A 55,848-nucleotide genomic window follows, 5' to 3' on the forward strand; every position below is an offset into this window, starting at 1 on the left:
AAACTTTCACTTAGTGTCCGGTCGACTAAAGCCGCCCAAATGTGTGCGGGCTTATAGATTTTGAACACCTCTACACGCATCGGCTCCACTGCCCCCTCTTGGTGGGCTTCATGAGCTGAGCGATGGATAAAGTCGTCGAGCAGCCACTTGCGCGATGCAACCGGATACACGGCACCACTTTTTAAAAAGGCACCTGGTGCGACCCCGAAATGTTTCTTAAAAGCGCGTGTAAAGGCCTCTTGCGAGTCGTATCCAAGGGCGACGGCGGTTTCTAAAATCGTCTTTTGGCCACTGCCGAGCCAAACCAGTCCTTTTGCCATACGCCTTAGGCGAAGATAAGCCATTACAGACATTCCCGTATAGGTTGAAAAGCGCCTGTACAATGTGGACAGCGGCAACCCACTGGCTTTGGCCACTTGTTCTGCTGTTACAGCGTCAAACAAATGCGCTTCTATGTAGTCGATGGCGGTTTGAATAGGTTTTAATTCGTTCATTTTAATACCTCCTAATTTCAGTATATACAATGACGTGACGTTGGTTTTGATCAAACTTCTCATTTAAATAATTTTTAGGAGCCTGTAGATACGTTGTTTTACAGAAGCGGGCAACGGCATCGCCAAGGCTTCTGTCAGCAGCTCTCGACGGCGTACGCCGTTTTTCTTAAAGTGGTTTTCTAATCCAGCGACTTTTTCATGGCGTCCCGGAATGAGTTGGTACAGGACATACCAGTCTTCCAGTGGGGTCAGCGGACAACTGACGCCGTCGATAGTGCCCCAATCGTCTTCTGCTGTGCGCGGCCAAGGGTAGCTGTAAACACCTTCTGAATGCTTGATTTTAAACCCCGCCATGAGGTCGATTTCGCCTTCGGGCGTAGTGTACTCAGCAAAAAAATCGGTGCGGTAGATGCCGCTCACACGCTTTGGGGCGATTTGACCGAGTGTTTGTAGACACCGGTGGGCACATTCCGCCTGTGAGAGGTCGACGAAAAGATCGATGTCCTGAGCGGTATCGACGATGCCGTGGTAAAGCAACACGAGGGAGCCACCAAGCGCCCATCGGATACCGTTGGCGTCTAAAGTTGTTTTAACTTTTTGTAAAAGGGACACGAGTGACCTCCTTCTTGCGTTCTTCTAAGTTCACTAAAGCGCCTCTGAGAGAGCAGCAAACCGCCTTTCGCTGACGCCTTCACGCGCTAAACATTCGCGAGAAGGCTTTCGGCTCAAGGCTTGTTGTCAAAAAAACCGACTCCTGCGTGAGAGTCGGTTATGGTGCGTTTTTTTATTTGAGTACGGATTCGGATATGAGTTTATCGAATTTGCGAATGTCGACGCCTTTTTTGAGATTGACTTTAATATGCCCTGCTCTCGTCCAGAGCTCTACTTCTGAGTTGACATCGAGTCTGCCCGCATTTTCTGTTGACCACATGTTGATGGCGCTGTAGGGCAATGAATAAATTTCTACTTTTTTCCCCGTGAGTCCCTGTGCGTCTCTGACAATTAGACGTTTGTTGGTGAAGATGGCGACGTCTCTAAAGGTTTTATACGCTGCGACGCCTTCTTCCCCTGGAACAAACAACTCCTGTACATCGTTTGGCACTGGACATTCTGAAACCAGTGTCCACGTTAGCATCGGTGTCGTTACTGACATAAGCCCTCCTATTATCTGAATTTTGAGTACATTTTATTATACCATAGGCTTATTCAAACCAACAGAGGCTCGCAATTTTTAATTTGCCATCGACGTTAACCACTTGAAGGCCGTTCATCCCCTCACCTGAAATTTCCGTGCCACCGTTGGTGTAGACTTTGCGGTATCGGCTTTTCACATGGGCAATCGGTCCGATACAGTCAAAGACAAAGCCTTTTGACGCTTCGGAAAAACCGCCGGCTTTAAGCAACGGATGCGTTTGAAAAATTTCTTGCAGCTCCTCAACATGGGCTTCAATAGACTTGACGCGTGCCACAGTTCCGGCTTGGGTGTACTCCACTAACTTGGCGCCTGAGAGGAAAATCGGCAAAAGGGCGTCAAAATGCGGTTCCTCTCCCGGTGGGAAAGAAATCGCTTCATATAGCGTGTCGAGCAGTGTTTGAATGTCGGCTTGTGTAATGTGCATGGGAACTCCTTCTAGTCTTCAAATAAGGTCTTCAATATGGTTTCAGGGTTGTTTAAAAAACGCTTGGTAACCTGAAAGTGTTCAGTTTCTGTATAAATCGGACAGGTGTAGTCGTGGTCGATGTCGTATATAACCGCCTCGGGATAAGCTAAAAGTATCGGCGAGTGCGTGGCGATGATAAACTGGGCACCGGCCTCAGTGAGAACGTGTATCTGTCTCAAAAGCGCCAATAAGCGATTAGGTGAAAGCGCCGCCTCGGGCTCGTCTAAAATGTAGATGCCGTTACCTGTAAATCGATTTAGCATCAGCGATAGAAACGACTCGCCGTGGGATTGCTTGTGCAGCGAAACGCCACCATAGGCATCGATTATAGGTGGACCGCCGCCACCTTTGTCCAGTGCATCTATATGAGAGGCCACATTGTAAAAGCTTTCGGCCCTCAAAAAAAAGCTGGTCTTCGGCCGTCTGACCCCCTTGGTTATGCGCAGGTGGCGGTGCAGTGGCGAATGGGTGTCTTCAGTGGAAAAGTTGAAGTTTTTGGTGCCGCCTTCGGGATTGAAACCGTACTGTACGGCAATGGCTTCGAGCAATGTCGATTTGCCGCTGCCGTTTTCGCCGATAAAAAACGTCACTTTAGGGTGAAATACCAGAGGTTTAAACGTTTTGACGGCTTTGAGCTCGTATGGGTAGCCGCGCATCTGGGCAACTTGTTCATCTATATGCACTTCTCTTATAAACGTATCAAAATGAGCCATAATACCCCCTTAGTCGCCTTTAGTATACCACAACTTAAAGCGGATGAGAAAAGGTTAACGCATGATTATCTGGATCTTTAACGGTTAACGTACGCGTTCTATCATTTTGCTTTAGCACATACGGGTGCTTTGTACAACTGAGTCGCGTTACAAGTGTCTCGACAGCTTGAGCTGTTGTTTTGAAGTCAATGCCTGCTCAGAATGCTGTGGAAGGCCTTCTATAAGTGTCACCGATAGATTCCCCAGCGTAAATGCCCTGCGACCAGCTGCTTTAGGCGCGTCGAAAATACCGCTGTAAAAGGCGGCAGCGCGGCTGATATCGCCGGTGGCAAGTGATACCGCACACAATTGAAGTTCTAAGGGCAGTGCCTTTTCTTCAGAGGGGTTGAGCCGACTTTGCCAGTCTCCATTGGCCACTGTAAAACACATACCGCGCTTGAGCCCATTCCAAGAGAACAGACCGACGTGAACAAAAATTGCTGCAAGTTGGCTCGTCGCCTGTGCGTCCAGCACATCGCGTCTAAGCGTTTTGAAGACAAAGTGCCCTAGCCTGTTGCGCTTATTGTCCATATGTAGTTTTTCAACGTTGTTGGCCAATGGCACAGGGCCTTTTTCTTCAACAAAGGCCATCACTTTTTCAATTTCTTCAGCTGTAAATTCTGTGATGTGTTCAGTCCCATCTGAAAAACCCCTTCGAATGGTCAGAGGTTCGTTAGATAGAAAACGCCACTGGAACAGCTTGTTCTTTTTACCGAGTGTTCTGAGTTCGTGCCACATGTTTGCAGACCTCCTGTCTTTTAAACAAGTGGTTGTACAATGCCATTATATCATTAAAGAAATCACATGTAACCTATATAAAAGCCTTGCCGGTGTTTGGGTATTAATGAGTTTGCGCTGAGCAATTTTTAAACGGCCTCCTAAGGAGGCCGCAACTGGGCGCTTTCGCGTTAAACAGCGGAGAGTTTGCGGCCCTTGCCGTGAGGGATGCAAAGTGGCGTCCCAAACAGTGGATCGCTAGTGACGACGCAGGACATACCGAAGACGGATTTGACCATGTCTTCGGTGACCACTTCTTCTGGAGGACCCTGAGCGTAAACCCCTTTGTCTTTGACAGCTACGATGTTGTGGGCGTATCGACAGGCCAGATTGAGGTCGTGTAAAACCATAACCACTGTGCGCGAACCCTTTTCATTGAGTTCGAAGAGCAAGTCCAGCACTTCGATTTGATGGGTCAAATCGAGGTACGTGGTGGGTTCGTCTAGAAGGAGGACGTCTGTTTTTTGTGCGAGGCTCATGGCAATCCAAGCGCGTTGCCTTTGGCCACCTGAGAGCGCGAGGACATTTCGATGGGCAAATGCGGTCATGCCTGTAGCTTCAAGAACCTCTTCCACAATGGCGTCGTCGGCTTTCGACCACGGTTTTAAAAAGCTTTGATGCGGGTAGCGGCCTTGTTTGACCAACTGCTTAACAGTAAGGCCCTCCGGTGCCGTGGGGCCTTGGGGCAAAATAGCCAGTTGTTTGGCCACCTCTTTGGTAGAAGATTTGTGCATGGCCAACCCGTTGAGATGAATTTCCCCGCTTCTCGGTTTTAAAAGGCGTGCCAAAGCGCGTAACAGCGTCGACTTGCCGCAGCCGTTGGCGCCGACCAAAATCGTGATTTTCCCCTTGGGAATGGCGATGTCTAGGGCGTCGATGACGACAGCCTCGCCGTAGCCCAAGGTTAACTTTTGTGTTTCAAGTGCTTTGTTCATACGCTCACCTCACTATGAATTGCGCCCTTTGTAGAGCAGGTAGATAAAAAACGGCGCCCCAATGGCGGATACAAAGACGCCGGCGGGTAAATCTAGGGGCAAAAACAGGGTACGGGCAACGATGTCCGCCGACATGACAAGGGTCCCCCCAATAAGCGCAGCAATAGGCGCCAAATGTTTAAACGATCGACCGACGAGTTGGCGGCCTAGATGTGGGGCGATTAACCCGACGAAGCCGATGCCGCCTGCAAAAGCCACGCCGATGCCCGCTAAAGCGACGCTGACGGCGATAAGGAGCAGGCGGTCGCTCTCCACACGGGCGCCGACACCGCGCGCCAAATCGTCTCCGAGTTCCTGAATGTCTATGCGTCTGGCGCATAAAAACGCAATGGGCAGAAAAACAGCCAGCCAAGGGACGAGACTTCGGACATGCGACCAGTTGGCGCCGTAGACGCTCCCCGTCAGCCAAATATACGCGTCGCTGGTGGAATACGTGGGACTGATGACGATGAGCATCGTCACCAAGGCCCCCATACCGGCGTTTAAACCGATGCCAATGAGAACGAGACGTATTGGTGATACCCCTTTTTTAAAGGCGAGTAAATAAATGAGCAAAGTGGCCACGACGGCACCTGCTATGGCTGCCAGTGGTAAAAAACGCCTATCGGCAGCTGCAAAAAAAGTCAAATACAGCACTGCGGCGACTTTAGCACCTCCTGTTATACCGATGATGTCCGGTGAAGCCAGCGGGTTGCGAATCAGCGACTGTAAAATCGCACCTGCCACTGAAAGAGCGGCCCCGACAAAAAACGCCACCAAAAGTCGAGGCAGCCTCAAGGTGCTGATGACGAAGCTGTTTTCGCCGCCAAAGAGCGCTTTAAGCACCTCTGTCGGCGAAAGAATACTACTGCCCACCGACAGGCCTAGGATAAAGACAAAGGCGGTGAGGAGGCAGACGCCTAAATACGTTTTGAGAGTGGCTTTCACGACAACGCCCCCTTTCTCACTCTATAGATGAAGAAAGGTACCCCAATAGCCGCAGTCATAACGCCTATAGGCATTTCTTCAGGGACGATGACCACACGTGCCGCCACGTCGGCGAGCAACAAGATCAACCCGCCGAAAACAGCACAGTACGGGAGTATCCAGCGGTAGTCCAGTCCCACTAGGCTGCGCACCATATGCGGGACGACAAGTCCGATAAACCCTATGGATCCGGCAATGGCCACTGAGCCGCCTGCAAGACAGACGATGACAGCGCCCATGACGAGTTTAAGTAAAAAAACGCGTTGACCGAGTCCTTTTGCAACGTCTTCTCCAGACGTCAAAACATTTACAGCACGTGCCAATAAAAAAGCGATGACGCCGGCGACGAACATGTACGGGAGTAAGGGCAGGACAGTTTCCAGTCGCCTACCGGACACAGAGCCCCCTAGCCAAAACAGCACGCCTTCAAGACTTTGTTCGTCGATGACCAATAGCGCTTGGGTGAAGGCTGAAAAAAGGGCGGTAATAGCGGCGCCTGCCAAGACAATTCTAATGGGCGACAAACTGTCTTTGCCCAGTGCGCCGAGAAACAGCACCATGACGGCAGCGACTGCACCGCCTAAAAAAGCGAGAAAGACCAACGTCTCTAGCTGGTTGACAGAGAAAAAAACGGTGCCGAGCACCACGGCGAACAGCGCGCCGGCATTGATGCCGAACAAGCTGGGCGATGCCAGTGGGTTGCGTGTTAGCGCCTGCATCAAAGCGCCTGAAATCGCCAAGGAGGCGCCTACGACCAGTGCGATAACTGCTCGGGAAAGACGTGTGCTAACGACGATGATATGTGCTGTATTTGAAGGGTCAAAATCGGTAAAAGCTTCTATAACTGTTCGGGGCGGTATGGGCACTTGGCCAATGGCCAAGCTTGCCAAGAAGACGCCGAAAAGCAAGGCGCAGGCCATCAATAAGCCGCCCCATTTCATGTATTGAGTATGAGTCATTTAAACGCTCCATAAGGTTAAATTAAAAAGGGGGCACGAGCCCCCTCTTTTGAATTACTTCTCGAGTTCAAAGCGCTCGTACATCTGGTCGAGCATTCTGTTTGCGGCAATAATACCGCCACCCATGTTCCAGTCGACTTCGTCTACTTCGTAGACGCGGTCTTCTTTTACCGCTTTGAGGTTTGCCCATAGCGGATGAGATGTCCAAGTCTTGTAGGTCTCTTGAATGGCCTCTGCATCGTTGTTGTGCCCATCAGACATAAAATAGAAGAACACAGAAGCGTCCATAGATGGGATACTTTCAAGGGTCGTGAGCTTGAGCACGACATTGCCCTCTTCAGCGGCCTTCTTTTGAACTTCCGGTCTTACGAAACCCAGTTCCGTTAAAATATCACCTGCAAAGCCGGTGACGTAGATACGCGCATGGTCGGTACGGAAGTTGAGAACGGAAACTTCTACTGGCCACGCCTCACCGAGTTTTTCGCTTATCTTCTGATTGAAATCTCCGACGCGATTCGACCAATCACTTAGCAAAGTTGCCGCCTCGGCTTCTTTGTCCAGTGCTTCGCCCATAAGGGTTACAGTATCCTTAAATTTAAACACCGTTTCATGTGTCACAGTCGGTGCGATTTGCGATAACTGGTCGTAAATTTTTTCGTGTCGAATCTTCGAAGCAATGATTAAATCGGGTTTAAGTTTTGCGATTTCTTCGAGGTTGGGTTGTGTCTCAAGCCCGACAATGGTCGCCTCTGTAAGGGCATCTTTGAGATAGTTGTACATCGGTTGCTGCACCCACGACTCAACGACGCCGACGGGTTTTATCCCTAGGGCAACTGCGGCGTCTGTCGCGCCTTGATACAAGGTGACAACGCGCACCGGCGTCCCCTCAATGCTGGTTTCTCCCATGGCGTGTTTAACAACGCGCGCCTCTGTCTTCGGTTCGTCTGTATGTTCTTCTACAGGCTTTTGCTCTGCAGATTTTGCGCAACCGGTAATGACAACTGTTAAGGTCAGTGCCCAAAACAACCATTTTAAATGTTTCATAATGTCCCCCTATTAGGTTTATTTGTTCGATAATGATAACTATTATCACACTTTGATTACTTTAAAGGAAATGAGGGGATTTGTCAAGACATCTGTCTATAGTGTGCTAAATTTTATGGCTTGGGCTGTTTCTCGCTGAGGTCTTCGCGAGATGGCTTTCGGCCTTCCCCTTGTTGTCTACAACCTTTAAAGCGCCTCCCGGTGGAAGGCGCTTTAAAGAGCTATTAGTATCTGGTGAGTCCAAGCATTTGATTCACAATTTCAGCTTTACAGAAGGCGCTTACCAAATTTGACGAACCGACGTGGATGCCGGCGGTCTCCATATAGCCGGTTTGAGGATCGCCGGTGAAAATAAGGCCACCGCTGTCACCAGGTGCCGAGGCGTACTGAGCTGCCGTAAGGTTGACATGGTATGTGCCGGAAACGACGCCACCAAAATTGGTTGAAGTCACTCTACCGACACTTGGTCCATTTATCCCCGTCTTAACAACCGGCATCCCCACCGGTGGGTTGATTAAGTTGGTGGAGAGCTGGCCGCCGGTATTGTTAATGGTATTAGTTGGTTCGTATCCCGGATTGGTAATGGCACAAAAAGCGGCGTCAATTTGACCGCGGTTTCTAGTTACACGTGTTTGAGCGACGACGGTATTGTTGTAGCTGACGTCCTTGCCGACAGTACGTGCAACATGACCTGCGGTAACAAAACCGATTTCACCATTGCGCATGGCTCTGTACCCCATTGAACCGGTGCCGTCTGCCTTAATTCTGTTGCCGGGATTGATGTCTGTATGCGCCTCTAGAGGCGTGGTCATTTTTCTTAATTCAACACCGGGGTCGTTCACAATTTGCTTTTTAAATTCTCGAACTTTATCTGGTGAGAACTTTCTAAGCTCAACCACGACTTTGCTCTTGGCATCATCTAAAAAGACTTTGTCGATGTTTTTAATTGCAGATCCACCTAAGCCGTTGAGTATTTGGCCGTTGATGTTTTCGATAAGCCCTTGTAAGTGCTTTAAACTGTAAGGCGCCGATTGGTAAGTGACTTGATCGTTGCCTATGATGCGTTCGACGGTTTGTTTAACACCGGCATCGGCATAGTGGTTCGCTTCGACGAGCACGACCAATTGTCCGGCGTTGTCGATATAGGCGCCGCCAAAGTAGTCGGGATAGTCCGTCGATTTAGGCTGACCGTCCGATTTAAAGGATTTGATTAATTTTTCATAAGAGTTGCTTGCAGATACGGCTTTTTTCATAAAAGCAGTTCCGCCGAAAGGTTCAAACAAAGTGTTAAAAGAGTCGCTTGTGGCCGCATTGACGGGAACTGCACCAAAGCTCAATGAGAGCACTAGACCGGTAGAAAGTAAAAAACCTAGTAGACGTTTGAATTTCATAAATGCCTCCTTTATAAAAGTATTTGTTACAGTGCTTAATATTAGGGCCCTAATGGAAGAACTGTCTTTTTTACTGGAGATACTCTTTGCTCAAGGTCTGATTTTCATCGAGGATGATTTTTAATTTTTTGCGGCCTCTAGCCAACTTTGATTTAACTGTTGACAAATTGGTGCCGGTTTCGGTAGCGATTTCACGCACGGATTTTTGTTGGTAATAATATTTGACAAAGCAGAGGCGCTCTGTCTTTTCGAGTTTGTACAACGCATTGACGAGTTTGCGTGAGGTCTCATGCTCTATTACCCCGTTAAATGTGTCGTCATAGGAGACGTCTTGAAGTGGGTATACGCTTACAAGCGACCTACCGCTCAATTCTCTCAGCTTATTTTTAGACTTGTTGCGTGCAATAGCACCAATATATGATTTTAAACAATTGAGACGATTGGGATCTATGGTATGCGCTTTGTACCAAATGGCTATAAAAACGTCTGAGAGAACTTCTTCTTTGTCTTCTATAGAGAGCGTATTTCGAGAAACGCTTTGAATAATGCTGCCAACGTAACCTTCATAAGTTTCTATAAGATGGTGTAAGGCTTTTTCATCTCTATACTTAAGGCGTATCACGAGGTCCATTTCTTTTTTACAATACATCTATACATCAACTCCTAGTAAGTGTTTGAGATTCACAGCGACTATAAATCTGTTGTACATACAATACACCATGGGTCACCGCGCGGTTTCACTTTATACCCTTTTTGTAAATGAAATGTAATATAACAGTTTTAAAAGCATCAATATGACATATATTGTTGATATAAACCCACAAATGTGTGGGCGAATAACTGACCTACGTCGGGTGGTTAATTTGAACGCCGTGAACCGGAACACTTGACAGACTCGAAAAATGTACCGCTGTTTGTCTGCTCCCCCTTCGCTAGCGGCACTTACGACATGATGTATGTAAGAGTATTTGTCGATTAAAAAAATTTTCTAATTAAATTTCGTTTGAAGTGTAAGATTTCGGCGAGTTATTCGTTCTTATAAATGGAGGGAGAGTTGAGGCGAAAAAGCGGATTCAAGTTTCTTTGAAACCTGTCAATTAATTTTAACCCTGAATTATTCATGAACCCATGATATCACCAAAAATCGAGCGGATTTAAGTTTTTGCGCTTCATAATGCTTATCATAGAAGACGTCTTCCTGTTTATCACCTAAAAATGGGCAGACTTATCCTGTGGACAATACTTTTCTCGATTTTCAGATTTCAAAGTTCATCAGTTACGTTTATTCCAACTGTGGAAGTCGACGGATGTTCTCAAGAATTTCATAGAACTCATTCTTGTATGGACAACTGCTACACAGTTTGAAATGAATATATCTTGCTGCTTTAACAACCTTTGATGCGATTTTGAGCAGCTTCAATCGAATAGTATCTATCAACATTTTCTTCATGTTTTCAGGTAATACCAATCGTTTAAAGTAATTAAATAGGTTGTATGCTAGGACATGGAGCAGTAGATGATTTGCATTAACGACTTTGTCCTTACTTGGTGTTGATGCAAAGTTGAAGCCACTTTTACCTTCTTTGATAAAGTTTTCCATGGTGCCTCGATTTCGATAGAACTTAATGAGTTCTTCAGGACTGAGATCCATGTTGGTCACAATAAAGGCATACTGATTGGTTAGCTGATTGTACGGTTTCTCGACCTTGACGATAACCCGTCTAGGATAGTCCCATTTACCGGCTTGGTACAAGAACTCATCATAACGGACCACATAATCAATCATGTTATCCTTTGTAGCTTCGGTTATTTCATCATCCAAATGTTTTGCGTGAGCATACAGTATTTTGTTTGCTTTCAAGCGTATGGCATAGGATACACCATTGCTTTCACACTGTTTGTACAAGTCTGGTGTTGCAAAACCACTGTCTCCACGGAGGAACAGATGGACATCAGGATACTTTGTAAAGTATTCATCAAGTAAGGGCTGCATGAACTCGCAGACGCCTGTAGAACTATAGGCGGTACCATCTCTAAGCTCTGCTTTGAGAAGATCTCCAGTGAGTCCGTCATAGCAGAGTAAGGGGTGATATCCATGAGCTTGATAGTGGTAATTAAAGCCTTCGCCTTCCTGCTTGCCGTACGTGTTAAGTAGGGTTGAATCAAGATCAAGCAGAACTTGTTCTGGCATTTTAGTCCTGTAGGCCGATGACCTCATATGACGGATGATATCTTCAAACTGTTTGACTGTATCCCCATCCATACGGTTCCAGAACCTCGACAGTGTGGGTTGTGAGGCAAGAGCCTGTTTACCCAGAATACTTTTAAAGACAGGTTCATTGGTCAGTTCGTCTGCATCATTGTCATTAAAGTATCCAGCAAGGATTTGATAAATTAGCTGGGATAGATTTTGATGGTCTTTGTGTTTACGGAAGCTATCATTTTTGTCCGTTACAAACTGGCTGATGTGTTTATTGAAGCCAAACTTATGGGCGAATTCTTTTATGAGAAGCAGCCCCGAATCGGAGGATAAATCGCCTCCATTGAAATTTATTTTGATTTTACTATTGCTTTCGAGCTGAAGTGAACTTACACTAGACATGAAGAGTTTCTCCTTTGTTTTGGTGTTTGTGTGGTAACTACATTTTAACAAAGTTGGAGCTCTTCTTCTATTTATTTAGGTTTCACTTGATAAGTGAAAAGCAAAAGTAATCTAAAATACAGTAACTATGCGGTTTTGGGGAGTATTTCGTGAACCGTCATGAATAATTCAGCCTGAATTATTCATGAACCCATGATATCACCAAAAATCGAGCGGATTTAAGTTTTTGCGCTTCATAATGCTTATCATAGAAGACGTCTTCCTGTTTATCACCTAAAAATGGGCAGACTTATCCTGTGGACAATACTTTTCTCGATTTTCAGATTTCAAAGTTCATCAGTTACGTTTATTCCAACTGTGGAAGTCGACGGATGTTCTCAAGAATTTCATAGAACTCATTCTTGTATGGACAACTGCTACACAGTTTGAAATGAATATATCTTGCTGCTTTAACAACCTTTGATGCGATTTTGAGCAGCTTCAATCGAATGGTATCTATCAACATTTTCTTCATGCTTTTAGGTAATACCAATCGTTTAAAGTAATTAAATAGGTTGTATGCTAGGACATGGAGCAGTAGATGATTCGCATTAACGACTTTGTCCTTACTTGGCGTTGATGCAAAGTTGAAGCCACTTTTACCTTCTTTGATGAAGTTTTCCATGGTGCCTCGATGTCGATAGAACTTAATTAGTTCTTCAGGACTGAGATCCATGTTGGTCACAATAAAGGCATACTGATTGGTTAGCTGATTGTACGGTTTCTCGACCTTGACGATAACCCGTCTAGGATAGTCCCATTTACCGGCTTGGTACAAGAACTCATCATAACGGACCACATAATCAATCATGTTATCCTTTGTAGCTTCGGTTATTTCATCATCCAAATGTTTTGCGTGAGCATACAGTATTTTGTTTGCTTTCAAACGTATGGCATAGGATACACCATTGCTTTCACACTGTTTGTACAAGTCTGGTGTTGCAAAACCACTGTCTCCACGGAGGAACAGATGGACATCAGGGTACTTCGTAAAGTATTCATCTAATAAAGGTTGCATGAATTCGCAGACGCCTGTAGAACTATAGGCGGTACCATCTCGAAGCTCTGCTTTGAGAAGATCTCCAGTGAGTCCGTCATAGCAGAGTAAGGGGTGATATCCATGAGCTTGATAGTGGTAATTAAAGCCTTCGCCTTCCTGCTTGCCGTACGTGTTAAGTAGGGTTGAATCAAGATCAAGCAGAACTTGTTCTGGCATTTTAGTCCTGTAGGCCGATGATCTCATATGACGGATGATATCTTCAAACTGTTTGACTGTATCTCCATCCATACGGTTCCAGAACCTCGACAGTGTGGGTTGTGAGGCAAGAGCCTGTTTACCCAGAATACTTTTAAAGACAGGTTCATTGGTCAGTTCGTCTGCATCATTGTCATTAAAGTATCCAGCAAGGATTTGATAAATTAGCTGGGATAGATTTTGATGGTCTTTGTGTTTACGGAAGCTATCATTTTTGTCCGTTACAAACTGGCTGATGTGTTTATTGAAGCCAAACTTATGGGCGAATTCTTTTATGAGAAGCAGCCCCGAATCGGAGGATAAATCGCCTCCATTGAAATTTATTTTGATTTTACTATTGCTTTCGAGCTGAAGTGAACTTACACTAGACATGAAGAGTTTCTCCTTTGTTAGTTTGTGAGTGTGGTAACTTCATTTTAACAAAGTTGGAGCTCTTCTTCTATTTATTTAGGTTTCACTTGATAAGTGAAAAGCAAAAGTAGTCTAAAACACAGTAACTATGCGGTTTTGGGGAGTGTTTCGTGAACCGTCATGAATAATTCAGGTTAACTGTTGTAAATTTATTATTCAAGGAGGCATAGGATGAAGAATATGTTAAAAATTCTAGTTGCAGGCTGTTTAACCGTAGCGATATTTATTTCTGCAACTCAGTACTGGATGTAACAATGGATAGCACATCGAAAAACAAGATTTATGCCCTAATAATCACCGCCATCGTTTTTCTTGGGCTTTATCTTGTATCCACAACCTTTCTACAAGAACTCTATCTGTTTGAGTGGACGGCAGACAACCATTACCTCTATGTATGGGTGATTGCAGTTGTATTGATATTGGTTAATAAAATCCGGACTTCTTTCGCGCTTACTCTGGGAAACTTCATAGGGACATTGATTGGTCAGTTTTTAGGAGACTGGATGAGATACGAGAGCATGAAAAAAATTATTCCTGGGATGGATGCTGGAATTGAAGCTCAATTACGCTTGCATTACGGTGTCCCCATTTGGCTCCTAACAATGACTATTTTCTTGATACTCAACAAAGTATTAACTCGGTTATTGAGAAAAAGTCCATGAATAGATGAGTGCATATTGAGATAGAAAAGGTGCTGTTGCAGTCTTAATTCTTAGATGACAACAGCACCTTCTGTTTTTAAATGCACTTCTATAGATGGGGGCTAAAATGGTTAAAGTCCACGGTCTTTTGAAGAATAAACGACCTATTCTTTTGTTACGTTTTTACTTCCTCGCAAACCTACTGGCTTAAGCATAGGCGATGGTAGTTTGGCTCTTGAACACTTCCGCAATAAAAAAGAAAAGAACCCTTGTTCGTCAAAGGTATCTTTTCTATTGTCTTTACTTTATCGAAGCGGGACGTAAGAGCTTAAAAATACCCTACCGAACGCATGGATCCGTTGCCACTTCTCGGATTTTACTTTTTAAAAAGACTGTTTAGTCGACTCTGAAGTGACGCGCGTCGCCTTTCAGTTGCTTCTGAATCGACGGCTATTGACAGCACGTCGCCTTCTTTAACACCAGCGGGTAATTCTACAGCTGGAAGGTTGATAAAACTGCCGTCACCACATTCGATAACGGCGTAAGACCCTTCAAAGCGATCGACAATTAACATAGAAGCTCCTTTCTAGGGATTGCATCGACTGCAGGCTTTGTAGCCCTCTGCCTCTGCAGCGGCTTTGGAGTCGAGCAAAATTTGATTGTGAGATGCCGGCAACGACGTACAGCTGTCCAAATGATAGACTTTAGAGTTCTTGTTGCCGATATACACGTGTGCCGTTTTTGTCGGCTCTTTTTTAGCTTGTACAGTGCCTTTGACGGTTCGGACTTCAAGGGCTTCGCCGTCACTATCGATAATCACGGTGCCGTTGAGGTCGTTTCGATACACATCGATACCTGCCAGGCGCTCGGTTATCTCTTTGTGTGGGTGTCCGTAGCGGTTGTCTTCACCGAGCTGGATAACCGCGATGTCCGGCGAAACCGCCTTGAGGAAATCAGGGGTTGTGGACGAATGGCTCCCGTGATGCCCTACTTTTAGAACCTCTGCATCTAGATCCAAGCCCTTCTCAATCATCTCAGTCTCTGAAGCGGCTTCGGCATCTCCTGTTAAGATGAAATCCTGTGTGCCGTAAGTGACTTTTATGACGACGGAAAAATTGTTGAGGTCGTCGTACGCGTCTCCGTTAGGGGCTAAAACAACAAACGATGCGTCACCTAATGGATACGTGTCCCCCACTTTAGGCGCCACGACTTCAAGTGTCTTCTGCTCAATCACGTCTAGGAGTCTTTCAAAGGTCTTTGTGGTCTGTGCAACAGGTGGCATAATGACAGTACCGGCGTCGTAAGTGCTTAGTACCGCGCTCATACCGCCAATATGATCTGCATGGGGATGTGTTGCGACGACGTAATCGAGCGTTGTGACCCCGTTTTTAGCGAGGTAATCGACTACTTCGTCCGCCGCATCTCTGTCGCCGGCGTCCACGAGCATACGATGACTCCCCTGCTCAATCAAGATGCTGTCGCCTTGTCCAACATCGATAAAGTGCATGCTGAAGGTTGTATCGCCAACAGTTTTTACGGTTTTTACCGTGTTGTCCAATGGCTTGTCAGCGGCCTCAATTTGTTCACAACCCGCTACAACCAGAAGTAGACAAATGACCCACATAAGTGTTTTAAAACGTTTCATAACCAACCCTTTCTGTCTTTCTATTATAGTCATTGTTATTATAACATACAAACGTATGTTCTTGTGTTACAAATCGATGTCGATAAAGTCCGCTGCCGTCTTTTCCAATTGATTGAGGTCGTGAATATACCGCTGAGCAGTTTGCATGTGTTCCCAGCCGTAAGACGCCATGCACATTTTTATATCGGCACCGCCGTTAATGGCCATTGAGGCCGATGTATGTCTGAGCCAGTGTGTCGATATGGACTTTTGTATCCCCGCTTTAAAGGCTGTTGCCTTGAGCATCTTGCGTACGTAGCGGTCTGAAAGCGGTTGGTGGTAACGGTTGGTAAACAAATACGAGGTGTCGGCGGCATTGAGTTCAATGGGCAGGTCTTCTGCAATGCGGTGGGTTTTAATGAGCTGCCAAACGGCGGGGGTGATTTTGACCACGCCCTTTTTATTGCGCTTTCTAATGACTTCAAGGCCGATATGGCCGCTGAGATCTCTAAAAAAGTCACACCATCGAATGCCGACGAGTTCACCGGCTCTGAGACCTGTGGCAAGTAGGAGAACGCCGATGAGGTGGTTGCGCCGGTGAGGTTTTAGAGCGTCGAGCAATTGTGACACTTCCTCTTTTGTCAAATACCGATGTTGCGTCGTCACCTGCACCTTAGGGCGAATCACCGCCTCCATGGGATTGACTTCTAAGTAGCGAATTTTGACACCGAACTTAAACAGCGACGATACAATGTTCAGTTTACGCGCCACAGTGGCATCGGCGTACGTGGGCACATGCGCTTTTAGGCCCTCGCGGTAAGCGAGACATCTTTTAAACGTCACTTGCGACAACAGCGTACTTGGGTAACCTATAAAGTTGAAAAAGCGTTCCAGCTCCATTTTGTAATTGCGGTAGGTATTCTCCGAACGCTGGCGCTTATTTTCTAAAAACAGCACCACCAGTTCTTCGTCCCCTTTTATATCGTTAGACAACGGCGCCACCGCGCGGTTGATTTTTTCAGGTAACATATAAAATCTCCTTTTTCAATTTGGTTCCGAAAATCTAAAATTATCGGAACCATTTTACTTTATCATAAAACTGCGCTTTTTTCCAGTCAAATGCGATTAAATCATAGATAATACATATGTAATATGATATAATATATATGTGTTATAAAAGAACTTGCATTAAACAACCGTTGTTCAGGAGGTTAAAAAAATGGACCAAAATCATACGACACCGACGACACAATCTTTAAGAATAGCGCCAATAGACAAAGAGTTGTTCGTAGAAATATCCAAACAATTGGGTATCCCCCATCACGAGAGCTTTTCAAAAATGGTGGGGCTCTATAAGGACATGTACGCGCTGGAGGACAAAGCGCCTGAGCGCTTGGCACAAGTTAGAGAACTTCAAGGGCTCTTCGAGCGCCTTCTGGGGATTTACGAAGAAGTGTTTACCGGTAACGAGCAGCTGAACAAACAGATGGTCGAACAACATGCCAAGGCGTTGCAGTTAAAGGATCAGGTGCTTGAGAAGAATCGGCGTGATATGGAAGACGTCAGCTCTCAGAAAGCGACGTTAGAAGAAACGCTGAAATCGAAAGAATCAGAGATTGAAAACTTAAAAAAGCAACTGAACACCGCTCGTGAATCCCTTGAAAAAAATGACCAGTTAAAAGCGTACAAAGATGCTTTGGTCGAATCGCTTCAAAGCGAGCTGGCGTTAAAGGCACAGCATCTACAAAGACTCGAGGAAGAGGAAAAAAAGCGCTCTGCTTTTTTAGATGCCAAAAAAATGACGCTGGAACAATTGGTTACCGCCTACGAAGGGGCGATCGACGACAAGCAACACCTTTCGGATACGGTTGAAGTACTCAAATACGATTTGAAAAATCAAAACGACACCATCAAAAAACTTAAAGAACATGCGTTGCAGTTAGAGCTTCAAAACAAACACACAACCACCGTTTCCGAATCGAAAGACGAAGCTCTGGAAGCCCTAAAAGCCAAACATGCAATCGATTTAGAACAAGTGAAAGCCGAATACAAAAACTTATATGAGTCACAAATTACTCTTTTAAAAGAAACCTTTTTTCAGTTTAGAGCGGCGACACCTGAAGTGAATGAAGAGGTCGCTCATAAAAAAAACACACCTTAAATGGTGTGTTTTTTTTATGTTAAGCTGGATCGTGCAACATTTTTTCAAAGCGCTCTGCCCATTCGATGACTTCAGAGTCCTCGCGACGGTCTACCGGAACATCTGCTTTTATACCGAAAAGCCATCTGATAAATCGCGGCAAGCCCTTCTCCCCACTCACACCTTTAAACATGCCCAACAATACAGGATGGACTGCGGCACTGGCGGCGTCTAAACTCTTTTCAATACGTGTGTTCACTATTTTTCGACCTGCGCCAATTAAGTAAGACATAAAAAACAAGGCGGTCGTTTTTTCCCGTAACACCTCCTGATGGTCTTGCACATAAGCTTGAGCGGTTGGGTGCCACTGCATGCCGTTTATCGGCGCACCGATTACAACAGCGTCATAGGTCTCCAGTTTGACCGCTTCGGCAATAGGCGCAACCGTGACCTCGTGGTTTTCCCGCTTTAAGACTTCAGCCATAATTTCGGCGGCAAGCTGTGTCGTTTGGGTACGGGTGACATAAAGTATCAATATCCGTTTCATAAAAGTCCTCTTTCTCGTCTCTCATGTATCCTTCATTTCTTTACCCGTTTTTCACCGACTTTAAAACAGGACTATTTTATCATATCTTTTGAGGCCATGTGTTTTAGTAGCAATTGTTACATACATAGAGGACACTTCGCGGTAAACTGATTACAGATAATAACTTACAACGATTTAAGGAGGCCATACAAATGATTCAAAAAGAAATGACTATTGGAGAACTCGTACGCAAGCACCCGGAAGCCATTGCAACTTTGCAAAGCTTCGGTATGGGGTGTGTCGGCTGCCCGTCAGCACAAGCGGAGACTATTGAAGAGGCGGCACTGGTACACGGTCTCAAATTGGATGCGCTGATGGAAGCGCTGAATAAGAGCTTATAAGGAGGACGACATGAGTGCATTCTTAGGCCCGGTTCACCACTGGCTTTACAATAAACTAATATGGCAGGAAAATTTACTTCAGACGCTTTACCGCACATTTCCTGAGGCATTAGAAGACGTGGAATCACAAGCGGCAACACAGTATGGAAAAGCGACTTTCGAACCCCTTGAAAGCGTTATCGATACCGGCAATATTCACGGATGGCTTCAGACGCGTATCGATAGCCATGAGCACCGAATGGCTTTTGCTATTATGAAAGCGCTGGACAACCGCGTGGACCTTGAAGACATTAAGGCGCTTTTTACAGAAGATGGCTTAAAGGCGGGGAAACAAGTTGAAAAACCCGTAACGCCGGAAGCACTTTACAACACGATGAACAACTTCCTTCTCGACGGAATGCCGTGCGATCGCGTGAACATCCCTATTACAAATACCTCAAATGAAGTCATTTGGGAAAGACGCCTCTGTCTTCATGCACCTATTTGGGAGGCTGTCGGTATTGATCCCCAGATTTTTTATACTTTGCGCTCGGCGTGGCTTAATGCCTACACCGGCGAAGCGTATAGGTTTGCTGAAATATCAAAAGGCAAATTTGCATTTGTAAAGGAGGCTTAAGTGAAAAGCATCGAACTGATGAAGGACGAACATCGCATGATTAAGCGCATGCTCACCGTGATGAAACAGGCAGCCCTTCGTCTCTACACTGAGAAAACGGTTTCGACCGATGATTTCAAAGAAATGATCGATTTTGTCAGACAATTTGCCGACGCCCACCACCACGGGAAAGAAGAAGATTATTTTTTCAACGAAATGGTTGCAGAACTCGGTGCACCAGCTGAAAAACTCGTTACACACGGCATGCTTGTCGAACACGACCTCGGGCGGCTTTACATGTCGACTCTCGAGGCAGCTTTAAGCCAGTATGATTCAGGCCAAGAGGCAGCGGCCATCGACATCATCGGCAATGTCGTCGCCTACACAGATTTGCTTACTCGCCATATAGAAAAAGAAGACGATGTGGTATTCAGTTTTGCCGACCGAGGGTTTAAAGAAGAGACACGCAGTAGAATTGAATCGGCTTTTGAAACTTATGAAGCGGCACATGCAGAGGTTAGAGAACGGTATACGGCTCTGTTGGAAAAACTTGAAACACGTTACCTATAAAAAACAAGCGACGGCTCAAAAAGGCACGTCGCTTGTTTTGTACTCAATCCAATAAAGTTTAAGCTGTTTCAGCATCTGAAGCTTTGAAAGCTTCAATAGCGGCTTTTAAACTATCGTGATGCCCTTTCAACGCTTCAAAAGTCCAAGTATCTGAATCGCTGTTCAGATAGAGTGTTGCCGAAGAGACTGCTGCGGTCAAAGCCAAAACTTCCGCTTCACCGGCGTTGTGTGTGCTGACCAAAAGAGCGTTGCCTTCATAAATCAATGTGCGAATAGAAGCTTCAATACCGTCGTACAAAGCGTCGACATACACTTTTGAAGCATCTAAAAGCGTGTTAAACGCGCCTGTCGTTAATACTTCCCCGTTTACTGTGTATTTGGCGTAATCGAGTATCAAGTTGTTTAACTCTGTGCTCGGCGACGTCTCGGCATGTGCTTTAAGGAGAACTTCAATACCTTTTAAAGTGTTGACAGCAGGTTCTCCTAAGATAACCGCATTTTTGAAAGTCATCACTGCTTTTTCAAGCGCTTCTTGAGCTGCGAGGATAACCACGTAATCGTCTTTTTCTGAGTTAACCAGTACAGCCTTTGCAGCGATAATGGCATCTGAAAGTTTTTGGTTGCTACCTGCGAGGATTTCCCCGGCATCGGTGCCTTCGACGTAGCGGTAGGCCACTTGCGTGTCGCTAACTTTTACATACAGCACTGTTTTTGCCGCCTCAATAGTTGCATTTAATTGTTCACGAGCGTCTTTAAAATCTTCGGCTTTTGTAAAAAACGCGTCGTAGCGTTCTTTAGTTAAAGGAACCGTGGACGTTCCATCGACAAAAGGTTTCATTTCGTCAATTAAAGCTTTGTACTTCGGATAGTCTGCATATTGGTCATAAGGAGGTTCAAAGTAAAGTGCGCCGTAAGCCAACAATTCATTGTAAAGCGCTTTGACGAGCAATAGTTTGTCTTCACCATAGATAAGCTGATTTTCTAATGTCAAAATAGCTGTTTTAAGTTTTAAAGTCATCGCTTCAACGACTTCAACGCCTTCTTTTGCGTAATTGTCGTAAAAGGCCTCTACTTCTGCAAGGAGAACTTTAAAATTTTTAAGTGCTTCTCCTGCATACGCAGACGCTTCTGCGGCATCGTAATTTTCATGCGCTTGATCAATAAGCTTCTTCAGCATTTCTAATGCCTCTTCTTCAGAAACCGGCGGCTTCTCATCTTCTCCTAAACGTTTGGCTAACCCGTAAGGAAATTTCCCCTCTTCATAGAGCTTGGCAAGCCCCGGAGGTAAGTCGTCACGTTTCGATAAGCCTGGCGGTAACTTCATCCAAGCCTCTTCACCGATTTCGACCATGTATTTGAGTTCTTCTTTGGCGGCTTCCTCAAACGAGAACGTTTCGTCGTCTGACTCAGATACGTCATTCTTCTTTTCCTGCTTGTTTGCAAAATCAGGCTTGCCTTTGTTTTCTTTTGGGGCTGCGTATAGAATATTTGCTGTTGAACCAATGACGAGTACACCGGCCAACATGACCGCTAGTATTTTTTTCATTTAATAGCTCCTCTCTAAACTTTAATTAAGGTTTACCAGGGGCGTCTGTTTTTTCAGGTTTTCCAGTCTCCGCCGGCTTTCCCGTATTCTCAGGTTTCCCTGTGTTCTCAGGTTTCCCCGTGTTTTCAGGCTTCCCCGTGTTTTCAGGCTTCCCCGTGTTCTCAGGTTTACCCGTATTCTCAGGTTTCCCCGTGTTTTCAGGTTTACCCGTGTTTTCAGGCTTCCCTGTGTTCTCAGGTTTCCCCGTGTCCTCAGGCTTCCCCGTATTCTCAGGTTTCCCTGTGTTTTCAGGTTTACCCGTGTTTTCAGGTTTACCTGTGTTCTCAGGTTTCCCCGTGTCCTCAGGCTTCCCCGTATTCTCAGGTTTACCCGTGTTCTCAGGTTTACCCGTATTCTCAGGTTTACCCGTGTTCTCAGGTTTACCCGTATTCTCAGGTTTACCCGTGTCTTCAGGTTTACCCGTGTTATCAGGTTTCCCTGTGTTTTCAGGTTTACCCGTGTCCTCAGGTTTACCCGTATTTTCAGGCTTCCCTGTAGCCTTCGGTTGATCGTCTTTCTGCATTGCCCTTTGTTCTTGGGCTGACTTTAATTTGTCGCTGTAATCGATTAGATTTTGAGCCCCTTTGTAATGGTCCATAGGTTCGTCTAGGGCGTCAGTGACCAAATGGTAATCAACGGTCTCAGATGACGTCGCCAGTTTTTCTTCCAAACTTTTAGCCATCGCTGTATTCTTAGAGGTCGTCACAATGTAAACCGGCGTGTCTGTCGATAGATACCCCGCATCGTCAATGGTATCGATTAGCGTCGCAACAGCGCGTTTTGCCGATTGATGATTCAACGAAACCGTTTGCAAAAGCGTGTCGCCATCGGCATTTACACCCTCGACGCCAATGACCCGTTCAAATCGGTTGAGGGTCATCTGGACACTTGGGTTGACTTCGAGCATCACCTCGTAGTATGGCGTCATATAGGCCAGCGTACCTGTGGCAAAGAACGCCACCAAAAGTGCTGCTACCGCAATAAGCGGTTTAAAACTAAGCGGTTTAACGGTGAGCTCTTCACCCACCTGATACTGATTATTTTTCATTTTGACAACTGTACCGTCGTCTCTTAAAGCAGCGATATACTTGCCCCTTACCTCCACTACAACAGCCTTCATAGTACCCCCTCCTTTCTGTAATCATTTAGGTATTCCGAGAGATAAGGAAAATCACCGGACAGTATAACGGTTGCTGCTATTATATATCTACGATGCCGTTCAAGAATTTTTCGGGGTACCTGTGTATTTTTTTCTATAACCGCAAGGGGCAGTTGATGCGATGCCTCCATTTCTTTAATCAGCAAAGGGGTTTTCAGTAAATATTGGACAGCCTTTCGACAAGCGTTCTTCGTCTTTCGTGCCTTTGGTGAGACTTTGGCAAGCCCCATAAAGTCAAAGCCGTAAGCGTTCAGGGTTTGGGAGACGGCTTCAATCTCCTCTTTAACGGTTCTGCTGTTGGGAGGTGAAGGCATTTCAGGCAATACGTCTGTCGGCATTTCAGGGGAAAATTTTCCTTGTGACCTAAAATAGTCAATGAGGCGGTTTTTTACCACGAGGTTTGCATAGGGATAAAAAGCACCTTTTTCAATGGCATAACTGGCAATACACTCTGAAAATGCAATAAGGACAATGGACCATTCGTCATCGCTCTTAGTGATAAAACGCCCTGTTGTCTTGGACGCCAAACGAATTAAATACCCTTCGTGTCTGTGTATAAACTGCTCTGTTTCTTTTTCGGATGTTCTGATACGAACCACTTCTCTGTCAATTTCTCTCATTTTCGAGTCGCCTCCATTATATATAACATATACACCGTTTTTGAAATTGTAAAGCTTATTCCGCAAAAAAAAGAGGACTTTCGTCCACTTTATACACGCCAATCGGCAAGTGCGTCGCTGTAACGCTTATTGGAATCAAGACCGAAAAAGCTAAAAATTTCACGGCGGATGGCGGTGTTGTCAGGATGCCTCAAATCGTTCCGACGCCTGTATTTTTCCCAGTACGGCGCATTGCTACCGGCGTCTATACAAGCGCTGAGTTCTGAGGTGCCTTCGATATCAAGGTGAAAGCCGATAGCTTCGTTTCGGTACGAGCCGTGTTCAAGATACGGCTCCAGTAGCGAGGCGTCCTGTGTTTCACAAAAGATTTCACCCCATTGTAAATAAACAGTGCCGCGATCCTTGGCGCTAATGCTTCTGCCAAATGAAATAGGAAAATCGTATGCCTCAGGTTTCAGAGGCAGATGCCCCATAATTTCAAAATCGCCATAGAGCAAGTTGTTGTCGGCGATGTGTTGCGCAGGCATTGCGCTGAGTCGATCCAGCGACTCAATGGTCGCACGACCGTCGTCGATGATGTGGTAGATTTTCACCGTCACCGGTTGCATAGGCAGATTTGCAAGACCGTAGTGTTTGTGTGCCTTGAAATCCGGGCTTTTTCTCAAACGTCCAATGTCGAGAAGCACCCTGCCATAACCGTAAGTGCGCCTACCGGTTTTAAATCTGAAAAAATCCCCCGCTTTAAAACGATGTCGTTTGCGTTTGGCGGATTTGAAGCGCTCAACCGTTTTTAAATCTGTCGCCGTCGTCTGGGCGACATAATTGGCTACCCATGCCATAAGTGCCTCGTAACTCGATACCCTTTCTTTATCAAAGAGCCCGACGCCGTAAAGCGCTCGCTGTGTCGTATAGTTACCGATGACGATGCGCTCATCGCGTGTGTACGAGAAGTAAACACCCTGAGGCTTACAACGGCTCAAAGTAGCCGGCGTTAATTTTTGGTGCTTGCCCTTCGCCGTTTTAGGCAATAACGTGTGTCGCCCTTCTGTTTTGAGCTCTAAGAGCTCTTCCCGATAACTGTCGTCAGTGACAGACAATCGCCTTTTTACCGTATCGCCGTCGAAATACAAAAAAAGATGCGCGTTGAGTGCAACGCGCTCCCAGTCTTCTGGAATCGGCGGAAGACCGAAGAAAGGTCGTGCGAAGTTGCTCAACTCAAACGCCGGGACGTAGGCTTCCTCGTCCAGCGTCTCGACTTTAGACAGTTCGACAGCAGTTGCCCGTACGCTTTTTTTAGAAAAGGGGCTATCTGCTTTTACCGCATGCAATTTTAAAAGCGACAGCGTGTGTGTCGGAAAAGCAGGCCATTTTTTAAGTCGCATTGACGACAGGTGAAGCACTTTTAGGTTCGGTAGAGAAGCAATTACCTCTAGCCCCTTCGTGTATTTGACAATAGAAAGGCTTTCAAGCAAGGTCAGTGAAGCGAGTACAGCAAGGTCTGGTCTGGTGGACTTCCCCCGCCCTATTGTCAAGTTCTTAAGCGCCTGCATCGACTTGAGCCCCTCAAAAGTCGTTAGAGAATCGACAGTGAGCATCAGCGATTCAAGTGACGGCAGCACAGGCCAGTTGACGATATCAGATGCTTCTATGGTTAGGACCCTCAGGTGTTCTAAAGCTGTCAACTTAGACAAATCGAGGGGGTGACGTCCCGCATACAGGCGAAAGGTTATTTGAGAAAATCGAGACAGCAACATTGTATCTGCAGCTTTAAGTGTTTCAATGGAAACTTCGGGAAACGCGTCGGCACGAACCTGTAAAATGACGCTATTGCCATCGATACCACTTTCTTCAATTTCCTTAAGAGCTTTATGAAAAAAAGCCGTGTCGGCATAAGTGATTTCTAGTCGCATAGTGACTACCTCCTCCTCTTTTATCGGCAGTATGCACGCACTTCTTTACCCGCTGTTTAGGGCATTTGACGCATCAAAAAGGTGTCTCGCGTTAAACATTCGCGAGAAACCTTTCGGCTCAAAGCTTGTTGTCTACAACATTTGATATATCAAAACGCTTTTCGCTGACGGTGTCTCGCGTTAAACATTCGCGAGAAACCTTTCGGCTCAAAGCTTGTTGTCTACAACATTTGATGTATCAAAACGCTTTTCGCTGACGGTTTCTCGCGTTAAAAATTCGCGAGAAACCTTTTGGCTCAAAGCTTGTTGTCTACAACATTTGATGTATCAAAACGCTTTTCGCTGACGGTGTCTCGCGTTAAACATTCGCGAGAAACCTTTTGGCTCAAAGCTTGTTGTCTACAACATTTGATGTATCAAAACGCTTTTCGCTGACGGTGTCTCGCGTTAAACATTCGCGAGAAACCTTTCGGCTCAAAGCTTGTTGTCTAGAACGAGAAAAAACCACCATCGGTGGTTTTTAATCTATAAGCCCATAGCGACGACGGCGGCAAAAGCACCGTAGGCAATGGCAATTCCCGCGAACACGTCGCTGGGATAATGAACGCCTAAAATCATTCTCGAACAGGCGACGCCTGCTGCCAAAGTGATGAAAAGGCCTCCCAAAGGCGGGTAATACTGAACAAAGGCAAAAGCAATAGCAAAAGCCGTTGCCGTATGTCCCGACGGAAAAGAATTCTGACATTTAGGCGGCAGTATGGGAACCGCCTCTTTGCATACGAGATATGGGCGGGTTCGCTTAACCAATCGTTTTACGCTTTGCACGGCAGCCTGCGTCAGAACGACAGTGCCGACGAGTCCCCAGTGCTTAGTAGCAGCAGCCCACACACAGAGTCCAAGTGCAAAGGGCGTTGAACCGAGCTGTGTCGTCAACATCATCAACCATTTAATCGACTGGTGCGTCGCACTTTGATTCAACTTCAAGTACAAGTACCGATCGCTTTTTTTGAAATATTCAAGCATGTTTGCCTCCAAAAATAACTTCCTTAACAGCGTAACATGCTAAAATTGCAATCGATTTAAATTCAGGTTAAAATTCTATAAAATCCGACTGACCCCTAGTAAGATATACAAATGCGCTGGATAGAAGACATAAAAAAACCATTTGCTCGAGCGGCCTTTTTTGCCGTTGTACGCTAAAATCAACGGGAGTGCAAGCCACATGAGCCACTGATAATTTATGATAAACAGGTTTTCAAAAGTCAGACCTGCACTAGCGTAGAGGGCAAACAGTCCAAAAGAAAAAACGCTGTAGAAAACACCGATTTTCCATTTGGAACACCTCACAAAGTAAAATCCAACACCTAAAAGTATAAAAATTGGGCCGCCCTCGACCATAAGGGGTGTGGGAACAAATGTGAACAACACTTTAAAGAACTGAAAATAGCCGAGCGCCATAGCTTTTAGCAAGAGAATACTTAAGCCAAAAGGCAATCCAGCGAGAACTGAGTAGCCGGCACAAGCCCACCAAGATTTTGCTCTTATGGACTTCACGAGGCCTTCGATGACGTGGATAAAGAAGCCCACTAAAAACAGCGTCGCAAAGATGTTGTTGATGACCATCGCCCCTTCGGGATGCGGAAAATAGCTGTTGACAACGCTGTTCATTACCGCCATAATCACAGATGCTGCGTAGAGCCTGAACAGGTATCTAAAGCGGCTCCGCGTATACGCCATGCCATTTGCCGTCATAAAGATGAAGATCGGCGCCGAAAGACGCCCGATAATGCCGAACCAATAGGGAATACCGACTTGAGCAGCGAGCATATAGTGGACGTGATCGAAAACCATACAGATAAGCGCGAACATTTTTAACTGGTAATTGGTGAATCCTTTTTTTAACATAAAAAACCTCTCCTAATATAACCGTATTATTGAACACCATTGATTATACAGGAGAGGGTCTTATTAAAAAATCGAAAGGGCTTACACCTTTCTTACATTTTTGTACGGTTAAGCGCCTGAGCGCGTGCCTTTGGAAAAATACAAATTGAGGAGACGGCAGTTGAAGCCATCTTTATCCGTATGTTTGATGGTGTAACCGTTGCCATACAAATTCTTGCGTTTGGCCTCGCCAAAGTAGAAATCAAAGACCATTTGGTGCAAGGTCTTCTTGTAGGCATTTGAGTAGGGAAACTTGTATTTGGCTCTGCCGGAATCCGTTTTGGGAACTCTCAAACGGGCCTCTTTCAAAAGCTCCAAAAATTCATCGGAGTAATCGACAAAGGCGGGCTTTTCGATGCCGTCTATGTGAATTTCAATTGTCGTCTTTGTCACATATAGTGTCACTTTCTCCAATTGGATAACGTCTCTTTCGATGTCTTTCATGCTGGTCAAAACCCCTCTATTTTTATTGTAAAACAAGAATTTTAGTATAATAAAATATAAGGCGCCTGTCAAGTTGAAAGCTTTTTGAAAAAGCCGTCGAGCACGTCGAGTGTGCGGTCGATATCTGTCTCGTCGAGAACCAGTGGCGGCTGAAAAGCCAACACATTTCGGTCGAGGCCATTTTTGCCGATGATTATCCCCGCGTCTAAGGCAAACTCCAAAGCGGCATCGGTTACGGCGGCATCTTTGAGCTCGGCGCCTAACATCAGCCCAATGCCTCGGACGTCGGCAATCCAACTAGGGTACCGCGTCATCAAGGCCTCAAGGCCTGTTTTGAGGCGATTGCCCAATACCGCTGCACGTTGGTTGAGGTCTTGTGTCTCAACATACTTCAGAACAGCCAACGCCATCTTTGCACACACAGGATTGGCCCCTAGTGTCGATGCCGAAGGTCGGTTGAACTGAGCGGCTATGCGCTCAGTGGTACAAGCGGCAGAAATAGGTAAGCCGTTGCCTAAGGCTTTAGCCACTGTGAGGATGTCCGGTACGACGTCAAAGTGCTCTATTGCAAACCATTTGCCTGTTCGCGCAAAGCCCGTTTGTACTTCGTCTACAATCAGTAAAATGTCGTGGGCATTTAAAAGTTCCGACAGCTTCTTAAAATAGGTGGCGTGTGGCACCTGTATGCCGCCGTTGCCCTGTATCGGCTCGACAATCAAGCCGGCGATACGGTCTGCACCGACGGTTTTTATCAGCGCTTCAATTGAGGCAAGAGATGCCTCACCAGCCGTTTCAGGGTCACACGACGCAGAAGCATAGGCCTTTGCCAAGTGAATTGACGACATGAGATGCGGGTCGGAACGCCACATGGGGATTCCCGTGGCACTCATCGTCTGGTACGTTCTACCGTGTAGGCCGCCTTCCAAAGCGATAAAGTCGCTTTTACCGGTGTAGAGCTTTGCCATTTGCATGGCCGTCTCGTTGGCTTCAGACCCCGTACAAGTAAAAAACGACCGGTCGAGCGCACCGGGAAGGACGTGGCTAAGCGCTTCTGCCAACTCGACAATGGGTTGGGTCAAATAGATGATGCTCGTGTGTTGAAGCGTCTTTAGTTGTTCAATTGCCGCTTCTGTGACAGCCGGGTTGCTGTGACCGCAGTTCATTACCGAAACCCCTGCAAAGAGATCGAGGTACTGTCGGCCCTCCGTATCGTAGAGGTACTGCATTTCCCCGCGTACAAACTGCGGTGGCTCGTTGTAAAACTGCACGCAATTCGGCGGACACAGATAGCGCTTTTTCATATTGATTATTTTTTCAGGTCCATAATAGCCCATTGACGCCTCCTAATCAAAATTCAGTGCGAAGTACGACGGTTCCCCTTCGAGTTCCACCAGCGCTTTATAGGCGTCTTTGCTGTCGCACGCGCCGTTTAAAACCGACTGGTACAACTCAAGACAAGCTTTTAGGCGCTCTGGGGGATAAGTCGCCCCCTCCACGCGCCAATAGCGCACTCTAGCGCCTAAGCTCTCGATTAGAGGCATTAGGCAAAGCGGTTTCGTCGTCGTAAAATGGTTTTTTCCGAAGCAGTCTCGATAGACCGGGTGCCTTCTGCCGTCGTCGTCGACGAGATAGAGAACCGCCTTACTGTCTGCGCCAATAGGTTCAAAAACCGTTAAATTTTCAAACAAGTCTTGATCCATGTACATTACTGTGGGCTTGCCGTGTGCGATGAGTTCGAGAGCCGGGACGCTATCCGTCAGCGCTTTTAAGGCATCGGCGCCAAGTTCCAACGACGCCGCCACCGTTTCGATGCCTGAAGCTTGAAGACATTTAACAGCCGTTCCGTTGTAGGCATTGAGCGTGTAGTCGCCGACGCATTTGAGCCCCAATGCCTTAAAGGGCTCTGCGGAGCCCATATGTGTGACGAGCACCCCGTCGAGGCCCATGTGATCCGTGCCGAAATAATGCACGTAATGATTCACCTGCGCATCGGTCATCATCGTCGGCAACGCATAGAAGACTTCTGTGGCGCCCTTTTTTCGTGTAAGTTGTCGGATGGCCTCTCGTGTAAACGGCGTGGCGCCTCCAATGGGTTCACCGGAAAGGTAGAGCCTAGAAACACCGCAGGACAACGCCACTTTTGCCTGCTCTACATCGTTGACGCGTACAGTGAGTGCCGCGTTGGGGCTTCCCGAGCCGAATACGGCGTTGAGCGTCGCCGTGCGCACGGGGCTAATGGCCATTTCCTCAACGGGATTGCTAAACGGTTTTCCCGTGCTGTAAAACTTCCCGGTGCCCTCATAGCGCTCGTTGATGTAGGACAATCCCGGTTCGCCAAAGGCGCGCGCCGTCGAGAAATCCCTCTTTCGGTTTTCAAAAAGCGTCTCAGCATCTTGACGCCGATTGTAGCAAATAGGGTCTTCAATGTAGCGGTCGATGGCATCTGAATAGCTTTGAATCAAAGGGATAAGGTAAGCGGAATCGCGCATCCGCCCTTCAATTTTAAAAGAAACCACTCCGGCGTCAATGAGTTCCGGAATGTGCTCGTACAAATACATATCTTTTACAGCCATGGGGTACGTGGTATCGACGGTTTCCAGCGCATGGTCGATGGTGTAATGCCAGCGACAGGGTTTCATACATTTGCCGCGGTTGCTGCTCTTGCCGAACAGCAGTCCCGAATAATGGCACTGGGAACCGTGTACCGCACACATATCGCCGTGTACAAAGTACTCGAGCTCCATATCCGATTGCGCATCAAAAGATTTGACCGTATTTAATGACACATCTCTAGAAACAACGACGCGTGAGACACCTTTCGCTCTTAGAAATCGGATCATGTCGAGGTTGTGCACATTCATCATCACTGAAGCGTGCAGCGGTAGCGAAAGCTCCAGAGCCTGTACCCGCTCGACGACAGCCAGATCTTGGACAATTAATGCATCGGGACCGATACCTTCCAACACCTTAAGGTAGTCGTCCAGTGCCCCACAGTCCCCTTCGTCGAGCAGATTGTTCACAGTGATGTAGACGCGTTTGCCGTTTTCATGTGCTAAAGATACCGCCGTACGCATTTCATCATTTGTAAAGTTAAAATCTTTTCGGTGAAGACGCATATTAAAGTTTTTACCGCCAAAGTAAAACGCATCGGCACCGGAATTCAGCAACGCCTTAAATATTTCAAAATTGCCGCAAGGTACCAACAATTCAACTTCTCTTTTGTTAAAATAGCGCATAATGCCTCCTTATGCTCTCTGCCATCTCGTCAGCGCGCGCTCCAGAAGATCGATGCTCATAAAGAGCACAAATCCGAGAGCCGCCAGCAAAAATATGCCGCCGAACATGGCGTTGTAGTTCATTCGATTCCACATGTCCTGTATATAGTAGCCGAGCCCTGCCGTCGTACCGAAGTTCTCCGCAAAAAAGAGAATGGACAGAGACGTTCCAACGGAAAGCCTGAGCGCCGTCAGTAAATCCGGCAAAATACACATCACCGTCACGTGATAAAAACGCTGCAACCTGGACGCCCCCAAACTGATTAGCGGCAAGTAATAGGTATCGGGAATGGCCGCAACGGCATCTCTTACAGCGACGATAACCTGAAAGACCGTTATCAGCACAATCAGCGTCACTTTTGACGCATCGCCGAGGCCGAAAAGAATCATAATCACCGGCAACAGCGCTGTTTTGGGAATGGGGTATGTGAAGTAAATCAGAGGGTTCAACAGCTTGTTGACCCGCTGAAACGATCCCATGGAAAGGCCGATGGCAGTGCCCACGACGAGCGAAAGACCAATGCCTTTAAAAAGCCTTAGGCAACTCGCCCACAGATGGCGGCCGCCCCCGCCGGCGAAGACGTCGTCGAGCGTTAAAAAGACCGCTAAAGGTCCCGGCAGTGCGGGGCTGTTGACACACCATGCCCCCACTTGCCACAAAAGCATAAACAGGACAAAGCCTTTTAAGAGCGTCACCGCGTATGAGGTTTTATTGCCCACGAGCCACCTCCTCCATCAGCTGGACTTTAATCGCTTTATACAATGCCGAATACGTCTGAGCTTCTCTGAAGTCCTCGCGACCGAAAAGCGGATTTTCCATAAGGGCGCGCACCCCTCCCGGCGCGTGACGCATAACGACGATTTTATGTCCTAAGTAAAGCGCTTCCTCTATGCTGTGAGTGACGATAAGCGTTGCACACTTCACCTGACGCCAAGTCTTTAAGAAGAGTTGCTGCGCTTCTTCGCGCATAATAGCGTCCAGTGCTGAAAACGGTTCGTCCATCAGCAGAAGTTCCGGCTGTAGAAAGAGGGCGCGCGCTATGGCGACGCGCTGTCTTTGGCCACCACTCAGTGTCCTCGGATAGCGCTTTTTCATTTTGTCGAGATCCAAAGATGCCAAAATAGCATCCAGTCGCCGATCGTCGACTTCTGAGACCGGTCGCTTTTTAATCCGGTAGGGCAACACACAATTCTTGTAAACGGTTTTCCACGGCATCAGCCCGTAGCCTTGAGGCATAAAGCCGATGGTTTGACGCTTTACATCGAGCGGTTTACCCTCGATGGCAACAGTACCGCTATGCGCCTTTAAAATCCCCCCCAAGACGCTGAGCAACGTCGACTTTCCGCAGCCTGAGGGGCCTATAATACATAGGATTTCTCCTTTTTCAACAGATAAATCGACGTCTTTTAAAGCCGCTACCCCATTGGGGTAAGTAACGCCGAGTTTTTTAATTTCAACCACCTAAGCACCTCGTTCTGAATCTTATGACAGCAGCGTTGTCAACTGAGTCATTATGAGAAGTGACGCGACATTTGACACACCTCGGTGTATCAAAACGAATCAAAGGTGGGTATCCCCACCTTGTGATTGTCGTATTGAGTTTACTAACCGTTGTTAGTCGATTACGCCGACATCGCTAAGCACGTCGTCGAGGTTCAACTCGGTTGTGAGGAGCCCTTTGTCCGTTGCCCAAGCAAAGACTTTTTCAACAAGTTCTCTTTCAGGCAATTGATTCTTTCTAAACGTCGGAACCGCCGTTTGACCTTTCATTGACTCCGGATAGCCAACCGCTGCGATAACACTGTCTTCGTAGTCGGCAATCGGATTTTCGTTGAGGTAGTCGACGCCTTTGTTGTAACCTCGGTAAAACGCTTTTAAAGCCTCGGGATTGTCACTGACCACATCGCCTAAAAAAGCTGTTACGGAGATGTACCCGCCTTTTTCGGAAGTGACACTTTCTATCACTTTTCCACCTGCTGCCACAGCCGCATCAGAGAAGGGATTCGGCATCAAAGACGCGTCGACTTCTCCGGCGTTGAGCATCTCGAGCCTTGTAGGGAGTGGCGGAATCACAACTTTTTCAATATCGGCAGGTGTTTTACCATTGGCTTCAAGCAGCTGGTCGATGGTGTACTCAATCACGGTATTTTCAGAAATCGCGACTTTTTCACCACTGAAATCCGCAATGGTCTCGACTGGTGATGTCTCGCCGACGACGAGCTCGAACTCACCGTCTGTTGCACCGGTAACCACCATATTGACACCGGCGTTTTGGTAGATGGCAATGGCAACCAAATCCCCGATGATACCGTCAAGCGCTCCTGCTTGGAGTGCGGCATCTCTATCTTTAAAGGACTTAAACACCTGTAGATCCACTGTTAAGCCTTCTTCTTCAAAATAACCGTTTTCGTTAGCGATAAAAATCGGCAACATGTCTACGGCGCTCATCACGCCGAGTCGAAGTGTCATCTCTTCTGTTTTTTCCGCTTCTTTAGCGCCACAAGCTGCTACTGTCAACAGCAACACGAGTACCAATCCTAAACTGATCCATTTTTTCATTTCTCTCTCTAGTCCTTCCATTTTTCAAATTCATTATTTTCAATTCCCATATGGTCGAGCAATTTCCCCACCATAAAGTGTACCGCTTCTTCCAGCGTTTGAGGTTTGTGATAAAAACCGGGCATAGCCGGCACAATAGACACACCGCATTTCGATAGCTTCAATAGATTTTCGAGGTGTATCGTACTCAGTGGCGTCTCTCGCGGCACGAGAATTAAACGCCGCTTTTCCTTTATAGCCACGTCACAGACGCGCGTCAAAAGATTCTGAGACAGACCGTTTGCAACGGCGCCGAGCGTTCCCATGGAACACGGACAGACCACGACGGCATCGTATGGGTTTGAACCGCTTGCAACACCTGCAAACAAATTGTCGTTGTCTTCGACGACAAATTTGGGATACTGTGCTTTTAAATCTGCCGAATAGGCATCAAACGCCCTATCCAGTTCGTATTCGAAAACTTTGCGCCCCATAGCCGTTGGAATGAGGTGAACAGTATGTCCGAGTTTCAAAAGTGTTTCTGTCAGTACCTTGGCATAAATGCTGCCGCTGGCACCGGTAAGGCCAATAATAATTTTCAATTTATCCTCCATAAGTTAGAGCCACAGGATGTCCATTAAGCCACCGGCGAGGAACACCATGCTGATAACTTGGTTGACACTGTAAGATGCCAGTTTGACCAACGTCAAATTGGTTTCCGAGACCATTTTGTGCTGAAGCACGAACAATCCGGCGACAATGCCGATGGCGACAAAGTAAACCGCCCCCAGCGCATTTGCCAGAAAGCCTACAGCAACGAGACAGGACATCGCTACGACGTGGAACCCCTTGGCTATGGCCAGGCCACCTTTTACCCCGAATCGAGCCGGTATCGAGTGAAGCCCGTTGGCTGTATCAAATGCGTAGTCTTGTGCACCGTAGAGAATATCAAATCCCGCCACCCAAAACGTATTGGCAACGCCAAAAAGTATCGGCAATACGCTGAGACGCCCTGTTACGGCGAGCCACGCCCCTACAGGTGCCATAGCTGAAGTCGCGCCGAGAACCACATGACACAGCCAGGTAAAACGCTTTGTATAAGAATAGCCTATCATAAACACATAGGCGATAGGCGACAGAGCCAAGCACAGGGGATTGAGTTTGTAAGCGCCGAAAGCCATGATTAAAAAGCACACCGCTGTAAACACCACCACTTCCTTTGGCGCGATGGCGCCTCTGGGGATTTGCCTGTCAGCCGTTCTCGGGTTTTTGGCGTCGATTTTCGCATCGATTACGCGGTTGATCGCGTTTGCACCGGTTCGTGCACTTAAAAAGCACACGAGTATCCAGAAGACTTTTTCAAACTGGATAGAACCACTGGAAGCGAGAAGCATGGCAATCAATGCAAAAGACAATGAAAATATCGTATGTGAAAACATGACGAGCACGCCATAATCGTGTACTTTTTTCGCCGCCTTAGTCAATACCATACTGCGCCCACCGTTCTGCAACTTTCGATTTGACGGCATCGCTCATCTCGATATCCTCCGGCCACGGACGTTCATGCCCTTCACTCGGCCATTTTTTCGTCGCGTCAATGCCGACGCGGCTCCCGAAATGTGGCATCGGAGCGGCATGATCCAGTGCATCGAGCGGCCCTTTAGAAATTTCAATATCGCGTTCTCCATCGATATTGTTAAAAACTTTCCACATCACCGTCGAAATATCATGCGGATTTACGTCTGCGTCGACGACGATAACCATCTTCGTATACATCATCTGCCCCATCCCCCACACGGCATTCATAATCTTACGCGCGTGTCCGGGATACTTCTTTTGAATAGCGATAATGACACAGGAATGGAACACCCCTTCAAGCGGAAAATTGATGTCGACGATTTCCGGGTTCATCATTTTTAAAAGCGGCAAAAAGATGCGCTCAGTCGCTTTGCCCATATAACAGTCTTCCATAGGCGGCTTGCCTACCACAGTCGCCGGATACACCGCGTTCTTTCGATGGGTGATGCATGTGACGTGAAACACCGGGTAATAGTCGGCCAAAGAGTAGTACCCCGTATGGTCGCCAAAAGGGCCTTCCCATCTCAGAGGTTCTTCTACATCGACATACCCCTCGATAACCATTTCAGCCTCTGCAGGTACATAAATGTCGTTCGTGATGGATTTGACCATCTTGACGGGCATCTTCCTGAGAAATCCTGCGAACATCATCTCGTCAATCATTTTCGGCAGTGGCGCCGTAGCGGCATACGTAATGGCGGGATCGCATCCAAGCGCCACAGACACCGGCATGCGACCGCCAATTTTCTTGTAGCTTTCGTAAATTTCCTTGCCGTCTTTGTGCAGATGCCAATGCATCCCCGTCGTCTCTTTATCAAAAATCTGCATTCTGTACATGCCGACGTTTTGAATCTGTGTTTCCGGGTCTTTCGTAAAGACCAACGGCAAGGTTACAAAGCGGCCGCCGTCTTTTGGCCAGCAATGCAACACAGGCAGTTTCTCCAGATCCGGTCGGTCGATGACAACGTCTTGGCAAGCGCCTTTTGTCGGTAGCTTAACCGGAAAAACTGTCGCCAAACGACTGAGTTTCGGCAAAGACTTGATTTTATTCATGAGTCCTATATAACTCGACATATCCATAAACTCTTCAATCACAGTCCCTACAGCGTCCATATCTTCCACGCCCAGCGCCAGTGCCATACGCCTTTCACTGCCCATGGCATTGGTCAGTACGGGAAACTCAGATCCCTTGACGTTTTCAAAGAGCAAAGCGGGACCGCCGGCTTTGGACACGCGGTCGGTAATCTCGGTAATTTCAAGGTGTGCGTCAACTTCAGCCGTTACGCGCTTTAACTCACCAAGCGCCTCGAGCTTTTTGATAAACTCACCTAAATTTTTGTAAGCCATTATGCCTCCTTGTTCGTTAAGGCCTTAACATTTGAAACGATTCTTTAGACACCCTCACCCCATCTATTGTATAATAGAATGTGATTTAAAAAAAGGTATTTTAATGAACAAAACGACATTTAATAAGGAGTCTTAGTTATGAACACATACACACATCACTTTTCTTTCGGAATTCTAACTTTAACAGCCGTTCAGCCGGGGCGCGATGTACAACTGGTCATCAGTGGTGGCGATACGCCACACATAGGCGCCGTGGCACTGGGCACGCCGAGACCGAGTCTGGCAGATGCATCTCAAAAATCGAGCAGTGCCAGCGTCCTATGTGTCAGCGGGCATAAAGAGGATCTGTTGGCACGCCGCGTCGCTTTAACCGTTTCAAAAGAATTGGATGCAACTGTCTGCGTCAGCGTCGGTATTCATCTCAATGCGCCGACCCCCGGGGATTTTGAAGCCGTTTCGAATGCTGTAGACACATTGGTTGACCAGTACCTCCGAAACCGTGTTGAAACAGATTAGTCCGATACCACAGTGAACATACTTTTTATCGACGGCGGCAACGCATTCAATAAACGCTTGGCCTCGTCAATGGTCTCAAAACGATTGAGTTCTATGACGTAAAGGCCTTCTTCTACGCGATAGACCCGTCGATGGCCGTAGTCGATCAGCTGTTCTTCCAGACGTCCCAGTGGCTCGCCCATTGCCATAGGCACACTCACTACGCGATACGCCTCTTGAACTGTTTCTCCCGGTGCCTTAGAAACGGTCAAGGCCAACTGTGCAGGGGACTCTCTTTCTACGACCTCAAAGACAATCGGTTCATCAAATTGTACCACCAGCGTAATCATCGAGTCGTCTAAGGTGGTTACAGGGAATATATCGGCGATTAAGGGGCTTTTATCGGCAATGGCCTTTGCAGGGGTTGCATCGAACTTTCTAACGCCGCTGAGCTTGAACGTCAACATCCACGGGTTTGTATCCGCATGGATTTCATAGTGTCCCGTCTGCCCTTCACCTTCAAAAGTAAAAGCCAGCGTTTCGTCCGAATCGGTTCTTTCCCAATGAAAATCATCTAGTGAGAGGCCGTCGGTAATGACACCGCCTTCTACAGCGACGTCGTTAAAAATCAACGCTTTTACAAATGAACCCACCAGTGGGAGTGACGTGGCCTTTTCCGCAAACGCCGGCGACAAGTTCAGTGCCGTGGTCAAACCGCCGACAAAAATCAGTACAGAGGCGGCAACAGCAAGCCTTTGCCGATTTCTTCGACGCCTCGCTAGTCGACCGGTTGCTACGCCTGCGCGAATAGCTTGCGAAATTTCAGTTGGGACGGGTATGTTTTGGTACATCGCCTTTAACGCCTCCATTCTCTCATCATTCATCGCTAAGCACCTCCTCAAGCTCTATACGCATTTTCTTTAGGGTTCTATACAGGAGTGATTTCACTGAATTGAGCGGCATTTCAAGAATCTCTGCAATTTCTTTTAGCTTTAAATCTTCAAAATACTTTAAGATGACAACCGCCTTTTCACGGTCGTTGAGCCCTTCTATGGCTTGAAGCAAGAGCATCTTATCGTCGACCTCTCCTTGAATGTCCTCGGCACGCTGTGCTTTTTCTAATTGGTAGACGATGGCGTCGTTCTCTAGCGGAATTGATTTTTTACGCTTTTTAATAAAATCGATACTGGTATTTATGGCAATACGCGTTAACCACGTCTCGCGGTACGCTTCATTTCTAAGTTGACCATAGTGACTGTACGCCTTACATACAGTCTCTTGTACGACGTCCAATGCGTCGTCTTTATTTTTAACATAGCTGTAGGCAATCCGGTAGAGCGTCTCTTGTCTCCGCTCAATCAGCGCCAAAAAATCAGCGTCTCTCTTTTCTTTCTTGTAAAACATTTCTCTGTAAGCCTCCTCGCTTAGTTTGAGTTGTGCTCACTTAATAGACTGTAGAGGGCTCAGAAAAGTTGCAAGCCTATTAAAAGTTATTTGACGCGCTTGCGCTTAAACAAAAGCGGCTTGAACCGCAGATGCACTGCAGTTCAAGCCGCTATTTTGAGTTCCGTTGAGCTTAACGCTCAAACCACCTCTTTGTTTTCACTATACCACGCTCCTTTCTTTAAAAGATTAACCGGTTGTGTTAATTATCCCCCATGCCGGCACATTTTTAAAGGGAAAGAACCGTTATAGCGGTTTTTTGGCATAGACAATTTTTTTGATTGCCGAGAGACTTAAATGATGTTTTTCAGAGAGGGTACTGATGGTCGCACCTTCATGAAAAGCAGCGCGTATCTGGGCATTTCGACTTTCTAAGCTTTGTCTAATCCCGCTTTTTTCACCCCAACGCGCCTTAGCCGTCGTTTTGGGAAAATAGAGCAAACCGCCGTTGACGTACTCAGCAACTGCCGACATTAGGTGAGCAGGCAGTACGTCTTGTGCATTTTGATATTTCATTTTTTAATGCCTCCAATTGGATAAATGTTAAAGTGTCCAATTGCTCACCTCCTCTTTTCTAGAATTGACCTAAAGGTCTAACAGTAGTATAGCAGATTTTCCCTGATTTGTCTTACATCAGCTTATAGATTTCTCTAATGGCCCTCGGCACTTTATTGTATTCTCTTATACTTGTAGAAAGCGAACAAACTATCGATTATACTTTGTACAGTATCGTTTGCAGAGCGCTATTTTTCACGCGCTCTGCAAACGATTCAAAGCGCTCAGCGCATTAACTAACTTTTATGGGAGGGTATCATGAAAAATTCTACCAAAATGATGGTGTTCGGCGCTATCTGTGTCACTCTAAACATCGTCTTTGGTCTCGTCGTCAGCTTCTTAAACATACCGTTGATCTTTATGGATACGATGGGGACTATCCTGTGCGGTGCTTTGTTCGGTCCTGTAGCAGGTGGTATCGTCGGGGCGGTAACCAACATTTTAACTGCGGTTGTGAACAATCCGGTTGAAATGCCGTTTGCCCTAGTCAATATGACCATCGGTATCGTCGTCGGGCTCATTTCTAAAAAGAAGGGCTTCTCTTTGGTCACGGCTGTGGTCACCGGCGTTTTACTCGCCATTATTGCACCCCTTATTGGAACGCCAATCGTGGTATGGCTCTACGGTGGCGTCACGGGCAAATCCACCGACTTTCTCGTAGGATGGTTGTTGGCTTCCGGACATAAAATTTTTACAGCGGCATTTTTACCGAGAATTTGGGGAAATCTCATCGATAAAATAGCCAGTTGTCTCCTGGCATATGTCGTGATTAAAAACTTACCAAACCAGTTGAAATACGGGACTTACGCTTATGAAAAGAACTCGTAAAATCGTCTTGGTCAGCCATTGTGTGCTTAACCAAAACGCAGTGGTAAAACCGCTTGCACGTGCTAAAGGGCCTTTTGAAAAAGTGGTTTCTGAAATCGTGCGTCGCGGCATCGGCATCGTCCAACTCCCCTGCCCCGAGACACTTTACGGGGGGCTCGACCGCCAGCCAATGTCTTACGACGCGTACAATCAGCCGTCATACCGCACACTTTGTCAGCTGCTTGCAAAACGCGAGGCCGACCTTGTTGAATCTTTGATAAAAGACGGTGTAAGCGTCGTCGGCATTATCGGCATCGACCAAAGCCCTACTTGCAGCCAAACGGGCAAAATCGGTCACTTTATGGAAGCGATTCACTCGATACCCAGCTTTAACGCACTGTCGCGACTCGATATCCCTGAGGCGTTTGGAACTTCTGAAGCGGCTGATGCTGTTTTTTATGAAAAACTTGCCGATTGGCTGGATCGATAGCCGCTTTTGGCGTTTTCCGATACGGTACTCAAAACCCCCTCGCTTTCACAAAAGAAGCGAGGGGGTTTTGAGTTGGACAACAGGCGTTGAGCCCAAAGCCAATTGTATGCTGGTTTTCTAAAGTGACTGTTCAGCGTAGGCCTTTGCTATACGCGCGCCGATTTTAGCGTTGTTGTAGACCAGTTCTAAATTGGCTGTAAGGCTCTTTCCCCCTGTAATGGCTTTTACTTTAGAGAGCAGGAATGGCGTGCTTTTCTTTCCTTTAATCCCTTGAGATTTAGCTTCAACAAGGGCGTTTTCAATAGCCGCTGTAATTAAGTCGTAGTCCAGCGCATGTGCTTCCGGAATAGGATTGGCAATAACCATACCGCCTTTTAGACCCATTCCCCATTTGGCATGAAGGGCTTTTGCAGTGTCTTCTGGAGAGGATACCTTGTAATCGACGTCAAAGCCGCTTTTTCGGGTGTAGAACGCCGGGAATTCGTCGACGCCGTAGCCGAGAACCGGTACACCGTTTGTTTCGAGATATTCTAGTGTCAAACCGATATCGAGAATTGACTTTGCCCCTGCACAGACCACCGCTACATCTGTCTGAGCCAGCTCTTGAAGATCTGCTGAAATATCCATAGTTGTTTCCGCTTCTCGGTGTACACCGCCGATACCACCGGTGACAAACACTTTAATACCCGCCATTTGAGCTACGATCATCGTCGACGCCACAGTTGTTGCGCCGTCGAGTTTTTGAGAGACGATAAACGGCAGATCTCGTCTCGAAGCTTTTATAATGCCGGGGGTTTGAGCCATGTACAAAAGTTCTTCTTCTGTAAGGCCCGCTTTGAGGCGCCCGCCGATAATGCCGATAGTCGCCGGAATTGCGCCGTTCTCTCTAATAATGCGCTCTACTTTTTGTGCCATCTCAAAGTTTTCAGGATACGGCATCCCGTGAGAAATAATTGTTGACTCCAGCGCCACAACGGGTTTGCCAGATTTTAGTGCCTCTGCCACTTCTGTATTGATATCTAAAAATTGATTCATTTTACCATCTCCTCCACTAATGTCTTCACTTTTAATGCGCTGACTTGAGCGCTGATTGTCCGTTCACTTGTCAAGGCCAAATAGGCCATGGCTTGAGCAACTTCAACAGTTTTCTCAATAGGGTACCCTTCTAAATCGCTGTAGACGACCCCAGCCATAAAGGCATCCCCTGCACCGGTGGCATTTACCACCTGGCAAGGTATTGGCTTAGCCCAACCGCGCTTTTCAGAATTTCCATAAAAAACCCCTTCTTCTCCCATGGATATAAACACTTGTCGGACGCCTTTTTCTAGAAGGGCATCCATTGCTGCATTTAGCGATGCCTCATCTTTAATTGAAATGCCCGACAGAATTTCAGCTTCTAGTCGATTGGGTTTGATACAGTACAGGTGCGGCAATACCGCTTTGAGCTTTTCGGCTTTTGTCGCCGAAACCGTATCAGCGTAAAGCCGATGTCCGCTGTAATTTCCCGCAATGTAGTGAATGGTTTCCTCTGAAAGATTTGCGTCAATAACGATTGCAGATGACGGTTGAATAATCGGACGTTTTCTTTGGATCTCCGCCGGGGTCAAAAGCGTATTAATCCCGCTATCCACCAGTGCCACCATCATGTCACCTGTTTCATCCAAAATCGACAGGTAAATCGCCGAGCCGTAGTCGTCAGAAGCTATGGCATGGCTCATATCAATCCCTACAGACATATTCTCTTCCATGATTTTTTTCCCGTAGAGATCGTTTGAAAGCGCTGTAATAAGCTTGATGTGCACGCCCAATCGAGCGAGGTTATCGGCGATGTTTCTGCCGACGCCACCTACGGAGAGGGTGATGCCGCCCGGGTTGGAATCCCTGAGCTTTAAGGCGCTGTCCGGTGCGCCGGTTAAGTCCATATTGGAGCCGCCGATAACAACCACGTGCTCGCCTTCACCGATGATGTAACCTTTTCCTAAAATAACCCCTTTTTTCATCAAATTTGAAATCTGTACCGCAACGGACGAGCGCTGAATGCCCAGTCTTTCAGCGAGTTCTTGTTGAGAAATATAAGGGTTCTCGCGAATCAAATTTAAAATTTCCTGTTCCCTGTTCGTCAATAGACCACCTCGCAACTTATGTTTATGTTTAAACTTATGTTTATTTTAAGGCGAATTTCTCATTTTGTCAACCCTTGTTCAGAATTTTTTTGTCAAACAATGGCATAAAAAAACCACCGAATGCGTCAGTGGTTTAGGTTGAAAAAGCAGTTATTCTATTTTTTACATAGGCCAAACCAGAGGACTTCCCCCCACAGGACCATTCCCAAGGACTTTGCCAGAGCAACTGATGCCGTGTTGTCTGTGGCGATGTGCACGTAGGGGACAAATCCGGCTGCACGCGCCTTTGAAATAAGCGCAGTCGAGACTTTTAGAGCAAGCCCCTTTCCACGATGCCCCTTCAAGGTGTACATAACACCCATGGAGCCGTCTTCCCTTATCAGCGCCCAGGAAATCGGCATACCGTTCTCATCGCGTATGACACTCGATGGGTTTTCAGCGATACACCGCCTCAAATAAGCGTCACTGCCGGGTTCTTTATACGTGTAGTACCTATCGACATGTGCCACATCAGCTTCTGTTAGACTGTCCGTATCAGGTGCCGCAGGTGTATCGGCATCTTCCGGTAAAACCATCAAGTAACAAGGCTCCTCCCATTTTAACGCATACTGGCCCAGCGTCTTTAAAACGGTTTGTGCCGTTTCGTGGGGAAGACCGCAAAAATCAGGTGTTTCACCGAAATCAAAGCCTTTGAGATGCGCGCTGAGCACGGCTTCTGTACAGCCGTAAGGCGCATACCAACCGTCGTGCTCGAATACAAAGCCCTCGTCTGCATTTAAACTGTAAAACGTGTGCGCCACGCAATCCCTTAGCCTGCCGATGACATTGATATTTTCAAAAAAAGCCGCCTCTAACAGCGCCGTTGGCGCGGTATCCAGTTTCTTCATAGTTACCTCCTCAAATTCTACAACGTACACATGGCGTTGAGGCTGTATCGTATATGTCCTGAACCGTTGACGAAAGTATACGCCCCCGCATTCATTCCCAATTGTTGTGCAACCACCGCTTCCAAACTTTCTGTCTGAACTTCAGTGAAAATCACAGAAGCCTTGAGGTGCTTAAAACCGTATAGCATTAGATGTCTCGCTATTTGGACGCCAAAGGCAGAATTTTTGAAGTTTTGCGCCATGGCAAACGTCAACTTTAGAACACCGCTGTCGCCATGAGGGCTCAAGCTGCCGATGCCCACAAAGCGATGCCCCTTCTGCGTGTAGGCGACAATCGTATAACATTCACTGTTGCGCAGCAGCGCATCAATCTTTTCTTCAGTGGTGCCGGAAATCGGGAGCGTATCCAGATGTGGAGACGAACACTCAGCAGCGTAAAACGCGCGTAACGCTTTTCGATGTCTTGTACTCAGTTTTTCAAAACGGCAGAGTATCATAAAAACCCCCTCCTTTCCTTAGCGTTTTAAGCTCCCCTATTTACCGTATAGGCGAGCAAATGTCCCAGTGCATTTGAAAAGCCCAGCGATTTATACATGTCCACATCGATTTCAGAACTCCCCACTAAAACCGTATCGATGCCCGCTGATTTACAGCATTCAAAAACATATTCAATGAGCTTTCGCGCGACGCCCTTCCCCCTGTACTTTTTGGAGACAAAGAAATCTTCAAAGAGCGCACTTTTGGTAAAGTTAAAAGTTGAGAAAAAGCTTGCAATAGAACACATTGCTATCAATTGTCCTTCGTGAGAAACGACGTAAAAATCTATTTTTTTATTGAGAATGGCATCTTGCAAATCTAAAAATTGCTCTTTTGAAAACGCCGGCTCCCCAATGGACCATTTGTACGCTTGCATCAGTTCTTCTAAATGGTGAAAATCGTCACTTACCAGCTTTCTAATTGTCATAGTCGCCTCCATATGCTTTCAAATCCGAAATGTAACGCAAAGTAACCGCTGCCGTCCAAGTAAAGCCACTGTCCACTAGACCTTCACCCGAAAAAGGGTCGAAGTTTTCCGCCATACCGCCGACGGCGACCGCTTTTAGAAATCGCTCTTTTAAACGCTTTGAAATTGCGGGGCTCACTGTATCAAGTGCCGAAGTAATCAAGTAAGAACTTGGCGCCCACACGGGTCCAAGCCAGTAGCCGTTTTTTCTATACAGTGGACTGTGAGGCGCTTCAGTCGCCAGACCAAATGGGGTTTCAAATTGAACCAAATCGGCGAGCATCGCATCGACCACCTCTTTCGGCAAACGCTCCGCAATGAGAAGCGGCATCAAGCGCTGAAGACTTTCGCCAGCTGTTACCACCGTGTTCTCTGGCTGTTTAAGAGGTTTAAACTGACCTTCAGGCGTCCAAAGATATATCAACATTTTATCGATGAGCGCAAGGGCTTCTCGCTCGTAGGCATCGGCTCGATCCTCTTGATTCAACCGCTTAAAAGAGCGACTTAAAAAAAGACACTGTCTGACGAGAAATGCCGCTAGATCCGGCGAAACCACCGGAATACCTTCTGAAAAGTGGCTTCCGTTGTCCCACCCGGAATCGTTACCATGGGTATAAAAAGGCAGTCCGAAAGCACTCATCCGGTGATTGAGCCAAAACTGCGTCTGTCGTTCCGCCATTAGTACGATTCTTTTAAGGCGTTTGGTTGCTCCAAAGAAGTCCGGCGATAAAAGCAGCAACTGATCGTAGGCCCATCCGAGTAAAGGAGGCTTAGTACAGGCGAAACTGATCGTTTTGTCGTTTGCGTAGTCGGGCAAAATGCCACTGTCATCTTGAAGTGTTTCAAAGATAAGCAACTGCTCATACGCCAGTTGGGCGGCGCCTGGGGCGAGGCCCAAAGCCGTAAAATAATGGTCCCAAGACCAAATGTTGTTCATCCAATTTTTAGACATATAAACGGCGGGGTACTTTAAATGACCTTCAGGCTGAACGCCATTGCGCCATAAAGTGTGCAACGCCCAGGACGCCTGCTGATAATACGGTGTCTCCGTGTCAAATTGTGAAGAAAACGCCGCGTACTGTTGCGCTTGTTGGGTGACAAACGTTTCAAACGACTTACTGCAGTCCGGTCTTTTTCGCGAAACTGTCCGGTAGCTTTCGAGGGCGACCTCCGCCCCTGCCTCTGAACTGCCGATAACTGTTAATTTGATGCCTTCTTTATTTTTAAGCCCTTTTGTCAAGAGGCTGTCAATAGGATGAATGCCAATTTTAATGGCTTGTTGGTAATGTGTTGCTTCGGCAAAGTCTTCAAAAAAGGCGATATCATCGTAAGGACCTGCCAAAAATTTCAAGACTAAGGCCTCGTTGTATGTACGTATTCTCAATATATTCTCGTCTTCAAAAGTCATTGCGAGAATAACCTTTCCGCCGGTGCAAACGTTTAAGCACTGAGGAGAACAGAGGTATTCTATATCGGCGTTCTCCGGTAGCACGACGGAAAACACCGCCCCATACGCAGAGTCGCCCCCTCGTAAATCTCGAATATAGAGATCTGAGAGACCTTTTGGAGAAACGGCCCAATAGCTGCCCATGGTGCTAAAAGGTAAAAAGTCGTAACGCATACACCCCCCTTTATCACGGCAGAAATGCCAGCACTCTGGCAGGTGCGCCGTCGGCATTTTCATACTTCAACGGCGCCGCAACCAGAGTAAATCGGTTGACAGGCAGCTCTGTGAGCCCTGCCAAATTTTCTATAATGAGTTTTCCCTTAGACAACAAAAGATGGTGGTTAACAAAGTCCCTGCTCTCAATGGGGTCGACTGAAATGGCATCTATTCCAATGCCTTTAAGCGCTTGATCAGACAGCCATGTGGCGGCTGCACGACTGAGCACAGGAAAGCCTTTTAAGTAGGCCTCAGAGCCGTAAGAGCGCCCCCAACCGGTGTCGAGGATGAGAAAATCGACAGCTGCTATTGCCTCTTCGTGACGCTTGAGCAGTTCGAGGCTTATTTCAGCACCACACTGTGAAACATTTAATAGATAAGCTTCTCCGACAAACTGTGATGCGTCCAGAGCATCGAGTGTCGTCCCCGCCTGTATACAGTGATAAGGGGCGTCCATATGCGTGCCCATATGCGATTGGATGGACAGTTCCGTCATTTTAAAGTTTTCGGAGATTACGCGCTTGAACTGAGGGGCCGCCGTTCCGGGATAAAGCGACAGGGCGGTGTTCAGTGTGTGGGTTAAATCGTAAACAGTCATACTACCTCCACTCTACTTTAAGCATATATTTTTATACAATCTATGGCGTCATCCCTTCTTTGATGGTAAAATGTTGTTAAAAAGAAGTCAAGTGAAGTCAAAGGGAGACCCAGCATGATTAAAAACTACGCAGAATTGTTTGTCTTAGAAGCTTATAACACCATTATACAATCCGACAAGGGGTATTGTACATGTGAAAAGTGTAAAAATGATGCCTTGGCGATTGCTCTAAATAACCTTCCTTGTATGTATGCCACCTGTGAAACAGGTGCCATGTATCAAAAAATGAGGGAGTTGGATCCCCAGTTTAGAGTCACTATTTTAGGTGTGCTAACAAAAGCCATGCAGATTGTCAAAAGAAATCCGCGGCATTAGGTGCTTCGTAAATAGACCCTTGCATTGTGTAGAGATCAAACAATCGGTCGATGAAAAAGTAAGGCACAAAGGCACCGTTTTTGACCAGTGTCATCAGCGTTTTTTTGTCAACCCATTGCAGCTCAGTGACTTCTTCAGGTTGCGGGGTAAACGCCGACAAAGGGGCATCGTACGACACCATGTAATAGTCGTCTATAGAGTTGGCCCCAGAAACCGTCAACCGAGGCGCTGTTTTCGACAAATCGATTTTAATCCCCACTTCTTCAAGTGTCTCCCGTTCTGCCGCACTTCGGCTGTCATCGCCTGCCACTGCCGAGCCGCCGACGGAGATGTCCCACAACCCGGGCCAGCCCTTTTTATCGGGATGCCTTTTTTGTATGAGGAGCTCCCCTTTCTTATTGAACAAGCACACGTGCACCACGAGGTGATAACATCCCACAGGCACAGGTTCTCCTCTGACCATCGTTTCTTCCAGACGACATCTATTCCTATCGTATAAATCCCAAATTTCCATTCAAAAACCTTTCTTTATGTCAATTCTAGAACATACCATTCTGCTGCTCGATAACTGCGGCATGCTATTTGCATCACGCATTAGTTCTGTACAATACACGCCTCAAGCATCGCCTTGTGATTGTAATAATCCCCCAAAGTAAAATAGAGGGCCTTTAAAAAGTTCAATCGGTTTCGATTCACAAAAAGCTGCGCCTTTTCACTACCGACCGCTCGATGTGCCGTACAAATTTCCGCCACCCACGCCTCAAAATCTGCTTCTGTTAAAGTGCCTTTTTCAACCAGTAGCTTGACAACACGTGCCATTCTCATGTCTTCATTGTGACAGTAGACCGTGTCCGCGTCAAGCATTTTATCGACAACTGTAGTGAGCACAGCGCGTTGCAGTTCGGGACGCACGTTGTAGGTGACGAGGCAGGCTTTAATCCAGTCTGAGACATGTGCAATGGCATGCGCCCACCCTTTGCCCTCGACATACCCTCGCGTATCCTTCTCCGCTTTTAAATACTTCAACGCTGTGGTCAGATGATGCTCAATTTCATCAGCAGTCAAAAAACTGTTTTCGTTGTGATACCCGACGATGGTGGCTAAATGCAATGCGCTGAAAGACCGCTTGAAAACAGCATCTCCCTGCCCCTTTTCAATATCGTAGAACAAATAGTCCGTAGACAGCAGTTCGTGGGCGATTGTTCTGAGATCGTCAAATGCCAGCTTGCCCTCAAATACGGTGTCACAAAGCTGCTCGTAAATCAGTTCATCTCTCAGAGTGCTGTCTAGAGAACCGACGTGTGGCAGCGCTCTATTAACCCATTGCAAGGCGTCAGCTCCATCTCTTTCATCTAGGGGCAGCGTGGTTAGCGCCTCTTTAAGCGCACTTTCTTGAGCACTAACGCCCAAGTGTGAGATTTTGTCTTTCATAAAGTCAAAAAAGACCAAATTGCCGCCAAAAGCTTCCTTGATGTCGTCCAAAATCGTCACCATCTGTTGTACGCCCAGCGGGAGATGATTTGGCGACGAGAGGTTAACCGCTTCTTCAAATCGTCGGCTCAAGGCGTTTTCCAAGTAACAATTGAGACGTTTACACCCCAGTTTAGCGTATTCAGGGTGGTAAAGATGCCTTAAAAGAACAGACAAATCGCCGCTGAGATGACTGGCCAACCGCGAGGCCCAAACCAAATCGCCACGTAGATACGCCGTTTCAAACTCAAGCAAGGTAAAAGTTGCCGCATCGAAGAGGCGCGTCATTTCAGAAGTGCTCAAATCGAGCGGCTTGGCTATGTAGTTTTCAAGGTAATTCTCCGGATCGTACAGCACTTTAATCGCATCAGTCTGCGTTAGCGTCTCCGGCGTCTGTACATATAAGTCTAAATGCAGACCGTCTTCATAGACACAGACGATTTGGGGGCCGACAAAATTGGCTTCTGACCAATAGACCATCGGTTTATACGCCTTTAGCACTTCTAGACGCAAGGCCAAAAAAGCGTCTACGTGTTCAGGCAAAATGAGACAATAGAGGTCGACATCTGAGTACATATCGGCTTCGTCACGCGCCAAAGACCCCTTGAGGTAAATTGCTGAAACCAGATGCGTTTCAATAAGTCGATTTTTAATGATCTCTATAGCGTCAAACTGCTTCATAAAATGTGCCTCCTAATATTATAGATGTAATTAAAGTATAATAGATTTTCTCCCGAAAGAAAACCATAACCCCCTCATTCTTTCGATAAAAACACTCAAAAAAAGCAAAAGACCCTCTGAGGGTCTTTCAAAAGCCACTAGAAAATGGATACAATCAAAGTTAAGACGATAAAAGCCAAAAGAACAAAGCCGAGAAGGTTGTATCTGATTACTTTTCCTTTTGTAAAAACCCGCTTTCTTAATTCCTGCAAAAGCGCGTCTGTTCCCATGTAGTCTGTGTTGTGTTTGCAATGATGACAGCTTGAATAAAGATCACCAAAGTCTCTTATTAAACGCTTAATAAGACCATTTAAATTCTAACAACATACCTATATTATATTAAATTGTATCAATTATCAATTTATTCTTTACATTAAAATAAACATTAAAAAAAAGTTGTCACCTCTGCACTTCTCGTGCAAAAGGCAACAACCGTTTTCTGAGGCGTCGTTCCTACTCTTCCTCTTCTTCAAATTGTGCATTAAATGCCTCAGAAACTTTCTCATAAGTTTCGTCGCTGACAATTTCACTTAACTCAATCGACCCGTCGTCGTAATCTTTAAACTCATACAGCATCGCAATTTCTTCTTCCGGATGAAGAAGTGCAATGTACTCACTGCTCTCGACTTCGAAGATGTTGATAATTGGACACTCTAAAGTGTCGCCATTTTCTAATTCAAGCGTCACCGTGTGCACGTGATGCTCGTGGTCGTGATCGCAGCCGCAGCTGTGGTCGCCACAGCAGTGGCCGTCTTTATGATGTTCAGACATGTGTTCACCTCGCTTAGTATTTGCGCGCTATCGCGCTTGCATCATTATACCCTTTATGCGTTGGCTTGTCGATACGTTTTCGAGGTAAACATCTAAAAGGGCGTTGGTTTCCTCGATTTCTATAAAGCGCCGGACTCGTTTTCCATTGTTACCGGCTGACGTCGCGTCTTGATGACAAATGTGGTCAAAGCGAGTAAGGCCGCTAAAATGCCCACCGGCAATCCAATGGACTCACTTAATCCAAACCCTTCGCCCGCCACCAATATATAAGAAGTTATGACAGCCGTCATAAAAGTGGCCGGTACGGTGGCAATCCAGTGAAACTTACCGCATTTTGTCAGATATACGGCGGAAGTCCACAGCATAATTGTTGCAAGCGTCTGATTCGACCATGCAAAATAACGCCATATAATCGTGAAATCGATAAAGCAGAGTGCAATGCCTATTGCAAACAATGGAACGGCTATTAAAAAGCGCGCTTTTATTTTGTCTTGCTTCACCTTGAAGGCATCTGCTATAGCGAGGCGTGCACTTCTGAAAGCCGTGTCGCCCGACGTTATCGGCGCCGCAACCACACCTAGGACAGCGAGTACACCGCCGATAGTTCCCATAAGAGTGGTGGAGATTTCATTGACGACGACAGCTGCCGTTCCCGCCCCTGCGAGACCGGTTGTACCGCCGTAAAAGCTCATTGCAGCAGCCGCCCATATGAGTGCGATTACCCCTTCTGCAATCATCGCACCGTAAAACACCCGACGCCCTTCTCGTTCATGTTTCATACACCGCGCCATAATTGGCGATTGCGTCGCGTGAAAACCGCTGATTGCGCCACAGGCGATGGTGATAAATAAAAATGGGAAGATGGATTTGCCATCGGGATGCAAATTAGACAACGTAATTTCCGGAATGGTATACCCTTTTGCAAAGATGCCCACCATTATGCCTACGCCCATAATAAGAAGTGCAGCTCCGAAAATCGGGTAGACTTTACCGATGACTTTATCAATGGGCAATACCGTCGCCAGTAAGTAGTACGCAATAATGGCGCCTAGGAAGACAAATCGATTAATCCCCGTCATGCTTTCCAACAACCCTGCAGGGCCGTTGATGAAAACGACGCCAACTAAAATTAACAAAACGACTGAAAAAAGGCGCATAGCATTTTTAGCGCCGATACCGAGGTAGCGACCTACGATTTCAGCCACCGTTTCGCCATCGTGCCGCACAGAGAGCATCCCCGCAAAGTAATCGTGTACCGCCCCTGCGAAAATAGACCCGAGGACAATCCACAAGAACGCCACCGGCCCCCAGAGCGCACCGGCAATTGCTCCAAAAATCGGCCCTAGGCCTGCAATGTTTAAGAATTGAATTAAAAAGACCTTTTTCCAGTCCATTTCCACATAATCGACTCCGTCGTTAATGCGTTTAGCAGGTGTCACTTTTGAGTCGTCAGCACCGAATATCTTCTCTACAATTTTACCGTAGACAAAATACCCCGCAACCAGTGCCACTAAAGATAAAATAAAAGATACCATAAGAACCCCCTCCTTATTTGATGGCCTCATGGTATCATTATTTTATAGCATCCTGTGGCATTCAACTGCCAAATAACAAATTTTGATGCTGAGATGTTATATATCAGGGGTTAACCGCAACGCTTCAACCTCACGCCACCGTACCAAAGAGCGGCCTAAATCCCGAGTCTTTTTTTGAATGTTTTCAGTTGGCTCCTGCTAACGGGGATCTCCTCATGTCTTCCGTCGACTTTCACAACAAACGTGTTGTTAAAATAGGGGCTCACCTCTCGTATTTTGGATAAGTTGACGATGAAGGCGCGATGCGTTCTAAAAAACAATTCTGATGGCAGTTTCTCTTCAAGACTTGCCAGTGTCTCGTTGAGTTCGTAAGTTTCTTCGACTGTAAAAACAGTTAAAATACCACCTTCCATATGCACGTAGAGAATCTCTTCAACATCGACCATTAAAATGCGTTCGCCCTTCCAAATAGGCAGCTTCCCCATTGTTTCCCCTTGATGAGGTTCTGTACTGTCACCATAGAGCCCTTTTATTTTTCGGATGACTTTGTAAACGCGGTCTTTGTCATAGGGTTTCAGGATATAGTCTACCGCGTCCATTTCAAAAGCCGCCAAAGCGTGATGGTCATAAGCAGTTGCAAAAACCACCTGCGTGTTTAAATGGTGCCGTCTAATTTCCCGCGCAAAGGTCAAACCGTCAATTTCAGGCATGTCAATGTCCAAGAAGACAATATCCGGTTCCTCCCTCTTGATATACGCAAGCGCAAGAGGTGCGCTGTCAAACTTTTGAACCACTTCACAGGAGCTGCAATCGCTTAGTATATAGTCGAGCTCATCAAGCGCCGGCTTCTCGTCATCTACCAACACGACTTTTATCCACATGTTCCCCTCCGTTTTTAGGTATTTTAAAAGTAATTTTAGTGCCCACAGACCGTTCACTGACAATGTGAAGCTCTGTGTCGTAAAGCGCCTTTAGGCGCTGAGAGACATTGCCGAGGCCAACGCCGCCTTTGGCCATTAAATAAGGCAAGGTCGACGGGTCAAAGCCAATGCCGTCGTCACTTACAGCACAGTAGAGCGCACCGTCCCTGTTTTGGATTTTAAGTTTCACCGTACCGGGGCCTTGCTTGTTGCGAATCCCGTGTTTTACTGCATTTTCTACCAAGGGCTGTAACAACAACGGTGGTATATGCCACTGAAGCGTCGCGTCTATATCGTATTCTACAGACAGCTTATCGGGAAAACGGGCTTTTTCAATGTTGAGATAGGCCTCAATAAACCGAATTTCTTCCTCCAGTGAAATGCGTTCGTCCAGATTCTTAAAGCGACTGCGTAAGAAGACACTGAGTTCTCGCATCAGCTCCCGCGCCCGCTCTGCATCGGTACGCGTTATGGAGATAATGGCGTTTAACGCATTAAAAAGGAAATGCGGTTTTATTTGGGCGCGCAAAGCATTGAGCTCGGCTTTTTCTCTCAGCAGTTTTTGCGTTTCGAGACTGGCGAGCTCCAATTGCGTAGAAAAGAGTGCTCCAAGGCCTTTAGCCAATTCAATGTCCGACTTGGTCATACCGTTGACCGTGCATCGATAGATCTTTAAAGTTCCGACAACGCGCTCATTCATTTTTAAAGGCGCAACGACAACCGATTTTAAAGAACAGCTGTCGACTTTACAGCCGATGCCCTTTGCATCCGAGGCAGCAGCCAATTGTCCTTGAGACAATACGTCGTGCGTAATGTCTGTAAAAATTTGTCCCCCTGTTCGATGGTGGTCTGCTCCGGCGCCAAGGTGTACGAGGACGCCCTCTGTATCTGTAATAGCAATGGCATCAAAATCCGTAATGGCATAAATAATTTCTGCTGTTGCAAAAGCGGTATCTTTGACGAGTCCTCTTTTTAAGTACGGCAGTGTTTGATTGGCAATTTTAAGGGCCATTTCGGCTTTTGTAGCGGCGATGTTTTCGTGCTCAAGCACAATCTGTTCCACAAAGAGCACGAACATTCCGATGCCCAGTGCATTTAGAAAAGTCATGGGAATAAAAATAATTTGAACCAATTGTAGCGCTTCTTCAAAGGGCTTGGCAATGGCTAAAATGATGAGCATCTGCAAAGATTCAATAGCGACGCCAACGGCAAATCCATACGCCCATCGATGTTTTCTTACATCCAGTGCTTTCTTGCTCAGTCCGCCGATGATACCGCCTATAATAGTCGAAATACCACAGGCCAAAGCGGTCAACTCGCCGCCACTTGTAAAAAAGATTCGATGCACGCCGGCGATGAGACCTGAGATGCTTCCGACCACTGGTCCACCAATAAATCCCGAAAGGACGATGGGAATCGTCCTAGAGTTAGCGATACCGCCTTCCACAGGTGTCCCCAGCACTGTCATAACAATGCCGAGACCTCCCCAGAGCACGGCAAAAAAAATATGCTCTGCCAACGTGCTCTTTGCCTTTAAAATATAGTTTTTAAACAAGGCGGTCTTGCTCATGAAAAATGCAAACATCACAATGAGCCCCAGACGTTCAACCAACCCGAGTGACAACTGAAAAATCATGAATTCTCCCCTCTTTCTGATACAGTGTTCCCCCTCATTATAGAGAGGAATCTCCAATAAAACAAGGCCTAACCCCATTCGTTCTTAAGAAAATTGAAAATTCTGCCGATATTATAAAAAGAAGCAGTTGTTGGAAGGAACCTAAACCCGATAATCCAAGGAGGGATTTTATGAACAGTATCAATGGTTTACCGCCAAAACCGCCAATTGCACCTCAAAACAAAACACCGAACACACTACAGAAGAAACCGCAAAAGACGGCGACGCCTCAACCCGCTGTCGTCTACGAGAAGTCGACAGGTGTGGTCTACGACAGCGAAAAAATTGAGGCCCTAAAACAGCGCGTCGAAAACAAACTCAGTAGCCTGCGCAATACCGTAAAAACTTTGATTGAAGAACAAGGACTCAATTACCGCGATGTCGTGCAAACCCTTGAAAACGGCGAAACTGTCACTGTTGAAATAGACGAAACCACTCGCCAAAATGCCGCAGCTGAGATTGCTGAAGACGGCTTTTGGGGCGTATCGGCCACTGCCAATCGTATTGTGGATTTTGCAAAAACCATTTCTGGAGACAACCCTGAAAAGCTTTCGCTCTTAAAAAATGCCATACAAGAAGGCTTTGAAGCTGCAAAACAGGCCTTCGGCGGCGAGCTCCCCGATATCTCTCAACAGACCTATGACGCGGTTATGACCGGTCTAGACGAATGGGCAACTGAAAAAGAAGCCTAAAGTCATACTTCGTCTCTAAGATAAAAAAATGCCCCTTATGCAGAGCCTCTCCAAGGCGTTCTGAATAAGGGGCGTTTTTTACTTAAATGCGTTGAGCACTGCAGCGACAACCGCTTGAGATGCGGCATATCCCACTGCATCTACAGAAGCGTCTTTGTCACCATACGACAGGGCGAATACCGTGTCCCCATCCAAACTCGTATGGACGGGACGAATGGTTTGGGCGTACCCATTGTGCGCCATTTGTGCGACCTTATTGGCCTCTGTTTTGCTGAGCTTCGCATTGGTAAAGACGACGCCTATGGTGGTGTTGCCGCCTGGGACCCCCCCGGTGTTGCCGCCTTCTAGAATCTTTTTAGAAGCGTCTAAAAAACGTCCGCTTGCAGGATCTTTAGCACCTCCGACAATTTCTTGAGTATCGGGATTGTACACATCTCCCACGGCGTTCACCGCCACCACTGCCCCGATGACGACGCCACCTCTAATAGATAGATTAGCGATGCCGATGCCTCCTGGAACTGCGTACTCGAGCCCTAAGAGTTTTCCGACACTAGCTCCGGTCCCAGCGCCTACGCGTCCGGTCTGAGCAGCGACGGATGTGGCGCATTCACAAGCGCAGTAACCCATTTCGGCATCAGGTCTAATTCCGGCGTCCCCTACTGCGAGGTCAAACAACACAGCTGCCGGTACAATAGGAACTTTTGCGACGCCAACGTCAAACCCATACCCTTTTTCCTCCAAATAGCGCATAACCCCACCGGCGGCATCTAGCCCGTAGGCACTGCCGCCGGAAAGGAGAACAGCGTGGACTCGATCAACTGTACAAAGCGGGTTGAGCAACGCCGTCTCACGTGTCCCCGGCGCACTGCCCCTTACGTCGACGCCACAGACGGCGCCTTCTTCACATAAAACAACTGTACAGCCCGTTTGTGCCCCTTCGTTTTGTGCGTGACCGATACGAATGCCTTCAACTGCCAAATCAATTTTCATTGGAACCTCCTATTGATTAAAAGAACGTTGCCACCAAATAATTTCAGCTTCTAACGCCTGTACATGTAACATGTTCAGGCCGTTTAGAGCCGGTATCCCACGAGACTTTGCCGCCTCGATTAAAGGCGTTTCTTCAGGTGTGTAGATGAGGTCGAAAACCGCAGCTACGCCGTCGAGCAATTCTGATTTTATGGGAAGTCGATCGGGGGCGTTTTGAGACCCCACTGGTGTTGTATTCACTAGGAGCGCCCCGACAAGTTGACTGGACTTTAGCGCGTCGTAGGTATACGCGCCGCAGCCATTTGTTCTGCTGACCAAATTGACCGTCTTCACCCCCATCGATTTTAAAACGTATTGCGCCATCTTTCCGGCACCACCTGTCCCAAAGATAT

General features: G+C 46.9%; 61 protein-coding genes (2 of these 61 cut by a window edge). 10 read left to right on the forward strand and 51 right to left on the reverse strand.

Annotation, left to right across the window (positions count from 1 at the left end; genetic code table 11):
* From ACR6HW_RS01380 to ACR6HW_RS01445, 14 genes are all read right to left on the reverse strand, one after another.
* A protein-coding gene (locus tag ACR6HW_RS01380; protein WP_455729379.1) for a helix-turn-helix transcriptional regulator crosses the window boundary here: on the reverse strand, positions 1-494 show its 5' portion. It extends 388 nt beyond the left edge of the window; only the first 494 of its 882 coding nucleotides appear in the window; its start codon is at positions 492-494; the stop codon falls past the left edge of the window.
* A 63-nt stretch (positions 495-557) separates the two neighbouring features.
* Positions 558-1,106: a hypothetical protein gene (locus ACR6HW_RS01385; RefSeq protein WP_455729380.1), complete on the reverse strand. Its 549-nt coding sequence runs from the start codon at positions 1,104-1,106 to the stop codon at positions 558-560.
* A 172-nt stretch (positions 1,107-1,278) separates the two neighbouring features.
* Entirely contained in the window at positions 1,279-1,647 is a 369-nt protein-coding gene (locus ACR6HW_RS01390; RefSeq protein ID WP_455729381.1) for a PH domain-containing protein, read from the reverse strand.
* Between the two features lie 49 nt (positions 1,648-1,696).
* Entirely contained in the window at positions 1,697-2,113 is a 417-nt protein-coding gene (locus ACR6HW_RS01395) for a hypothetical protein (RefSeq protein ID WP_455729382.1), read from the reverse strand.
* A gap of 11 nt (positions 2,114-2,124) precedes the next feature.
* Complete coding sequence (locus ACR6HW_RS01400) at positions 2,125-2,868, reverse strand: AAA family ATPase (protein ID WP_455729383.1); 744 nt, start codon at positions 2,866-2,868, stop codon at positions 2,125-2,127.
* Between the two features lie 147 nt (positions 2,869-3,015).
* Positions 3,016-3,645: a hypothetical protein gene (locus ACR6HW_RS01405; RefSeq protein WP_455729384.1), complete on the reverse strand. Its 630-nt coding sequence runs from the start codon at positions 3,643-3,645 to the stop codon at positions 3,016-3,018.
* 170 nt (positions 3,646-3,815) lie between these two features.
* Positions 3,816-4,619, reverse strand: a complete 804-nt coding sequence (locus ACR6HW_RS01410) for an ABC transporter ATP-binding protein (protein ID WP_455729385.1) — start codon at positions 4,617-4,619, stop codon at positions 3,816-3,818.
* Positions 4,620-4,631: 12 nt separating this feature from the next.
* The gene (locus ACR6HW_RS01415; protein WP_455729386.1) at positions 4,632-5,606 is read right to left on the reverse strand and encodes a FecCD family ABC transporter permease; all 975 of its coding nucleotides are present in this window, start codon (positions 5,604-5,606) and stop codon (positions 4,632-4,634) included.
* Complete coding sequence (locus ACR6HW_RS01420; protein WP_455729387.1) at positions 5,603-6,604, reverse strand: FecCD family ABC transporter permease; 1,002 nt, start codon at positions 6,602-6,604, stop codon at positions 5,603-5,605. The genes ACR6HW_RS01415 and ACR6HW_RS01420 overlap by 4 nt, the downstream gene beginning before the upstream one ends.
* Positions 6,605-6,658: 54 nt before the next feature.
* Positions 6,659-7,648, reverse strand: coding sequence for an ABC transporter substrate-binding protein (locus ACR6HW_RS01425; protein ID WP_455729388.1), 990 nt, complete (start codon positions 7,646-7,648; stop codon positions 6,659-6,661).
* Between the two features lie 224 nt (positions 7,649-7,872).
* The gene (locus tag ACR6HW_RS01430; protein WP_455729389.1) at positions 7,873-9,039 is read right to left on the reverse strand and encodes a chymotrypsin family serine protease; all 1,167 of its coding nucleotides are present in this window, start codon (positions 9,037-9,039) and stop codon (positions 7,873-7,875) included.
* A 70-nt stretch (positions 9,040-9,109) separates the two neighbouring features.
* Positions 9,110-9,688, reverse strand: a complete 579-nt coding sequence (locus tag ACR6HW_RS01435) for an RNA polymerase sigma factor (RefSeq protein WP_455729390.1) — start codon at positions 9,686-9,688, stop codon at positions 9,110-9,112.
* 633 nt (positions 9,689-10,321) lie between these two features.
* Positions 10,322-11,641 carry an IS1380 family transposase gene (locus tag ACR6HW_RS01440; RefSeq protein WP_455728668.1) on the reverse strand — a complete coding sequence of 440 codons (1,320 nt, stop codon included), beginning with the start codon at positions 11,639-11,641 and terminating at the stop codon, positions 10,322-10,324.
* Between the two features lie 346 nt (positions 11,642-11,987).
* A complete protein-coding gene (locus ACR6HW_RS01445) occupies positions 11,988-13,307 on the reverse strand; it encodes an IS1380 family transposase (protein ID WP_455727928.1) in 1,320 nt (439 codons plus the stop codon).
* Positions 13,308-13,600: 293 nt separating this feature from the next.
* Here ACR6HW_RS01445 and ACR6HW_RS01450 point away from each other — a divergent pair, with 293 nt between their 5' ends.
* Entirely contained in the window at positions 13,601-14,008 is a 408-nt protein-coding gene (locus ACR6HW_RS01450; RefSeq protein WP_455729391.1) for a hypothetical protein, read from the forward strand.
* A 355-nt stretch (positions 14,009-14,363) separates the two neighbouring features.
* On the opposite strand, the gene ACR6HW_RS01455 is transcribed toward ACR6HW_RS01450, so the two are convergent.
* The 3 genes from ACR6HW_RS01455 to ACR6HW_RS01465 form a co-directional block, all read right to left on the reverse strand.
* On the reverse strand, positions 14,364-14,561 hold the full coding sequence (locus ACR6HW_RS01455) for a DUF3006 domain-containing protein (RefSeq protein WP_455729392.1): 198 nt from the start codon (positions 14,559-14,561) through the stop codon (positions 14,364-14,366).
* 12 nt (positions 14,562-14,573) lie between these two features.
* Complete coding sequence (locus ACR6HW_RS01460; protein ID WP_455729393.1) at positions 14,574-15,632, reverse strand: ComEC/Rec2 family competence protein; 1,059 nt, start codon at positions 15,630-15,632, stop codon at positions 14,574-14,576.
* A 66-nt stretch (positions 15,633-15,698) separates the two neighbouring features.
* Positions 15,699-16,640, reverse strand: a complete 942-nt coding sequence (locus tag ACR6HW_RS01465; protein ID WP_455729394.1) for a tyrosine-type recombinase/integrase — start codon at positions 16,638-16,640, stop codon at positions 15,699-15,701.
* A 190-nt stretch (positions 16,641-16,830) separates the two neighbouring features.
* Here ACR6HW_RS01465 and ACR6HW_RS01470 point away from each other — a divergent pair, with 190 nt between their 5' ends.
* Positions 16,831-17,772: a coiled-coil domain-containing protein gene (locus ACR6HW_RS01470; protein ID WP_455729395.1), complete on the forward strand. Its 942-nt coding sequence runs from the start codon at positions 16,831-16,833 to the stop codon at positions 17,770-17,772.
* Between the two features lie 19 nt (positions 17,773-17,791).
* On the opposite strand, the gene ACR6HW_RS01475 is transcribed toward ACR6HW_RS01470, so the two are convergent.
* Positions 17,792-18,298 carry a flavodoxin domain-containing protein gene (locus ACR6HW_RS01475; protein WP_455729396.1) on the reverse strand — a complete coding sequence of 169 codons (507 nt, stop codon included), beginning with the start codon at positions 18,296-18,298 and terminating at the stop codon, positions 17,792-17,794.
* A 191-nt stretch (positions 18,299-18,489) separates the two neighbouring features.
* On the opposite strand from ACR6HW_RS01475, the gene ACR6HW_RS01480 reads away from it, so the two are divergent.
* From ACR6HW_RS01480 to ACR6HW_RS01490, 3 genes are read left to right on the forward strand one after another with little or no spacing between them, the layout of a single operon-like run.
* Complete coding sequence (locus tag ACR6HW_RS01480; RefSeq protein WP_455729397.1) at positions 18,490-18,678, forward strand: DUF1858 domain-containing protein; 189 nt, start codon at positions 18,490-18,492, stop codon at positions 18,676-18,678.
* Positions 18,679-18,688: 10 nt separating this feature from the next.
* Positions 18,689-19,294 carry a hypothetical protein gene (locus tag ACR6HW_RS01485; RefSeq protein ID WP_455729398.1) on the forward strand — a complete coding sequence of 202 codons (606 nt, stop codon included), beginning with the start codon at positions 18,689-18,691 and terminating at the stop codon, positions 19,292-19,294.
* Positions 19,295-19,843 carry a hemerythrin domain-containing protein gene (locus ACR6HW_RS01490; protein WP_455729399.1) on the forward strand — a complete coding sequence of 183 codons (549 nt, stop codon included), beginning with the start codon at positions 19,295-19,297 and terminating at the stop codon, positions 19,841-19,843.
* Between the two features lie 58 nt (positions 19,844-19,901).
* Here the strand turns inward: ACR6HW_RS01490 and ACR6HW_RS01495 are convergent, their stop codons facing one another.
* From ACR6HW_RS01495 to ACR6HW_RS01565, 15 genes are all read right to left on the reverse strand, one after another.
* Complete coding sequence (locus tag ACR6HW_RS01495; protein ID WP_455729400.1) at positions 19,902-21,389, reverse strand: hypothetical protein; 1,488 nt, start codon at positions 21,387-21,389, stop codon at positions 19,902-19,904.
* 25 nt (positions 21,390-21,414) lie between these two features.
* Positions 21,415-22,548 (reverse strand): anti-sigma-I factor RsgI family protein, encoded by a 1,134-nt coding sequence (locus tag ACR6HW_RS01500; protein ID WP_455729401.1) that lies wholly within the window; start codon positions 22,546-22,548, stop codon positions 21,415-21,417.
* The gene (locus tag ACR6HW_RS01505; protein ID WP_455729402.1) at positions 22,545-23,207 is read right to left on the reverse strand and encodes a sigma factor; all 663 of its coding nucleotides are present in this window, start codon (positions 23,205-23,207) and stop codon (positions 22,545-22,547) included. The genes ACR6HW_RS01500 and ACR6HW_RS01505 overlap by 4 nt, the downstream gene beginning before the upstream one ends.
* An 89-nt stretch (positions 23,208-23,296) precedes the next feature.
* A complete protein-coding gene (locus tag ACR6HW_RS01510) occupies positions 23,297-25,117 on the reverse strand; it encodes an Imm26 family immunity protein (protein WP_455729403.1) in 1,821 nt (606 codons plus the stop codon).
* 525 nt (positions 25,118-25,642) lie between these two features.
* Entirely contained in the window at positions 25,643-26,140 is a 498-nt protein-coding gene (locus ACR6HW_RS01515; protein ID WP_455729404.1) for a phosphatase PAP2 family protein, read from the reverse strand.
* 75 nt (positions 26,141-26,215) lie between these two features.
* A complete protein-coding gene (locus ACR6HW_RS01520; RefSeq protein ID WP_455729405.1) occupies positions 26,216-27,022 on the reverse strand; it encodes a TraX family protein in 807 nt (268 codons plus the stop codon).
* A 108-nt stretch (positions 27,023-27,130) separates the two neighbouring features.
* Positions 27,131-27,505: a hypothetical protein gene (locus ACR6HW_RS01525; protein ID WP_455729406.1), complete on the reverse strand. Its 375-nt coding sequence runs from the start codon at positions 27,503-27,505 to the stop codon at positions 27,131-27,133.
* Between the two features lie 68 nt (positions 27,506-27,573).
* Positions 27,574-28,839: an aspartate aminotransferase family protein gene (locus tag ACR6HW_RS01530; RefSeq protein ID WP_455729407.1), complete on the reverse strand. Its 1,266-nt coding sequence runs from the start codon at positions 28,837-28,839 to the stop codon at positions 27,574-27,576.
* Positions 28,840-28,848: 9 nt separating this feature from the next.
* The gene (locus ACR6HW_RS01535) at positions 28,849-30,741 is read right to left on the reverse strand and encodes a U32 family peptidase (protein ID WP_455729408.1); all 1,893 of its coding nucleotides are present in this window, start codon (positions 30,739-30,741) and stop codon (positions 28,849-28,851) included.
* Between the two features lie 9 nt (positions 30,742-30,750).
* On the reverse strand, positions 30,751-31,500 hold the full coding sequence (locus ACR6HW_RS01540; RefSeq protein WP_455729409.1) for an ABC transporter permease: 750 nt from the start codon (positions 31,498-31,500) through the stop codon (positions 30,751-30,753).
* Positions 31,490-32,242 (reverse strand): ABC transporter ATP-binding protein, encoded by a 753-nt coding sequence (locus tag ACR6HW_RS01545; protein ID WP_455729410.1) that lies wholly within the window; start codon positions 32,240-32,242, stop codon positions 31,490-31,492. The genes ACR6HW_RS01540 and ACR6HW_RS01545 overlap by 11 nt, the downstream gene beginning before the upstream one ends.
* 153 nt (positions 32,243-32,395) lie before the next feature.
* Positions 32,396-33,340, reverse strand: a complete 945-nt coding sequence (locus ACR6HW_RS01550; protein WP_455729411.1) for an ABC transporter substrate-binding protein — start codon at positions 33,338-33,340, stop codon at positions 32,396-32,398.
* Between the two features lie 8 nt (positions 33,341-33,348).
* Positions 33,349-33,921 carry a UbiX family flavin prenyltransferase gene (locus tag ACR6HW_RS01555; protein WP_455729412.1) on the reverse strand — a complete coding sequence of 191 codons (573 nt, stop codon included), beginning with the start codon at positions 33,919-33,921 and terminating at the stop codon, positions 33,349-33,351.
* 15 nt (positions 33,922-33,936) lie between these two features.
* Positions 33,937-34,809, reverse strand: a complete 873-nt coding sequence (locus tag ACR6HW_RS01560) for a UbiA-like polyprenyltransferase (RefSeq protein ID WP_455729413.1) — start codon at positions 34,807-34,809, stop codon at positions 33,937-33,939.
* Positions 34,796-36,244 carry a menaquinone biosynthesis decarboxylase gene (locus ACR6HW_RS01565; protein WP_455729414.1) on the reverse strand — a complete coding sequence of 483 codons (1,449 nt, stop codon included), beginning with the start codon at positions 36,242-36,244 and terminating at the stop codon, positions 34,796-34,798. The genes ACR6HW_RS01560 and ACR6HW_RS01565 overlap by 14 nt, the downstream gene beginning before the upstream one ends.
* A 138-nt stretch (positions 36,245-36,382) precedes the next feature.
* Between ACR6HW_RS01565 and lpdD the strand changes: the two genes are divergently transcribed.
* Entirely contained in the window at positions 36,383-36,760 is a 378-nt protein-coding gene (gene lpdD, locus ACR6HW_RS01570; RefSeq protein WP_455729415.1) for a prenylated flavin chaperone LpdD, read from the forward strand.
* Here lpdD and ACR6HW_RS01575 read toward each other — a convergent pair.
* The 3 genes from ACR6HW_RS01575 to ACR6HW_RS01585 form a co-directional block, all read right to left on the reverse strand.
* Positions 36,757-37,623 carry a hypothetical protein gene (locus tag ACR6HW_RS01575; protein WP_455729416.1) on the reverse strand — a complete coding sequence of 289 codons (867 nt, stop codon included), beginning with the start codon at positions 37,621-37,623 and terminating at the stop codon, positions 36,757-36,759. The genes lpdD and ACR6HW_RS01575 overlap by 4 nt on opposite strands.
* A complete protein-coding gene (locus ACR6HW_RS01580; RefSeq protein WP_455729417.1) occupies positions 37,616-38,143 on the reverse strand; it encodes a sigma-70 family RNA polymerase sigma factor in 528 nt (175 codons plus the stop codon). Before ACR6HW_RS01580 ends, ACR6HW_RS01575 begins: the two co-directional genes overlap by 8 nt.
* A gap of 285 nt (positions 38,144-38,428) precedes the next feature.
* Positions 38,429-38,698: a CD3324 family protein gene (locus ACR6HW_RS01585; protein ID WP_455729418.1), complete on the reverse strand. Its 270-nt coding sequence runs from the start codon at positions 38,696-38,698 to the stop codon at positions 38,429-38,431.
* Between the two features lie 297 nt (positions 38,699-38,995).
* Here ACR6HW_RS01585 and ACR6HW_RS01590 point away from each other — a divergent pair, with 297 nt between their 5' ends.
* Complete coding sequence (locus ACR6HW_RS01590) at positions 38,996-39,565, forward strand: CD3073 family putative ECF transporter S component (protein ID WP_455729419.1); 570 nt, start codon at positions 38,996-38,998, stop codon at positions 39,563-39,565.
* Positions 39,549-40,034 (forward strand): CD3072 family TudS-related putative desulfidase, encoded by a 486-nt coding sequence (locus ACR6HW_RS01595; protein ID WP_455729420.1) that lies wholly within the window; start codon positions 39,549-39,551, stop codon positions 40,032-40,034. The genes ACR6HW_RS01590 and ACR6HW_RS01595 overlap by 17 nt, the downstream gene beginning before the upstream one ends.
* Before the next feature lie 117 nt (positions 40,035-40,151).
* Here ACR6HW_RS01595 and ACR6HW_RS01600 read toward each other — a convergent pair whose 3' ends face one another.
* The 7 genes from ACR6HW_RS01600 to ACR6HW_RS01630 form a co-directional block, all read right to left on the reverse strand.
* Complete coding sequence (locus tag ACR6HW_RS01600; RefSeq protein WP_455729421.1) at positions 40,152-41,069, reverse strand: pseudouridine-5'-phosphate glycosidase; 918 nt, start codon at positions 41,067-41,069, stop codon at positions 40,152-40,154.
* Positions 41,066-42,157 (reverse strand): PfkB family carbohydrate kinase, encoded by a 1,092-nt coding sequence (locus ACR6HW_RS01605; protein ID WP_455729422.1) that lies wholly within the window; start codon positions 42,155-42,157, stop codon positions 41,066-41,068. The genes ACR6HW_RS01600 and ACR6HW_RS01605 overlap by 4 nt, the downstream gene beginning before the upstream one ends.
* A gap of 155 nt (positions 42,158-42,312) precedes the next feature.
* Positions 42,313-43,044: a GNAT family N-acetyltransferase gene (locus ACR6HW_RS01610; protein ID WP_455729423.1), complete on the reverse strand. Its 732-nt coding sequence runs from the start codon at positions 43,042-43,044 to the stop codon at positions 42,313-42,315.
* 17 nt (positions 43,045-43,061) lie between these two features.
* The gene (locus ACR6HW_RS01615) at positions 43,062-43,541 is read right to left on the reverse strand and encodes a hypothetical protein (RefSeq protein WP_455729424.1); all 480 of its coding nucleotides are present in this window, start codon (positions 43,539-43,541) and stop codon (positions 43,062-43,064) included.
* A gap of 26 nt (positions 43,542-43,567) precedes the next feature.
* Positions 43,568-44,008, reverse strand: coding sequence for a GNAT family N-acetyltransferase (locus ACR6HW_RS01620; RefSeq protein WP_455729425.1), 441 nt, complete (start codon positions 44,006-44,008; stop codon positions 43,568-43,570).
* On the reverse strand, positions 43,998-45,668 hold the full coding sequence (locus ACR6HW_RS01625; protein ID WP_455729426.1) for an amylo-alpha-1,6-glucosidase: 1,671 nt from the start codon (positions 45,666-45,668) through the stop codon (positions 43,998-44,000). Before ACR6HW_RS01625 ends, ACR6HW_RS01620 begins: the two co-directional genes overlap by 11 nt.
* 13 nt (positions 45,669-45,681) lie before the next feature.
* Positions 45,682-46,308, reverse strand: a complete 627-nt coding sequence (locus ACR6HW_RS01630) for a cyclase family protein (RefSeq protein ID WP_455729427.1) — start codon at positions 46,306-46,308, stop codon at positions 45,682-45,684.
* A 114-nt stretch (positions 46,309-46,422) separates the two neighbouring features.
* Here ACR6HW_RS01630 and ACR6HW_RS01635 point away from each other — a divergent pair, with 114 nt between their 5' ends.
* On the forward strand, positions 46,423-46,683 hold the full coding sequence (locus ACR6HW_RS01635) for a late competence development ComFB family protein (RefSeq protein ID WP_455729428.1): 261 nt from the start codon (positions 46,423-46,425) through the stop codon (positions 46,681-46,683).
* On the opposite strand, the gene ACR6HW_RS01640 is transcribed toward ACR6HW_RS01635, so the two are convergent.
* The 6 genes from ACR6HW_RS01640 to ACR6HW_RS01665 form a co-directional block, all read right to left on the reverse strand.
* Positions 46,661-47,146, reverse strand: a complete 486-nt coding sequence (locus tag ACR6HW_RS01640; RefSeq protein WP_455729429.1) for an NUDIX hydrolase — start codon at positions 47,144-47,146, stop codon at positions 46,661-46,663. The genes ACR6HW_RS01635 and ACR6HW_RS01640 overlap by 23 nt on opposite strands.
* Before the next feature lie 131 nt (positions 47,147-47,277).
* Complete coding sequence (locus tag ACR6HW_RS01645) at positions 47,278-48,834, reverse strand: DUF2785 domain-containing protein (protein WP_455729430.1); 1,557 nt, start codon at positions 48,832-48,834, stop codon at positions 47,278-47,280.
* A gap of 492 nt (positions 48,835-49,326) precedes the next feature.
* Positions 49,327-49,644: a DUF1292 domain-containing protein gene (locus ACR6HW_RS01650; RefSeq protein ID WP_455729431.1), complete on the reverse strand. Its 318-nt coding sequence runs from the start codon at positions 49,642-49,644 to the stop codon at positions 49,327-49,329.
* 119 nt (positions 49,645-49,763) lie between these two features.
* Positions 49,764-51,179 (reverse strand): carbon starvation CstA family protein, encoded by a 1,416-nt coding sequence (locus ACR6HW_RS01655; protein WP_455729432.1) that lies wholly within the window; start codon positions 51,177-51,179, stop codon positions 49,764-49,766.
* A gap of 155 nt (positions 51,180-51,334) precedes the next feature.
* Positions 51,335-52,060, reverse strand: coding sequence for a LytR/AlgR family response regulator transcription factor (locus tag ACR6HW_RS01660; protein WP_455729433.1), 726 nt, complete (start codon positions 52,058-52,060; stop codon positions 51,335-51,337).
* Positions 52,032-53,735: a LytS/YhcK type 5TM receptor domain-containing protein gene (locus ACR6HW_RS01665; protein WP_455729434.1), complete on the reverse strand. Its 1,704-nt coding sequence runs from the start codon at positions 53,733-53,735 to the stop codon at positions 52,032-52,034. The genes ACR6HW_RS01660 and ACR6HW_RS01665 overlap by 29 nt, the downstream gene beginning before the upstream one ends.
* A 170-nt stretch (positions 53,736-53,905) precedes the next feature.
* Between ACR6HW_RS01665 and ACR6HW_RS01670 the strand changes: the two genes are divergently transcribed.
* Positions 53,906-54,466, forward strand: coding sequence for a hypothetical protein (locus ACR6HW_RS01670; protein ID WP_455729435.1), 561 nt, complete (start codon positions 53,906-53,908; stop codon positions 54,464-54,466).
* Positions 54,467-54,544: 78 nt separating this feature from the next.
* Here the strand turns inward: ACR6HW_RS01670 and ACR6HW_RS01675 are convergent, their stop codons facing one another.
* Positions 54,545-55,456, reverse strand: coding sequence for a P1 family peptidase (locus ACR6HW_RS01675; protein ID WP_455729436.1), 912 nt, complete (start codon positions 55,454-55,456; stop codon positions 54,545-54,547).
* A 9-nt stretch (positions 55,457-55,465) separates the two neighbouring features.
* A protein-coding gene (locus tag ACR6HW_RS01680) for a shikimate dehydrogenase family protein (RefSeq protein ID WP_455729437.1) crosses the window boundary here: on the reverse strand, positions 55,466-55,848 show its 3' portion. 361 nt of this gene lie beyond the right edge of the window; only the last 383 of its 744 coding nucleotides appear in the window; the start codon falls outside the window, past its right edge; its stop codon occupies positions 55,466-55,468.

The organism is Fusibacter sp. JL298sf-3, assembly GCF_053842995.1.

What these genes read in the sequence shown, in the direction of transcription:
- ACR6HW_RS01390 (WP_455729381.1), bottom strand. Translation starts at nt 1,647, where the DNA reads ATGTCAGTAACGACACCGATGCTAACGTGGACACTGGTTTCAGAATGT.
- ACR6HW_RS01395 (WP_455729382.1), bottom strand. Translation starts at nt 2,113, where the DNA reads ATGCACATTACACAAGCCGACATTCAAACACTGCTCGACACGCTATAT.
- ACR6HW_RS01400 (WP_455729383.1), bottom strand. Translation starts at nt 2,868, where the DNA reads ATGGCTCATTTTGATACGTTTATAAGAGAAGTGCATATAGATGAACAA.
- ACR6HW_RS01405 (WP_455729384.1), bottom strand. Translation starts at nt 3,645, where the DNA reads ATGTGGCACGAACTCAGAACACTCGGTAAAAAGAACAAGCTGTTCCAG.
- ACR6HW_RS01410 (WP_455729385.1), bottom strand. Translation starts at nt 4,619, where the DNA reads ATGAACAAAGCACTTGAAACACAAAAGTTAACCTTGGGCTACGGCGAG.
- ACR6HW_RS01420 (WP_455729387.1), bottom strand. Translation starts at nt 6,604, where the DNA reads ATGACTCATACTCAATACATGAAATGGGGCGGCTTATTGATGGCCTGC.
- ACR6HW_RS01425 (WP_455729388.1), bottom strand. Translation starts at nt 7,648, where the DNA reads ATGAAACATTTAAAATGGTTGTTTTGGGCACTGACCTTAACAGTTGTC.
- ACR6HW_RS01430 (WP_455729389.1), bottom strand. Translation starts at nt 9,039, where the DNA reads ATGAAATTCAAACGTCTACTAGGTTTTTTACTTTCTACCGGTCTAGTG.
- ACR6HW_RS01435 (WP_455729390.1), bottom strand. Translation starts at nt 9,688, where the DNA reads ATGTATTGTAAAAAAGAAATGGACCTCGTGATACGCCTTAAGTATAGA.
- ACR6HW_RS01440 (WP_455728668.1), bottom strand. Translation starts at nt 11,641, where the DNA reads ATGTCTAGTGTAAGTTCACTTCAGCTCGAAAGCAATAGTAAAATCAAA.
- ACR6HW_RS01445 (WP_455727928.1), bottom strand. Translation starts at nt 13,307, where the DNA reads ATGTCTAGTGTAAGTTCACTTCAGCTCGAAAGCAATAGTAAAATCAAA.
- ACR6HW_RS01450 (WP_455729391.1), top strand. Translation starts at nt 13,601, where the DNA reads ATGGATAGCACATCGAAAAACAAGATTTATGCCCTAATAATCACCGCC.
- ACR6HW_RS01455 (WP_455729392.1), bottom strand. Translation starts at nt 14,561, where the DNA reads ATGTTAATTGTCGATCGCTTTGAAGGGTCTTACGCCGTTATCGAATGT.
- ACR6HW_RS01460 (WP_455729393.1), bottom strand. Translation starts at nt 15,632, where the DNA reads ATGAAACGTTTTAAAACACTTATGTGGGTCATTTGTCTACTTCTGGTT.
- ACR6HW_RS01465 (WP_455729394.1), bottom strand. Translation starts at nt 16,640, where the DNA reads ATGTTACCTGAAAAAATCAACCGCGCGGTGGCGCCGTTGTCTAACGAT.
- ACR6HW_RS01470 (WP_455729395.1), top strand. Translation starts at nt 16,831, where the DNA reads ATGGACCAAAATCATACGACACCGACGACACAATCTTTAAGAATAGCG.
- ACR6HW_RS01475 (WP_455729396.1), bottom strand. Translation starts at nt 18,298, where the DNA reads ATGAAACGGATATTGATACTTTATGTCACCCGTACCCAAACGACACAG.
- ACR6HW_RS01480 (WP_455729397.1), top strand. Translation starts at nt 18,490, where the DNA reads ATGATTCAAAAAGAAATGACTATTGGAGAACTCGTACGCAAGCACCCG.
- ACR6HW_RS01485 (WP_455729398.1), top strand. Translation starts at nt 18,689, where the DNA reads ATGAGTGCATTCTTAGGCCCGGTTCACCACTGGCTTTACAATAAACTA.
- ACR6HW_RS01495 (WP_455729400.1), bottom strand. Translation starts at nt 21,389, where the DNA reads ATGAAAAAAATACTAGCGGTCATGTTGGCCGGTGTACTCGTCATTGGT.
- ACR6HW_RS01500 (WP_455729401.1), bottom strand. Translation starts at nt 22,548, where the DNA reads ATGAAGGCTGTTGTAGTGGAGGTAAGGGGCAAGTATATCGCTGCTTTA.
- ACR6HW_RS01505 (WP_455729402.1), bottom strand. Translation starts at nt 23,207, where the DNA reads ATGAGAGAAATTGACAGAGAAGTGGTTCGTATCAGAACATCCGAAAAA.
- ACR6HW_RS01510 (WP_455729403.1), bottom strand. Translation starts at nt 25,117, where the DNA reads ATGCGACTAGAAATCACTTATGCCGACACGGCTTTTTTTCATAAAGCT.
- ACR6HW_RS01515 (WP_455729404.1), bottom strand. Translation starts at nt 26,140, where the DNA reads ATGCTTGAATATTTCAAAAAAAGCGATCGGTACTTGTACTTGAAGTTG.
- ACR6HW_RS01520 (WP_455729405.1), bottom strand. Translation starts at nt 27,022, where the DNA reads ATGTTAAAAAAAGGATTCACCAATTACCAGTTAAAAATGTTCGCGCTT.
- ACR6HW_RS01525 (WP_455729406.1), bottom strand. Translation starts at nt 27,505, where the DNA reads ATGAAAGACATCGAAAGAGACGTTATCCAATTGGAGAAAGTGACACTA.
- ACR6HW_RS01530 (WP_455729407.1), bottom strand. Translation starts at nt 28,839, where the DNA reads ATGGGCTATTATGGACCTGAAAAAATAATCAATATGAAAAAGCGCTAT.
- ACR6HW_RS01535 (WP_455729408.1), bottom strand. Translation starts at nt 30,741, where the DNA reads ATGCGCTATTTTAACAAAAGAGAAGTTGAATTGTTGGTACCTTGCGGC.
- ACR6HW_RS01550 (WP_455729411.1), bottom strand. Translation starts at nt 33,340, where the DNA reads ATGAAAAAATGGATCAGTTTAGGATTGGTACTCGTGTTGCTGTTGACA.
- ACR6HW_RS01560 (WP_455729413.1), bottom strand. Translation starts at nt 34,809, where the DNA reads ATGGTATTGACTAAGGCGGCGAAAAAAGTACACGATTATGGCGTGCTC.
- ACR6HW_RS01565 (WP_455729414.1), bottom strand. Translation starts at nt 36,244, where the DNA reads ATGGCTTACAAAAATTTAGGTGAGTTTATCAAAAAGCTCGAGGCGCTT.
- lpdD (WP_455729415.1), top strand. Translation starts at nt 36,383, where the DNA reads ATGAACACATACACACATCACTTTTCTTTCGGAATTCTAACTTTAACA.
- ACR6HW_RS01575 (WP_455729416.1), bottom strand. Translation starts at nt 37,623, where the DNA reads ATGAATGATGAGAGAATGGAGGCGTTAAAGGCGATGTACCAAAACATA.
- ACR6HW_RS01580 (WP_455729417.1), bottom strand. Translation starts at nt 38,143, where the DNA reads ATGTTTTACAAGAAAGAAAAGAGAGACGCTGATTTTTTGGCGCTGATT.
- ACR6HW_RS01585 (WP_455729418.1), bottom strand. Translation starts at nt 38,698, where the DNA reads ATGAAATATCAAAATGCACAAGACGTACTGCCTGCTCACCTAATGTCG.
- ACR6HW_RS01590 (WP_455729419.1), top strand. Translation starts at nt 38,996, where the DNA reads ATGAAAAATTCTACCAAAATGATGGTGTTCGGCGCTATCTGTGTCACT.
- ACR6HW_RS01595 (WP_455729420.1), top strand. Translation starts at nt 39,549, where the DNA reads ATGAAAAGAACTCGTAAAATCGTCTTGGTCAGCCATTGTGTGCTTAAC.
- ACR6HW_RS01600 (WP_455729421.1), bottom strand. Translation starts at nt 41,069, where the DNA reads ATGAATCAATTTTTAGATATCAATACAGAAGTGGCAGAGGCACTAAAA.
- ACR6HW_RS01610 (WP_455729423.1), bottom strand. Translation starts at nt 43,044, where the DNA reads ATGAAGAAACTGGATACCGCGCCAACGGCGCTGTTAGAGGCGGCTTTT.
- ACR6HW_RS01615 (WP_455729424.1), bottom strand. Translation starts at nt 43,541, where the DNA reads ATGATACTCTGCCGTTTTGAAAAACTGAGTACAAGACATCGAAAAGCG.
- ACR6HW_RS01620 (WP_455729425.1), bottom strand. Translation starts at nt 44,008, where the DNA reads ATGACAATTAGAAAGCTGGTAAGTGACGATTTTCACCATTTAGAAGAA.
- ACR6HW_RS01625 (WP_455729426.1), bottom strand. Translation starts at nt 45,668, where the DNA reads ATGCGTTACGACTTTTTACCTTTTAGCACCATGGGCAGCTATTGGGCC.
- ACR6HW_RS01630 (WP_455729427.1), bottom strand. Translation starts at nt 46,308, where the DNA reads ATGACTGTTTACGATTTAACCCACACACTGAACACCGCCCTGTCGCTT.
- ACR6HW_RS01635 (WP_455729428.1), top strand. Translation starts at nt 46,423, where the DNA reads ATGATTAAAAACTACGCAGAATTGTTTGTCTTAGAAGCTTATAACACC.
- ACR6HW_RS01640 (WP_455729429.1), bottom strand. Translation starts at nt 47,146, where the DNA reads ATGGTCAGAGGAGAACCTGTGCCTGTGGGATGTTATCACCTCGTGGTG.
- ACR6HW_RS01645 (WP_455729430.1), bottom strand. Translation starts at nt 48,834, where the DNA reads ATGAAGCAGTTTGACGCTATAGAGATCATTAAAAATCGACTTATTGAA.
- ACR6HW_RS01650 (WP_455729431.1), bottom strand. Translation starts at nt 49,644, where the DNA reads ATGTCTGAACATCATAAAGACGGCCACTGCTGTGGCGACCACAGCTGC.
- ACR6HW_RS01655 (WP_455729432.1), bottom strand. Translation starts at nt 51,179, where the DNA reads ATGGTATCTTTTATTTTATCTTTAGTGGCACTGGTTGCGGGGTATTTT.
- ACR6HW_RS01660 (WP_455729433.1), bottom strand. Translation starts at nt 52,060, where the DNA reads ATGTGGATAAAAGTCGTGTTGGTAGATGACGAGAAGCCGGCGCTTGAT.
- ACR6HW_RS01665 (WP_455729434.1), bottom strand. Translation starts at nt 53,735, where the DNA reads ATGATTTTTCAGTTGTCACTCGGGTTGGTTGAACGTCTGGGGCTCATT.
- ACR6HW_RS01670 (WP_455729435.1), top strand. Translation starts at nt 53,906, where the DNA reads ATGAACAGTATCAATGGTTTACCGCCAAAACCGCCAATTGCACCTCAA.
- ACR6HW_RS01675 (WP_455729436.1), bottom strand. Translation starts at nt 55,456, where the DNA reads ATGAAAATTGATTTGGCAGTTGAAGGCATTCGTATCGGTCACGCACAA.